The organism is Daejeonella sp. AP26, from assembly GCF_056680515.1.
On sequence record NZ_CM155286.1, the window covers coordinates 3,400,641 to 3,458,311 of the forward strand.

Consider the following 57,671-nt stretch of genomic DNA (forward strand, 5'->3'; position numbering starts at 1 on the left):
CTTTTATCGCAAGAAAATAAATAAAATTAGAGCTATTTAAAGGCAAGACTAACGCCATCTTCTGAATAAACCTCTGTACTTATAGGACAAGCTTGGCGGAGTGAAGAAGCCCTATTTAACGGCTAGATCATTGAGAAGTCAACTCATTATACCCAAAGAAAAATAGTAACAACAATTCGCCCGATCAAACAGCAATCCGCTCATCTATTATAAAGTTAACATACCCTTCCGTTGCGTCCACTCTAGGAATAATTTTGGCGGGGTTTCCTATAACCAATGAATCGGCTGGCACGTCAATATTGACATATGAGTTTGGCGCGATTAAGACGTTAGAGCCTATATTTACATTACCGACTATGACCGCTCCTGTTCCAATCCATACCTTGTCACCGATGGTAGGCACTCCCTTACGGTTGCCTCTGTTGGACATGCCTATTGTTGTGGAATGCGCGATGTTGCAGTTTCGGCCAATCTTTGCATTGCCATTGATAACTACCGTCCCAAAGTGACCGATGTAGAAACCTGCACCAATACTAGTGTTTACGGGTATTTGATAGCCAAATTTATAACCCAGGTGTCTTACAATGCATCGGTAAAAAAGGCCGAGCGGTGAAAATTTAGGATAACGAGACGCTTTCCGAAAGAAATACATATACCGGAACCCCTCACTGGCAAATCCTTTCAAAATAGACGTTCGCCCGCCGTATCTGAAAAGATCCGCTTTAATGATCTTGTTGATGTTTCCTGTCATTCTTAGCTTGTTAGTCAAATCTAAAGAAAAAGTAATGATCAAGCAAACTCGGCTATCATTGGGATAGCCAAACCCTTGTTATCCTGCCCCGATGGTATCAAACAGCAGCATTACGCAAAGGTTTGTGATCGGGGATTATACTGGAACTTATCCGACAAGCTGGATGCAACCTTAGTAGTTTACACTAAAAGGTCCGCCACCATATAGCATTATACAATATAAATTATTATTCAAATTGTAAATCGAAAACTAAAAAGGTAAGGAATGTGAGATTATAAACGAGAAGTTTAAGATATTTTCAAAAAGATACACGCAAAAAAAACCCCTTAGAAAGTATCTAAGGGGAATTGTTGGCGGTCCGGACGGGACTCGAACCCGCGACCCCATGCGTGACAGGCATGTATTCTAACCAACTGAACTACCGAACCGTTTCACCATTTGTATCTGCTGGATAACCAACATTGTTGGCCAAAGATACGTTTTTTTTTCTTGTGATCCCGCTGGGATTCGAACCCAGGACCCCAACATTAAAAGTGTTATGCTCTACCAGCTGAGCTACGGAATCATCATTTTTTGAGAACTTCTTTTAAGTGGTTTTCCTTAAAAGTGAGGCAAATATAGGGTTATAATCCATACAGTGCAACATTATATATTATTTAATTTCACTTAGTACCTAACCGCTTCATTCTCAATATTTAATATTTTACCTAATCTGCACATTTTCAATTCGGCACCTAAGCAACCGTACCATCTTTCATCTTTTCTGCATTTTCAGCAAGTTGAAGCTGGTCAATAATTTCCTGAATTTCCCCGTTCATCACATTGGGCAAGTTATAAATTGTTAAACCAATACGATGTTCTGTTACGCGGCCTTGAGGATAATTATAAGTCCGCACTTTTGCTGATCTGTCGCCTGTAGCCACCATTGTCTTGCGTTTCTTAGATTCTTCTTCCAACTTCTTAGCAAGTTCCAGTTCGTAAACCCGGCTTCGCAGAACCGCAAAAGCTTTGTCAAAGTTTTTAAGCTGTGATTTTTGATCCTGACATTGCGCCACTAGTCCCGTAGGAAGGTGAGTAAGCCTCACTGCAGAATAAGTTGTGTTCACTGATTGCCCACCAGGTCCGGAAGAACAAAAAAGGTCCTTACGGACATCATTCATGCTGATATCCACATCAAATTCATCCGCCTCGGGTAAAACCACTACAGAAGCTGCCGAGGTATGTACCCTACCCTGCGTTTCCGTATCCGGAACACGCTGCACGCGGTGAACTCCCGACTCATATTTCAGCTGACCATAAGAATCATCTGCAAGGACATTAAAAACGACCTCCTTATATCCGCCGGCTGACCCTTCTGTAACATCTACCACTTCTATCTTCCAACCCTTTCGCTCACAAAAACGGGTGTACATCCTATAGAGGTCACCAGCAAATAAAGCTGCTTCATCACCTCCCGTTCCACCTCGTATCTCAACAATCGCATGCTTGGCATCCTCTGGATCCTGAGGAATCAGCATAAGCCTGATTTTCTCTTCCAGGCTTTCCTGCTGCTCAAGCAACTCATCCAGGTCCATTTTTACCATTTCACGCATCTCGTCATCCTTCTCACTTGCGAGCAAGCCTTTATTAGTTTCAATGTTGCTAATAATGTTGCTGTAAATGTTGAATTCGTCAACTATCTTACCCAAGTCTTTGTACTCTTTATTTAACTGGGCGTAGCGTTTCATGTCGCTCATCACTGCCGGATTGCTCAACTCACGCTCTACCTCTTCCCAACGTTCTTTTATGAACTGTAATTTCTGTAACATATCGTTTTTTAGGGCTGAAATCGAAACTCCGATTCAGCATTCATCATTCATTTAACAGCAGAGATTTGACTTTATCTACCTGCTCCTGGTAGTCCTGCAACCATCATTCAAAATTGAATGAATGTGAGTTATTTACTAAAGATTTCCGCCAAAAAGCCTACAAAAATAATGCTTTTTAGGTTAACTTACCGTCATCTTATCAATGCTGGTCTGCGATTCAAAACACTTTATCACCAACCGCTCACCATTAAAAACCGCATATGAATTATAGTTTATCCATTCTCCCAGATTAATATAACGGCTATTGTCGATTTCAACGTCCAAAGGTAAGTGCCGGTGACCAAAAATCAAGTAATCAAAATGAGTCTTCGAAAGCAACTTTTTAGAATAGCTTATCAACCACTCTTGTTCAGCAGACTTAAATTCCTCTCTCTGATTATTTGCCAGCCTGCTCTTTGCCGACCACTTTTTAGCAATCCCAACACCAAAATTAGGATGGAGTCTCGCGAAAAGCCATTGGCAAAACTTGCTCCTAAAAAATTTCTTTAAAAATTTATATCCCGGGTCCCCAGGTCCAAGACCATCGCCATGATGTAAGAAAAACCTTTTCCCCGAACGTTCGATAATTAGTTCATCCGAGACTATTTCAATGCCAAGTTCCTCTTTGAAATAGTCGAACATCCACATGTCATGATTCCCCTTAAACATTACGATACGCACCCCGTTATCAGAAAGTTCAGCAAGCTTACCCAGTAGCCGAATATAGCCTTTCGGCACAACGGTGGCATATTCAAACCAGAAATCAAATATGTCGCCAAGTAAATAGATCTCAGCCGCAGTATCCTTAATAGAGTTTAGCCATCGAACGATACGATCTTCGCGCTGCCGGCTTGACAAATGATCAGGCACTCCCAGGTGAAAGTCAGATGCAAAGTATATGTACGTTCCGGAAGTCATTTGGCCAAAAATACATAAAAAACTACTTCCGCCTGACCCGGAAATCTGCAGCCGAAATTCCATTTCCAATACCTTTTACTAATTTTAGATTTTAACCAAATAATTATGAAGCAGTTTGCATATTTCAGTCTGGCTATCATAGCATTTGCCTGTCCGTTCAGCAGCTATGCCCAGCACAGTAGTAGTTCACCCACAAACATGACTTATCCCCAGACAAAGAAAACAGAAGTAACAGACACCTATTTCGGAACAACCGTTAAGGATCCTTATCGTTGGCTGGAAGACGACCGGGCCGCAGATACTAAGGAATGGGTGACAGCTCAAAACAAAGTCACTCAAGATTATCTTGCAAAAATTCCATTCCGGAGTGAAATCAAGAACAGACTGGAAAAACTCTGGAATTATGAAAAATACACCGCACCTTTTAAAGAGGGCAATTACATCTATTTCTATAAAAATGACGGTTTGCAAAACCAATATATTCTTTACCGTCAAAAAAAGAACGGCCCTGCTGAAGTGTTTTTAGATCCTAACAAATTCTCGCAGGATGCTACCACATCATTAGCAGGCATTGAATTTACAAAAGATGGCAGTATTGCTGCCTACCAAATTTCCGAAGGTGGTTCAGACTGGCGTAAAGTAATCATCTTAAAAACAGAAGATAAATCAATAATCGGCGATACTCTTCGTGATGTAAAGTTCTCCGGCCTTGCATGGCGCGGTAACGAAGGTTTCTATTACAGCAGCTATGAAAAACCTGCTGAGGGAAGCCAACTATCAGGGTTAACACAATACCATAAACTATTTTTCCATAAATTGGGTACTTCTCAAACAGAGGATCAATTGATTTTTGGTGGTGACGTTACCCCACGTCGTTACATCGGCGCTAGTGTTACCGACGATAACCGTTTTCTGGTTATTTCTGCATCGAAATCTACCACAGGAAATGAACTGTATATCCAGGACCTTTCAAAGCCAGGAAGCCCTATCACCAAAATGGTCGATAACTTTGACGGGAACCATACCGTGGTTGACAATATAGCAAGCAAGTTATTCATTCACACTAACTTAAACGCACCAAACTATAAAGTTGTAACGGTTGACGCATCGAATCCCCGCCCTGAAAACTGGAAAGATTTGATTCCTGAAACCAAAAATGTCCTGGATATCAGCACCGGCGGTGGTAAACTTTTCGCTAACTATTTAAAAGACGCAACCTCCCTGGTGATGCAATATGATATGGATGGACAGCTCGAGCGGACAATTACGTTGCCAGGTGTAGGTTCTGCAAGCGGTTTTAATGCTAAAAAGACAGAAAAAGAATTGTACTATACTTTTACCTCATATGTCTACCCACCAACAATTTTCAAATTCAACATCCCGTCGGGACAGTCGGTAGTGTTTAAAAAATCAGCCGTTGACTTTGACCCATCCCTGTATGAGTCCAGGCAGGTTTTCTATAAGTCAAAGGACGGAACTAGTATCCCGATGATCATCACGCATAAAAAAGGAATAGTCCTTAATGGCAGTAACCCTACTTTATTATATGCCTATGGCGGCTTTGGCGTAAGCTTAACGCCCTCTTTCAGCACATCTAACATCATTTTGTTAGAGCAAGGTGGAATCTATGCAGTTCCAAATATCCGCGGTGGTGGTGAGTATGGAGAGAAGTGGCACCTGGCTGGCACCAAATTGCAGAAGCAAAACGTATTTGACGACTTTATAGCCGCAGCAGAATATCTAATCGAAAACAAGTATACATCAAAAAATTACCTTGCCATTGCAGGCGGTTCCAATGGAGGTTTACTTGTCGGAGCTGTTATGAGCCAGCGCCCGGAGCTTTTTAAAGTTGCTTTTCCAGCAGTTGGGGTTTTGGATATGTTGCGTTATAACAAGTTCACTGCAGGCGCAGGCTGGGCTTACGATTACGGCACTGCCGAAGAATCGAAAGAAATGTTCGATTACCTGGTCAAGTACTCGCCCTATCATGCACTAAAACCAGGGGTTTCCTATCCGGCCACATTAATTACCACGGCAGATCATGACGATCGTGTGGTGCCGGCGCATTCTTTCAAGTTTGCTGCTCGTTTGCAGGATTATCACAAAGGTGCCAGCCCTGCATTAATTCGTATAGAAACTAATGCCGGACACGGAGCAGGGAAGCCTACTGGAAAAATCATCGAGGAGCAGGCCGACAAATGGGCCTTCATGCTCTACAACATGGGCTTGAGATTTCAGTAGTGATGGCATTGTAAATAAAAATGGTCTGGATATTAAATCCAGGCCATTTTTGCTATATAGTAGTTCAAACCGACTGGTTTCATTCCCCCGCGCGGGCAGAGAAATCTTCGCCGGGCTTGCCTATAGTTTTAAAAGTCCCTTCACCTTTCAGTATGGATGCAAATACGGAACGGTTGGCTATTACCTTCAAAGCTTCATTCATATCTCTATCATACTGGAAACCCTGTTCAACACGCCCCCGTTCAAAATAATACCGGGATACAATTTCGTTTTCCAAAACTTTCCGGATCTCTTCCTTAAACTGAAGAAGGTCATTCTTTTTACTGTGGCTCACTTTTAAGTTTAATGCGTCAAACTCTGACTTTATTTCTGCAAGCTTATTTTCTTTGTCGGCCTCTTCTTTCAAATCACCTAATAACTTTTCTGTTTTTGTTTTATAGTCATAATCCTTCCCTGATAAAAAACTAACAAATTTGGTGTACTCACTATCAGACAGTTTAAATTTGTCGGCACTCGGAATTGAAGCATTCTCACTTCGATACTGGGTAGCATAATCAAAAATGTAAAATTTACTTGCCAGAGTCTGCGTAATCAGGTTGTATTTAAGTGGTTTTACAAATACATCTGGGTAAATTCCACTGCCATCATAAACAAAGCGTCCGCTGCGGGTCTTATACTGCGATATCAGCGAATCCGCAACCTTAACAACACTCCCCTCAGAATCGCGGTGGGTATAATCGAGCGCCTGTATGCATCGGCCAGAAGGAGTATAATACTTTGCTACGGTTATCTTTACCAGACTATTGTATGGAAGGTTGAAGGTTTGCTGAACCAGACCTTTACCGAAGCTGCGCTGCCCAATAATAACAGCACGGTCCAAATCCTGTAATGAACCCGCAACAATCTCTGATGCTGAAGCGGACCGGTTGTTTACCAGGACCACCAGAGGCAGATTTGGTTCGAGGGCTGTATTAAAAGTTTTGTAATTGATTGTCTTTTCAATGTTGCGACCCTTCTGAGTCACCACCTTCACATCCTTGTCTACAAAAAGATTGACGATTTTGACAGCTTCCTGCAATATACCGCCACCGTTGTATCTCAGATCTAAAACCAAGCCCTGTAAATTATTCTTTTGCAACTCCAATAATGCTTCTTTAACCTCCTGACCTGAGTTTTCAAGAAATTTATCGAGCTTTATATACCCTATATTGTTCGGTAACATCCCGTAGTAGGTCACGTTATCCTGCTTTATTTCTTCCCGCGTCAGCTTCTTCTCAATAGGCTGAGAAACTGCCGGCCGACGTATCAGCAAGGTCACCGGGGTACCTTTCGGACCTTTAAGCATCAGGCTAACTTGTTCACTGGTCTTTCCTTTTAGGGGAACAGCATTAATCTGAAGAAGCTCATCCCCGGAACGCACATCAGCTTTTTGAGCCGGAAAGTCCTTGAAAGTTTCTGAAATGATAATCTTTCCATCCCGGTTAATAATACTTGAGCCCACCCCGCCATACTGAGTGCTTACATACTTAAGTTTATAGTTTTCAATCTCCGACTCCGGAATGTATTCGGTATATGGATCCAGATCATCCAGCATCGCGTCTATGCCGGTTTTCATTATTTTTGACGGGTGAACCTCATCAACATAATTGATGTTCAGATCCTTATACACCGAAAGAAATATGTCTGTATTCTTAGATATCTCGAACAGGTCGTCAACAAAAGAGAAAGAAAAAATTCCCACCAGAAAAGCTCCGGCTACAACACTTTTTCTAATTGTTCCTCTGAATAGTTTTTGCGAATAATTCATACCCTGATATTATGCAAACTAAATTACGAAAAAAGGAGTACGATAGTAGCAGGGTTGCAGAAATGTAGTCTTCTGCTGCTTAAAGGATTTTGGTGGTTACTATAAGCGGTTGTTATCGATATTGATTAACCCCTTTTTCAAAGTAAAAACAACGTATTGACGATCACGTTTCACTCGTTCCATCAGCCGGTTGATCAATTCTTCTTCCTGTCCTTCCTGATATGCCAGGTCATCATCGCTTAGGTGATTATATTTACGCTGAACCTTCAACTTTAAACGTTCCCATTCCTTATTGCTGATGCTAATTTCTGCCATGGCTTAGATTTGTACAAAAGTATACTTAATCATGAGAATTCTAAATCCTTTAAGGTACTTATTAAGTAAACAATATTTTTGCATGCTTTTTGTTTAATGGCATACTACTTTTAAATATTTGAAATTATGAAGAAACTCATCCTCGTTGCAGGCTTGCTGATAACAACGTCAGTTGCTGCATTAGCGCAATTACCTTCATTTACCGGTGGCGTAAAGGCTGGCGCAAATTATTCTCAATTAAAATCCGATGCAGACCTTACAGATGCCAATAGTATATTAGGATATCAGTTTGGTGTTTGGACCCGATTAGGCGGTGCCGGAATATACCTGCAACCCGAATTGTACCTCGGAAGTAAAGGAGGAGAAAATCCTATTATAATAAACGGAGGTACAGAAACGGAAGTGGATGGCGAAGTTAAATTTACTACGCTGGACCTGCCGATATTACTGGGAACTAAGTTTGGCCCTAATAAGCTAAATTTCCGTTTGATGGCCGGCCCTGTAATTTCCTTTGTCGTCGATAAGTCAACCACTACCGATAGCGCTTATGAAAGTATCCAGGATTACAAAGATCAGGCACTAGGTCTGCAAGCCGGCGCAGGAGTTGATGTAGGCAATTTAACCGTAGATCTTCGCTACGAAGCCGGTTTAAGCAACATCAGCAAAAGCGACAAGTACGATCAAAAACAAAATCTTTTTCATTTAAGTCTAGGCTTGAAGCTGTTTTAGTCCCGCCTTCTTTAAATAAAAGCCCGTTCCTAAGAGATAGGAACGGGCTTTTTTATTTAACAATATTCTTTTGCTATTTCGAAGAGAAGAGTTGCTGGCTTACATAAACCCGATCTATTAACCCACTTAGTTTGTAGCAAGATCTGAGTTAATTTGTGGTCAACCCTCTTCTTACCTGGTAACTCAAGCACGTTATAGTTCCATCCATCGAACTAACAATCACCTTACTCTTTCCAACTGGCAATAGAGGATTTAAAAGCGAATTAGATATCTTATACTGCCAAATTACTTTTCCTGATTCTCTGTCGATGGCTGAAGCTAGCCCTGCATGAGAGGGCACATAAACAATATTCCCTTTTTCGACAATGGCTGACGGGCTCAACTCATATGGAAGCTGGAGATTTGATTTCCATTCCAGTTGCATCGAATCAGCAGCAGACGATATTCCATACAGTTGACCATCCATTGTCTTTACAAAGACGAGCGAGCTATCTGCCGACAATCCCATTGATTCACGAACACGGATATCCTTCATTTGCTTGCGCCATATCACCTCGCCTGTGGAGGCGTTTAAGGAAGTCATGTATCTGTCAGGAGCCACCAGGAATATCCGTCCATTAGCGCCCACCGGATAACAGGCCGCAGGAGAAAACATTCTGGTTGCAGCACCATTACTCCATTTCCAGATGAGCTTGCCGGTCTGGATATCTAATGAATAGAAATCATTATTCCAGGTACCAAAAAAAACTTTATCCTGATAGACTAAAGGCTTGGTTACCACGAACCCGTTCACTTTATCGAAATCCCAAAGGAGCTTACCCGTTTTTAAGTTAAATGCCCTGAAGTGACCATCAGAAGCACCGATAAAGACTTGTCCCTTTTTTATGACAGGGGAGCCCAGAACTGGTTTCTGAGCATGCGCTTTCCAGATTAGTGTCCCGGATGAAGTGGACAGGCAGTAAATATAATTATCGGATGAGCCAACAACAACCCGCCCTTTCGATACCGCAGGAGTTGAATAGATTTTACCTCCGGTAGCAAATGTCCATTTCTGTTTACCGGTTTTGCCGTCCAAAGCATATATATGACCACTGGTGTTAGTGGCAATAATGAGTTTGCCAGCTACTGCGGTTCCAGCGCCAACATCACTTTTGTCCCGATATTTCCAGACTTCTTTTACCTCCGGATACTTGCTGTTAACGGTATAGTCAGGCCTGAAATACCTTGTGGTATCATTTTTAAAGTGGTGGTTTACCAATGGTACGGAAAGCCATGTTCTCTGAGTTGCCAAAACCGGAGTCCGTACCTCAAAAATGGCCGAGTCGTTTTGAAAAGAAACTATGTTGTACCCTCCGATGCTATCTTTAGCCCTGAGATTGGAACGACCCATCACCGACGGGATCCCATCCAGCTTAAGGAGACGGTTATTGTGTCCGTGTCCACAAAGCAAAAGCTGCACGTTTCGCTTCTTTAAACGATCAATAGCGTCATACCAATTATTCTGTTCGAAATCCTGCGGATAGTGATTAAGATAGATCACCGGCATTTCCGGTTTTTCCATATGGTTTAAAACAGAGTCAAGCCATACGATATTCTCCCTTGGAACTTGCCCCGGTCCCATGCGCATATTCGGTCCTGAACTCGTACCGGCAAAGAGATACCCGTTATGTGTAAAGGAAAAAGTCTCTGCGCCAAAGACCTTCCGAAAGCTATTGCTTCCACTTTCCGACCAGTTAGAATCATGGTTACCCGGAATGATATGCCAGGGTTTATCTAAGCTATCTAATATCTGCTTTGCTAACTTCAGTTCGTCGTCAGACCCAAATTCAGTGATGTCTCCGGTTATTACGACAAAACTTAAAGCACCGTTGGCGTTTATATCGGCAACCGTACGCCTCAAATCTTCTGCGGCGGTATTGCCTCCAATGTGCGTATCGGAAATGAATGCGAACTTAAAAGACTGTGCCTGACAAAGACTTGATGCGATAACCAGCAAGCTTAATAACGCGACTTTCCTTAACAAATTCATAGGATGATGTTGGGTTTCAATTGGAGTTATAAACAGTGCTAATTGTAATGAAGACGTAAAATAGTCACTTAGGCGAGCTATTTTGAATAAAAAAACCCTGCCATTCGTGACAGGGTTTAAATATTTAGAAAATTCGCCCTTAGCGATTAGCCGTATTGTCAAGAAACGGACGGGTTGCGAGGGTGGCGGAAACCACCGTAATATCTCCGCGCGAGCTGATCGTATAAACCTTTCCTGGCTCAAAAGAAACAACGGATGTACCGTTTCGCGTAATTGTATTTGTATTAGACCCCGGATAACGAGCGAAGACCTCATAGACACCAAAAGGAATTTTGGCGAATTCGGATGCACTTTTATAAGCTACTGCCGTGGCTACAACTATTTCAGCGCCTGAGGTGGTGTTCTTTACTACCAGGTCCATAGCTGATGGTGCATTTGAGATTCCGTTTACAAAGCGGACAAATGGTGCAGTACGATCGGCTGCCGGTAATTTGTCCTCTACAATAAAAGCGTCGGTGGTTTTTGCTGTAGAATTATATATCCCTGAAGTATATAACGAATAGTATTTTCCGCTTTCAACGGGGGCAGTTAGACTTGCCACCACTAAATTCGGATCTACAAGCGCAGTTGCAGAAATTTGACCTTTGAAGGTATAGGATCCTTCTTTAATCAAACTGTAGGTAGTTGACGGAAAAACATTGCCGTAAACAACTCCCGTAGGGCTTTCAACACCGGTTGCGTTAGTGGTAGCCGACATCTTTACGTCATTTGCATAAAAGTTGACAGACGGCGAGCTTACCCCAAAGTTGAAAAACTTTATTTGAGCTCCCCCAGTAAACGGGGAATCAATTTCCTGAATGGCATTTTTTTCACAGGAAGCACTAAATATGGATAGTAGTATAACTACTAATGCTTTATAATTTCTTTTCATCTCTGCTCTTATTTATGGTGTTACAATCCAGGTTGGTTTAGTGTGATAGTCAACAGCTAAGCCGCCAATCTTATCTAAACTTTCCCGGTTCCAAACATACTCCGAGTTATACCGTGGTCTTATACGGTAAACAGGCAGTCCTGCATTATCAGGATAAAGATTTGTAGGAATAGTGAACCCCTGGAACACCTGGTCACCTGTTGCCGGATCAAGATCAGTATAGTGGTATCTTCTCAAATCCATCCACTGCTCTAAGTGTCCCCAACCAAATTGCGCAATATACTTTTGACCCATAATCTGAGATAGAGTAAGGTTCTCCATCGCTGGGATTACAACTGGAGAGGCAAGATAAGCCTCTTTTTCTGCACTTGAGATTTGTGTCGGCGACTGGTTGTTATCCAGGTTCCTTGCATTCACAAAATCAATATGGGAAGAAACTCCTTTCGTGTACGCATCCAAAGCAGTCGCCCTGTCCCCTTTCTTAAACGCTGCTTCAGCTTTAATAAACTGAAGTTGTGAATAGGTCATTATCGGAAGCTTGGACTTATCATCAAAAATGTAGCGGCTTGGTGATCCAACTACCGGAGTTCCGGTATATCCGAAAAAGTTAAGCGGCTGTTGTTCCGCAGTCAAAGCGCCAACCCCAAATGTTGGATTTAAGCCCCTGTACTCCCCATCCGGAGAAGGTGCCAGTATGCGGCTTTTTCTTGGATCATCCACACCTGTAAAACGTCCCGTTCCATCAAGCAAACTTAAAGCATACAAAGTCTGGCGATAAGTGGTTATATTATTCCTCGTTGCACCAAGAAAATTCCGGTCGTCGTTGAAATTACCAGTATAAAACAATAATGCGTCATCTACATTTCCAGCAAATGATTTATCCACCGCAGCAATTACATCATCTGGTTTGTAGAGTGCCGATTTGTTACTGTAATGATTTAAGTTGGTTGCAAGCAGCCCATAAGCAAACTTCAACCATTTAGTGCGGTCACCTTTATAGATCAGGTCAGTCTTGCCTAAAAAAGCCGCGTCAACCGCGCCATCAGTTCTCTCAAGATTGGTAATAGCCAGTTTTAGCAAACGCTGAATTTCAGTATACGCAAATTCCTGGCTGTCATAGTTGAAAACAAATTTAGTAGGGTCGATCGCTTCTTTTACGATGATTTCACCATGAATGTCAGTAATTGCCTGCCAGCCCCACGCTTTTAGAATTTGGGCAACTCCCAAAAGGTCCCATCTTTCTTCAGCTTCGGCTTTTGCAGTCATGTCTTCTAAATTCTGACCAAAAGTCCAATAAACCTCCCGCCATAACTGGCCCCCGTTATCCGATGATGGATCATATCCATGTCGATCCCAGGTACTGTTTAACGAGGTTAGTGTCCAGTTCTGAGTGTATCTGCCTATAAACCGTGCATCATACTGTGGCGCGGTGGCCATCCAATGCAGCATTGGTGACAGGTATAGATTAGCGGTCACCGATTGAGGAGCATTGGGATTAGTATTTACATCCAAATATTTCTTACAACCGCTTGCCGTAATCATACAGGCGGTTAATAGTATTATATATATCCTTTTCATATTTTTCTTTTTTTACAAGCCGATTTTAACCCCAAAATTAACTCCGCGAGGCATTGGAAAATTCCCAAAATCAATTCCCGCAGCCCCAGATCCACCAACCGCGGCGGTATTTCCGTTTACAACGGGATCCATACCTGAATAATTGGTAATTAGAAATAAATCTGTACCGGTTGCGAATACACTTGCATTTTTAATAAATCCCTGCTTGCTGAGTAACTTAGCTGGAAGCTTATAACTCAAGGTTATATCTTTCATCCTTACCCAATTGATATCTTTTTCAATGAATAACTCCTCGCTTATTCCTGTGTAATAACTGCTATTATAGTACGGGTTCACAACTAGGTTATTTGGAGTTGGATTGGCAGTGTTTTCTTTACCATCCTGTAAAACCCCAGGAATTACACGTGATTCTTCACGGTCCAGAGTACGGGTACTCAATCCAAAAGCAGTCAGGAAGTGTTCCGTCGCATTTAAAACATCTCCACCCTTGCGGATATCTAAAAGGAATTGCAAAGCAAAGTTTTTGTATGAGAAGCTGTTGGTCAAACCAATGCTGAAATCGGGCTGGCGATCGTATCCGCCCTCAACAAAAGTTGTTGAACGAATTGGCAAACCGCTGGATGGGCTGATCAGAATCTGGCCCTCCTTGTTACGACGGTAGAAAAAACCAGTTAATGAACGGGTTGAGTATCCCGGTGTGCTCCCATTCCGAACGTTTCCATATAACCAGGTATCAGAAACATAAGATTCCGGAAGTGAGTTTGGCAATACGATTACCTTACCATTTGCAGACTCGAAGTTAGCCAGTACATTCCAGCTGAAGTTCTGATTCTGTATTGGAGTGCCTCTCAACGTTATTTCTAACCCTTCGTTGCGCGTTTTAGCACCATTCAGGTTTAACAAAATAAATCCGGTTGCATAACTGCTACGAATGTCGTTTACGATTTGGTCTGTTGTTTCTTTACGATATACAGTCACATCTAAACCTAAACGATCATTTAGAAAAGCTAATTCAGTACCGAATTCGAAAGATTTTGCAAACTCAGGTTTTAAAAGCGGGTTCGGACCAGTAAATCCAAAACCATATCCTCCTCCGACAGTCAACTTATTTTCCAGAGCAGGAGTATAAGCATACGGTTTTGCATCTTTACCCACGGCGGCATATGCTCCTCTAAGTTTACCCGATGTAATGTATTTTTTAATTCCCTCAAAAGCTGGAACATCACTAAATACAAAACTTCCTGAGATAGAAGGGTAAAAGAAAGAGTAGCGATCAACCGGAATAGTAGAGGTTAAGTCATTACGACCGGTAGCGGTTAAGTAAAGGTAATCCTTATAGGAAAGCGTTGCCGTTCCAAAGAAGCTTACTAAGCGACGCTGGGATATGGTAGTCCTTACCAGCTTATTTGTTAAGTTGTTTAACGAAATAAAGTTCGGGTCCAAGAAGTTTTCTCCACCCCCTGCATCAACATTTGATTTAAGATCCTGCAATGAATTCCCAAGTGTAGCTTCAAACGAAAAATCGTCCGTCAGCTTTTGCTTGGTTAAACTGAACAAGTTTTGAAGGTTAATATTTCGGGTTATATCATTTGCAATATCCAGCAAACCACCGCGGCTAAAAGCTGCAGCACTTTCAGGATGGCGTAAAGCAAGGTTCTGATTGGTATAAGAATCTACTCCGATATTAGATTTAATGTTAAGCCATTTGAACGGTGTAATGGTTAAACCCAGGTTTGAAGTGATCCTGTTTGTTTTAGCGTTGATCTTATTTTTGTTGATGTTGAAGTAAGGATTGTCCAACTCAGAACTTCCTAAAGTAGCAAAATTCAACAAACGGCGTGACCCCGATGGGTTCAGGTAATTTCTGGCATCGTCAATCTGAGGCCATGCTAATAATGACAGTAAAGGACCGGTAGCACCTTTGAAAGGCTGATCATTATTGGCGTAGGTATAAGACATGGAAAGATCTGTCTTTAACCATTTATTTACTTGACCCCCTGCAGAACCGTTTAAGGTAATCCTGTCATATTTAGAATTAGGAACTACACCTTCCTGATTGGTGTAGGAAGATGAAATCCGATAGGTTAATTTATCGGTACCACCGTCAAAAGACAAATTATGTTTTTGGGTGAGGGCTGTCTGAAAGAAGTCGTCCACGTTATTATACAACTTTGTCCCGGGCGCGTACTCTGGTCCATAATTGTAATATGCACCGTATAATGTACTGGTTGCAATTGCAGGCTGCCCACTTAATCCCAGACCATACTTAGTTTGAAGTTCGGGTTGAGAATTTGTACTCTCGATACGGAAACTATTACTATAGTTAATAGAACCAACACCGGCTTTTCCTCGTTTCGTGGTGATAACAATTGCACCGTTAGCGGCATCAATACCATACAATGCTGCTGCTTCAGGGCCTTTCAAAACCACAAGGTTTTCAATGTCTTCCGGATTTATATCTGCAGCACGGTTTGTAAAGTCTACTCCCCTGTTATTAAAAGCTGTAGCCGAGCCTGGAGCATCAGAGGCAAAAACATTAGAATTCAAGGTCTTGTTGTCAATTGGCAAACCATCCACAATAAATAAGGGCTGGTTGCTTCCGCTTATCGAACTCACACCACGGATAGTAATGGAAGAAGAAGCTCCGGGAACTCCAGACGAGTTGTTTACTTCAACCCCCGCAATTCGGCCCTGTAAAGAGTTAATGAAATTCTCCCGTTGAGTACTGGCTATTTCTGCGCCCTTAACAACTTGCTGGGCAGTCCCCAATGACCTTTTTTGAACACTGGCTCCAAGTGCAGTAACCACCACTTCATCCAAAGAAGTAGCATCCGCTTTTAATGTTACGTTAATTACATTTTGGGCACTTACGGTCCGCTCCTGACTTACAGTTCCGATGAAGCTGAATACCAGGACCTGACCCTGGCTGGCCTGAATGGTGTAAGCACCGTCCGCACTCGTTTGAGTGCCGGTAGTTGTTCCCTTGATCTTTACAGATACGCCCGGAAGGGGTAAGGCATCCTCATCTGTTACTTTACCACTTACAACTTTAAGTTGGGTTTGTGCTAAAGCTTGTACAGTGACAAAGAAGATACCCAATAACAACACGAGTAGTCTTTTTTTCATACGTTAACTTTTTTAATTGTTTGGTGTGGGTATTAAATAGTTCGTTTAATCTATCGTAATAAGTTTTACGATAAACTCATTATCCGACATCTAAAATGAAACATATTGCACATATACGCAAGAAATATCTTGTTAATTATCGTTTGAATTGCGGTTTATAGGTGCCTTATTGTAAAGCACTTAGTGTGTATGCCCTACACTTAGAACCCGTTTACGACCTCCTAAAACCTCCTTTAAAGCAATAAATTAGCGAAACTGAGTTAATTCCTAAAGTCCCTTAAATTATCTGAGTGTAACTTAATTGTTAAATTAAAATACCGCAAATAAATGCAGACTAACCAGGCAAATAGCTCTGAGCTTTCTCATTCTGTTAGGTATTTAATGAATTGCTGAAACTCCGGGCATCTTTTTACAAGATCGAAAACAACATAAATCCAGACTGCAATCAACATTTCCAAAATCTTAAACTCGTGCCTGATGCAGAATAGATGGGCTTTCTGGGGGTTGGGACCCGGGTCTGACCGGTACCAGCCTTGCAATATGATCACCATGTGATAACAGGGTAATTACTATATAATTTATATAGTGAGCACATAGTAAGTATATAGTAAGCACATACTAAGCATATAGTAATCTCGGAGAAGTTTACCAGGAATTTGCTGGCACACAAACATTCTTATAAGCTAAGAAGAAAATTTGCGGTTTTATGCAGGTTTACGGGACGAATTAGGAAGTTAGAAAACAGCCTTGCCTAATTCGCTGGATTATTTGCGTTGGACAATTTGTCCGCATGGTAGGGATTCTTACAGCTGAGAATTAAAGAAGGCCGTCACTGTTTGTGGCGGCCTTTCTGAGATATTTATAAAATATCTAATTGCTTACATCCCGGGAAAACTGAGCCAGTTACTCAGTTGGATCCTGAGGCGTATTTTGAGGATTGTTATCTTTTTCAGATTGAGGATAGGGATAGAAGGTTCGGTTACGTTCGGCTCCAACACCAGAAGGACCTGGCCGACCGAAACGACGTGAATCTTCAAGCTTCATTCCCGATAAAAACAACTCAATACACCTGTTCCGGTATATTTCCTGCAAAACCGCATCTTGAGTAATTGCGCCGGAATATGGAGGCAAGCTAGCACCTAAACTCCAGGCATCCTGAGCCGGAGTTTTTGTCAGCACTTTATTTAATTCGATAATCGCATTTGCGAGGTCGCCTTTGCGGGCAAAGGCTTCCGATTTGATCAGAATCAATTCCCCAGGGAGATAGACCGGAATTTGTGAACTGTTAGTGGTGTAGAAGCTAGCCTTCCCAATGTTATCACCGGCAATTCCGGACTGAGAAAAGTAAAATAAGGTACGTTTATCATTGGGATCCGGGGCGAGGGCAGGCGGCAATCCAAAGCTTCTGTTAAAGGGTTCGGCAACGTTGCGGTTACTGAACGAAGTTTCGAACATCGGATTTCTACTGGCCTCATCAAACGCAAAAGCGGACTTAATCGTGAGATTTACCAGGTTTGACGCCGCTATAGCCTTATCATTGTCTCCCAGCATGATGCTATATCTGGCAATCAGGGCATTAATAGTGTTAGAAATGTCAATCGCCGGAACGATCTTAGCTGTAAAGGTGGCCGATGGAGGGGTTGCTGTAAGCGTGGCCGAAGCGGCTTCCAGCGTACTGACAGCCTCTTTCAATAAGTCCTCCCTGGAACTAAATACTGCATCAGTTTGCACGGCGATGGGTGCCTGCTCCCAGAACTGAGCTAAAGTTCCCAGCGACAGGGCGCGGAAGATAGAAGCAAAAGCTATGAGACCACTTCGGGTGCCTGCATCGGCAACTTTCTCACTATTGCTAATAACAATGTCAGCGTTGGCTTTAACCAAATGACATTGCTCCCAAAGGTTCCTTATTACCGCATTATTTCCCTGAACGGCAAGTCCACCGTTTCTAAGGTTAGCTTCGTCGGTATTTCCATCATTGAGCACGGCTAACTCAAAAGTTGATAAACCGCTGGCGGTGATGTAATTGTAAACCGGGCTTACCCGGCTTACTGTAAAGCGAGCTTGCAAGCCGTTAGCTAACGAAATTAATCCGTTAGCATCATTTATTACTTGCTGCTCGCTTGCCGAACCAGGGTTAAGATATTCCTTTTTACATGAATCCAGGCAAATAACTCCCAGAGTCAGTAATATATTGATCAGTAATTTTTTCATTTTCATGTGATTTAGTATGAATCCAGAATCCTAAAAAGAGGCAGATAATTGTATCTGAAAACTCCTGGGAATGGGCACGTTTCCAAAATCTACTCCTCTCAACAGGTCGCTGTTCCCGCCTGCATTCGTTTCAGGATCATAGCCATTGTAATCATCCCTTGAAAACAGGTTGCGCCCGGCAACAGTAATATTCATACTGCTTAAACCTTTAACAAAGTTTGGCAATTGATAATTTAAGGATACTTCCCTTAGTTTAACAAAAGATCCATTATCTACTCTGAACTCTTCAATAGGAACCAGTGCGAAAATATATCCGCGTGGTAATTCGCCCTTAAGTTCCTTCTCTGCAAGATCTCCAATGCCCACGTTCTGTCGGGTTCGTTTATCAGCATTAAATACATCGGCACCACTTAGCACATCCACCAAAAATCGCAGACTAGCCTTTTTGTAAGAAATATTGTTTGCAAACGAACCGGTCCATTCTGGATTAGGATCGCCAATTATTGTTCGAACAAATGCCCCTGTGGGTTGTCCGCTTGCATCGCGTTGGGGAGTAAAGGTAGTTGTACCGGTTTGAGTTCCTCTTTCACGTTGTGGCAAACCCTGACTTGTAAGCAATAAAGATCCATCTGCGTTACGGGCATAAGGATTACCATAAAAGACTGATGATGGCTGTCCTTCAACAAGGAAAACCGGCGCTCCCGAAACGGTACTGATCGGCACTGTGGGACTTCCAAGGCTGAGCATTTTGTTTTTATTATGATTAAATAACAGAGTGGTCTCCCAATTAAAAATATCGGTCTTTACAGGGTTAACTCCTAAAGAAATCTCAAGTCCCTTGTTCTCCAAGGTTCCAACATTGTTAACAATACTGGTACCGCCGCTCGTAGAGGCTAAAACCCGGTTAACAACTAAATCTTTAACCTTTTGCTTATAGGCTGTGAAGCCAATGTTGACTCGATTATTGATTAGCGTCAGATCAAAACCACCTTCCGTTTCAGTCATTCGTTCGGGCCTTACCCGTGGATTAGCTAAAGTTGAGCTCGGAGTGATGGTATTTTTTCCTAAAAATGGAATCGCTGTAAATTGCCAGAAACGATCGTAAGAACCAATTCCTGTTAAATTTCCTGCCTGCCCCCATGACAGTCTGAATCTTAATGCATCGATATTCTTCGTGAAAGAATTATCCTTCCAGCCGTTGATATCTGAGAGCACAAAGCTTGAGCTCACTTTTGGATAGACCTGGTTTGTTTCAGATGGAGAAAATTTAGAAGATCGGTCATTTCTTACTGCCCCTGTTAAGTAGAATAAACTTTTATAGTTGAAAGTAGATTGAAGAAAAACACCACTGACATTATACCTATCGGAGGAACTATTAGCTTTTACGGTGGTGCTGGACGCACCACTCACAGTTTCAATAAAAGGAGCCAATGACTCGCCGGTTGAACCGGATAAGTCAAAGCGGCTAAATTGGTAACTGGCACCTCCAATGAGAGTCATTTTCAATACTTCCGCTAAATTACGCTCGTAGGTTACATTCAGATCCGTGTTAAAAAGCGTAACTGTATTGTTAACTGTTGAAGCAAAACCATTCGGATATCTTTCCAGGGGCAACCCAGCTTCTGCAGCATAAGGATAAGCTGGTATAAAATTATTGCCCAAGGCCGAGTAGTTATCCAGTCCTGCAATCCAGTCAACGCTTAATCCTTTAAGGGGAGTGAAGTTAAACTGGACATCATTTACTGTGCGGTTTACCCTTTGCGAAAACTTCATCGCTTCTATGGTCGTCAGCGGATTCACCCGTGTTGGCTCAACCGCTTTGAGGTTACCAAAGGCGTCACGCTGGGTGATATCCCAAATATTATTAGTGATATTCACCGAATTTATAGGACTATAAAATACATTCCCATTGGCCTTTTCATTCGAAAGAGTATTGGAGTAACTTAGCCCTACCGACATTTTTACCCAGTCTGCTATCCGCTGATCCAGGCGACCGCGGAGGCTATATCGTTGAAAATCGGTGCCTTTTATAATGCCCTGGTTTTTCATGTATGAAATGGAACTGAAATATTGAGTGTTATCAGTTCCACCTTTAAGGGATAGATTATTATCAGTTCCGGTTGCTGATCTGAAAATATCATCCTGGTAATCATAGCGGGTTACATCTACTAAATTAGTAGCCAGATTAGTACTAACTCCTTCCCTAACGATTGGGGTTACCGTTGTGCCGGGGTTGGCAGTGATTTGTGCAGCAGAAACTCCACCTATCGTATGCAAACGCAGGCCCGCGAAGCCGAACTGTTTGCCATATGTAGTGATAGCCACCCTATTGCGCAATTCGTTCGTATTTAAACTGGTAGTAAAAGAAATAGTTGGTTTTGCGCTCGAGCCACGCTTGGTTGTTATAATCACCACTCCATTAGCTGCCCTCGACCCATACTGAGCAGCAGCGGCGGCTCCATTAATAACGTTGATGGTTTCTATATCCGCCGGATTAATATCAGCCAAACGGTTGGTTCCTACGTTTGCGCTACCTACCTGATTACTTAGTGCTGTTTGCGATACATTCACCGAAGAATTGCTTGAAATAACCCCATCAATCACATAAAGCGGATCTGAACTTCCAATTACCGACTTCACCCCTCTTAATCGAATGCTGACTCCACCAGCGGGATCCCCTGAGTTTTGGGTGATTTGAGCCCCAGGTACTTTTCCCTGTAAGGCACTGATTAAATTTGCGGTACCTGTACGGTTCAGATCACCTGATTTTACTGTACTTATGGCATTTCCCAGCTGACGCCGGCTTTCCCTGACCGTCGAACCGGTAACAACCACTTCATCCAACCCAACCATATCTTGTGTAAGTTCGGCATTTACTACCAGTGCTTCTGATTGGCCAATTTGAACGCTTTTGGTGAGGGAACGATAGCCAAGGAATGAAAATACAAGTTGGTATGCTCCGGGATTCAAGTCAACCGGCAAAGTGTAATTGCCATTAGCATTCGCGGAGGTGGCAAAACTGGTATTCTGCACTTTGATCAGTGCTCCGGGTATCGACTGCCCTCCGGAAGCTTCAGTGATTTTCCCGGTAATGGTCACACGCTGTACCTGCGCACTCACATTCGGGAGAAAGTAAATCAGAAATAGCGGAAGCCAGAGAACTACTTTGAGTCCGCTCCCGCGAGGTGAGTAATTTTTTTTCATACGTAAGTTTTTTTTTAACAATTAAGCTATGTAGGAATGGCTCTATCATTATATCGGAACCTTACTATTTACCGGCTTGCCGATATTTGCATGATTTATACATAAATATAATTAATAATCAGATTGAATTAAGAAGCTGTTCACCAAATAATATATGTCTTAATCGCATCTTGGACAGTTGCCGCACGTCGAAGTATGGATAAAACATATCATTCAAGACAATTAATTTTGAATAATTAAAACCGCAGGAAGCGGCAGTTCTGTCTCAAAATTTTATATTTATGCAGGTCAATCCGCAAAATTAGCGCATACCATAATTATATGGAACAATCAAACGGGAACATGCTCAAGAAAGAAAGGCATGCATTTATAATCAAGCAGATCAACTTGCACAATAAGGTTTTGTCATCTGATCTAAGTGCGCAATTACAGGTTTCCGAAGACACGATACGTCGCGATCTTAACAATCTGGCAGAAACCGGCAAAGTAGAAAAAGTACATGGAGGCGCTTTGTCGAAGTCTTTTCATTTCCCTTACCAGCTAAACGAAGTTTATGCGCAGGAATCTAAAAAATTAATAGCTCAAAAAGCGGTGACCTTGTTGACTGAAGGCATGGTAGTATTAACGGGAGGGGGAACCACCATGATTGAAATTGCCCGAATGATACCTGATACTCTGGAGGCTACGTTTTTTACGATCAGTCCTTTGGTTGCATTAGAATTATCAGAACGCCGCTTGCTAACAGTGATACTGATCGGCGGGCAGCTGAGTAAAAATGCCCATATCAATATGGGGGCAAAAACGGTGAGCGAACTGGCAGAGATCAAAGTTGACTTATGTTTTCTGGGTGCGAATGGCATTGACTTTAAGGAAGGAATTACCGATTCAGACTGGGAAGTGATCCAGGTGAAAAAAGCAATGATTCGCTCCTCCCGCCGCTTAGCTATCATGAGCCTGGGAGAAAAACTGGGCTCCGTACAAAAGATGAAGGTATGCGATTTAAATGCTCTTGATTACCTGATAACGGATCGCGAGGAAACCGATGAGGTTCTTTCAGCTTACAAGGAGATTGTTAAGGTTATCTGAAGCAATTAGCCCGGAAGACAAATTTTACCCATACATACAGAGGGTACACCCTTGCGGCTTCCAAAATCAGTGGCCCCGCCGGCAACGGTTTCGTTAGCCAGGATGGCAAAAAGAACGGCTTCCTTTGCATCCGGATCAATACCCAGTTCAGCCGTCGTACGGAAAGTCATCTGCGGCAGGCCAGCTTTTAAATAACTGACCAGTAACGGATTGTGCATCCCACCGCCGCTCATAAAAATGGTCGCCGTCTCTCCTTCCCTAAAGCATGTGTTAATTGCTCCTACAATACCATCAGCGGTAAACCTGCATAAAGTCGCCAGTACATCTTCATGAGAGATAAAACTGGTTTCTGAACGTTGCTGCGCATTTGCTAAATACTGAAGGTTGAATAGTTCTGGCCCTGTTGTTTTTGGAATTGGGGAATTTAGAAACTCATGAGCGGATAGCTCTGCCAATAAATCCAGATTTACGTTTCCCTTAGAGGCCAGCTGAGCATCTCTATCGAAATAAAAACCCGGATAATGATGTTGTATGTATTGATCCATGATCGTATTACCGGGTCCGACATCGGTTGAGAAAACCTTGTTTGCGTCCCCGTCGGCAGGTAAATAAGTGAAATTAGCAATTCCGCCAATATTGAGCATCAGCCGGTTCTCACTGGCTTTTGAAAAGATCAAATAATCACCGTATACAGCAAGTGGCGCCCCTTCGCCGCCGGCAGCCAGGTGCTTCTGCCTGAAATCGCAGAGGGTAATAATGCCTGTATTTAAAGCTATATGATCGCCATCGCCAATTTGCATTGTTGCATTTGGGTACTTTTCCTGCTTATGCAAAATTCTGGGGGCGTGAAAAATAGTCTGTCCATGGCTCGCTACAAGGTCAACTTCCTGCGGAGAAATACCCCACTCATCCAAAGCTTGCAGAATCATCTGGGCATGACGCATGCCTATTACTTCATTCAGGATGCATACCTGCTGGAGATCGACAGTCTGCTTCGAAAAGATGCTTTTAATTTCCTTTCTAAAATCGTCGTCATAGGGCACGGTAACGAACCTTTTAACGCTAATCCGTGAAGCCGTACCTGAGCCCTGGCAAGTACATAAAGCTATATCCAGGCCATCCATAGATGTACCTGACATGAGACCAATAATTAGTCGTTCTGGCTTGGACGCTATTCGGTGTAACTTTGCTATTGCTGGGTTCATGAGGTAAATCTAAATTGAAAAACTATAAAAAAGCGTATCGTTAGAAACATACCCGTTAAAGCCGTCTATAAAACAGCTTGATATGCCCATTTCAATTTTGTACCTATATTTGCCATTCACCTCCACATCCTGAATTAAATATGGCCCGTTTAAATCTGCTGGAAGAAACCCGCTTTGAAAAATTACCTGTAACCGTTTTTCCCGATCAGCACATTGCCGCCCGCCGGGTGGCCCGGCGCATTGCCGATCTGATCATTCGCAAACAAGCAGCCGGTGAAAATGCCGTGCTGGGCTTGGCTACCGGGGTCACGCCCATCGGGATGTACGAGGAATTGGTTCGCCTGCACCGCGAAGAAGGCTTAAGTTTTCGTAACGTGGTGACCTTCAACCTAGACGAATACTTTCCGATGCGGCCCAACTCGCCGCAGAGCTACGTGACCTTCATGAAGGAAAACCTGTTCAACCATATTGATATCGATATGGCCAACGTCCATATTCCGGACGGCACTTTGAAGCTGGAAGACATCCCGGCTTACTGTCTCGACTATGAAAAGAAGATCACTTCCTACGGAGGGCTGGATCTGCAGATCCTGGGGATTGGCCGTACCGGACACATCGGCTTTAACGAACCCGGCTCGGCGCCCAACTCGGGCACCCGCCTGGTGACCCTGGACGACCTGACCCGGCGGGATGCCTCGCGCGACTTTGGCGGTAAAGCCAACGTGCCGACCAAGGCCATCACCATGGGCATCGGCACCATTTTCAAGGCACGGCAGATCATCCTGATGGCCTGGAATGCCAAGAAAGCAACCATCATCAAAAAGGCAGTGGAAGGGGAGATCTCTTCGGACGTACCGGCCACCTACCTGCAGTTGTCGGAAAGCGTGGAGTTTGTGCTGGATCAGGATGCCGCTTCCGAACTAACGCGATTTGATACCCCATGGCTGGTCAAGGACTGCACCTGGACCGATCCGCTGATCAAAAAGGCGGTCATCTGGCTCTCCAATTACCTGAATAAGCCCATCCTGAAACTGACCGAAGAAGATTACAACAACCATGGCATGGCCGAACTGGCCACCGAGAAAGGTCCCGTTTACCAAATCAACATTCATATATTCAATAAGGTGCAGCACACCATCACCGGCTGGCCGGGCGGCAAGGCTCACGCCGACGATAGCCAGCGTCCTGAACGTGCCCTGCCGGATCACAAGCGGGTGATCATCTTTTCGCCGCACCCGGACGATGACGTTATCTCGATGGGGGGCACCTTTATTCGCCTGGTCGACCAGGGGCACGAAGTGCATGTGGCCTACCAGACCTCCGGCAATACGGCTGTCTGGGACGACGAGGTGTTACGCTTTGTCGAGTTCGTGACCGACTTCAGTGAGGCCATTGACCTGGACACCACCAAGCTGAAAGAGCTGTACGCCGGCATGCGCTCCTTTATCGAAAGCAAGCAGCCCAACCAGATCGACACCAAAGAGATTCAAACGGTCAAGGGCCTGATCCGCAAGGGCGAAGCCATCAGCGGAGCCCGCTATGCCGGCCTGTGCGATGAGCGGATCCACTTCATGGCCCTGCCTTTTTACGAAAAAGGGAAAAGCCAGAAAAACCCGGTCAGCGAAACCGATATCCAGATGACGGTAGACCTGCTGCAAAAGGTCAAGCCCCACCAGATCTTTGCCGCGGGTGACTTTGCCGATCCCCATGGCACGCACAAGGTTTGTTTTGACATCATTCTGCAGGCCCTGGCGCGCTTAAAAGACGAGCCCTGGATCAAGGATTGCTGGCTGTGGATGTACCGCGGCGCCTGGCACGAATTCGAAACTCATGAAATCGAGATGGCCGTACCGCTCTCGCCGCAGGAGGTTGAACGCAAGCGCTTTGCCATCTTTAAACACCAGTCGCAGAAAGACCGGCCTGTGTTTCCGGGCGATGATGCCCGCGAGTTCTGGGTACGGGCCGAAGACCGGACACGCGAGACCGCCCGGGCTTATGATAAGCTCGGCATGGCCGAATATGAAGCAATGGAAGCTTTCGTGCGGTACAAGTTTTGAGGAAGGAGTTTTAAGTGTAGACTCAATGAATGAGTTTTAAGTGGAATAAGTGTGAAAAGTAATATTATTAATATGCGTTGTTCAAAAATAAAGGCCGTCATCGATGGTCTTTTATTTTTGAATTAAAAATCGCAGCTTTAGTGCAATCAACCCAAACCCATTAAATGCAAGATTTCAAAAATTTATTGGTTTGGAAGAAATCAATAAAGTTGATTTCTGACACTTATAAACAAACTGCACTGTTCCCACCTGAAGAAAAATATAATCTAACCAGCCAAGCACGCCGGGCAGTAATATCTATATCTAACAATATTGCTGAGGCTGCGGGAAATATACACCCAAGGATTTTGCTAATTTTCTTCAAATTTCACTTGGTTCCACTTGCGAAGTTGAAAACTGTTTACTTATATCTAAAGAATTACTCTATTTAAACCAAGCGGATTTTGATATGCTCAACAATCAAATAGTTGAACTCCGGAAAATGCTAATTTCGTTAATCAATAAAATCAGAACTAGTTCAACAACCCTTTAATCATGACTACACCCAATACTAAGGTATCACTGTCAGAACTTAAAACTCAAAACTCAAAACTTAAGAATCAAAATACCCGCCTTCTATCACTTGATGTTTTTCGCGGCTTTACTGTAGCAGCGATGATCCTGGTAAATAACCCCGGTGACTGGGGTAATATTTATGCCCCGCTTAAACATGCGGCATGGCATGGATGTACCCCTACTGATCTTATATTTCCGTTTTTTTTATTCATTGTCGGGGTATCAATTGCCTATGCTTTGGGTAAAAAGAAAGAGGTACAAACTGATCACCCGAAACTGATACTTACCGCATTAAAAAGAGCGTTGATCCTGTTTGGATTAGGGCTGTTTCTATCACTTTTCCCAAAGGTTTTCACTGAGCCAATCGAAGCTTTCAAGACGGTGAGGATACCCGGAGTGCTGCAACGTATTGCCGTTGTATTCTTCATTTCTGCTGTTATTTTTATCAAGACAAACAGGAGAAAGCAGCTATGGATTTTCACCGTTCTAATGGTTGGATACTGGCTTATGATGACGATTATCCCAGTTCCCGGAGTAGGTTATCCTAATCTGGAGCCCGAAACTAATCTGGGCGCCTGGCTTGACCGTACTATTCTGACCGAAGCCCATCTGTGGAAGTCATCCCGCACCTGGGACCCTGAAGGTATTCTTAGCACCTTGCCTGCAATTGCCACCGGTCTGTTTGGTGTACTTATAGGAAGCTGGTTGAAACGTAAAGATCGTGAGGACAGTGTCAAAGTTTCATGGATGTTTACAATTGGTGTGCTCGCAGTTATCCTTGGCTTGATCTGGGATCTATTTTTCCCCATCAATAAGGCTTTGTGGACCAGCTCATATGTTTTATATTCTGGAGGTTTAGCGACGCTGGGCTTTGCGTTATGCTACTGGCTTATAGACGTCCATAAGTACAGCAAAGGGACCAAAGTTTTTGTTGTATACGGTGTAAATGCTATCACTGTATTTTTCCTGTCGGGATTGATCCCACGTATTTTAAGTATGATTAAAGTAAAACTGGCTGATGGTACAGAGGTTGGGACGCAAGTATGGATTCAAAAAACATTATTTGCGCCATACTTCTCGCCCGTGAATGCTTCCCTTGCCTGGGCTGTAACATTTATACTATTTTGGCTACTAATCTTATGGATAATGTATAAGAGAAACATCATCATTAAGGTTTAATGAAACCGCATTATCTTCAAAAAATATAACTATCGTATCTCTCATGAAATTAACTGGAAAAATTCTCATTTACTCAGTTGCAATTCTTTTTTCGGTTTCGGAGATCTCCGTAGCCCAAACATCTAAGTCAAGAAAAAAGAGAACAGCAAAAGCAATAACGGAGAAAAAAGTAACTGCTCCACTGCCAATGGATGCGAGCGTTCGCATTGGCAAACTGGCAAACGGCTTCACTTACTATATCCGTAAAAATATTGAACCTAAAGACCGGGCACAGTTGTACCTGGCCACTAAAGTCGGTTCTATCGTAGAAAACGATGATCAGAGGGGCCTCGCGCATTTTCTGGAACATATGAGTTTTAACGGCACGAAGAACTTTCCCAAAAATGAGCTAGTAGGTTATCTTCAGAAAGCTGGTGTTCGTTTCGGAGCCGATCTGAACGCATATACTAGCTTTGACGAAACCGTTTATCAGCTGCCAATTCCCACCGATGATCCGGAAGTTTTTAAAAATGGAATGCAGATTATGCGGGACTGGGCAAAGGATGTCACGTTAGACGTTGCGGAAATAGATAAAGAACGCGGGGTTGTCCTGGAGGAAAAAAGGCTTGGAAAAGGCGCAACTCAGCGGATGCAGGACAAATACCTGCCGATGTTACTTAACAATTCGCGCTACTCTAACCGCTTGCCTATCGGCACAGAGGATGTTCTCAAGAACTTTAAGACTGAAACACTCCGCCAGTTTCATACTGATTGGTATCGACCAGATTTACAGGCCCTGATCGTTGTTGGCGATGTGGATGTGAATGCAGTAGAGCAGATGATCAAAACACAATTTTCTACACTGAGAGCGCCTGCTAAGCCGCGTCAACGAGTTAAATATGATATACCTTTATTAAATAAGAATCAAGTTGCGGTTGTTTATGATAAAGAATTCCCTGTTACTGTCGCGCAAATCATCATAAAGCACCCTGAAACAGTTATTAAGTCAACGGCTGATCTGCGTAACAACATGATCCGGTCCTTGTACAATCAAATGACATCAGCCCGGTTCAGTGAGTTGACCAAACAGGCCGACCCACCTTTTTTACAGGGAGGTGCAAGCATCGGCGGCTTCCTTGCCGGGCTTGACGCGGCAACAACATTCGTAGTTGCCAAGCCGGGAGAATTGGAGCAGGGGTTTAAAACGGCCTTGAAAGAAACTGAGCGGATTAAGCGCTTCGGATTTGCGCAGAGTGAGTTGGACCGCGCTAAGACTGCTTTCATGACCAGTCAGGAATCAGCTTATAAAGAAAAAGATAAAACCAATTCGGAGAGCTTTGTAAACGAATACCTCAGAAACTTTTTAACAGGTGAAGCAAGTCCAGGCATTCAGTATGAGTATGACTTTTATAAAAAGAATATTGCAGATATCACATTAGCTCAGGTGAACGGAATTGCTAAAAAATACATTACCGACACCAATCGTGATGTAATTATTATGGGTCCGGAAAAGGACAAAGATAAATTGCCTGATGAAGCGACTGTGAACGCCTGGATTAAGCAAGTTGCCAGTGATGAGATAACTCCTTATGTCGATCAGGTGTCGGATAAGCCATTGCTTTCCACAAAGCCTGCACCGGGAAAGGTAACCGGAGAAAAGAAAATTGCAGCACTGGGCATTACCGAATTAACATTAAGCAATGGTGTTAAAGTAATGCTAAAACCTACTGACTTCAAAAACGATGAGATCAGTTTTAGCGCAGTGAGTCCGGGCGGAACTTCATTATACAGTGATGCAGACTTTCAATCGGCCTCAAATGCTTCGACCATAATTAATCGCAGCGGCTTGGGAGATTTCAATTCCATCCAATTGAGCAAACTATTGACAGGGAAAAGAGTAGTAGTTCAACCCAGCCTAAATGAAAGAAGTGAGAGTATTGTTGGCTTTACTAATCCACAGGATCTGGAAACAGCATTACAAATGGTTTACTTGTATTTCACAAGTCCGCGTAAGGATGAGGAAATCTTTAAAGGGTATATCACTCAGCTAAAAGGTAATCTTGCGAACCGCAGCAGCGACCCGAATAGTGTTTTTGCTGATACAGTCGCAGCTGTGTTAGGCAATTATAATGTTCGTCGTACAGGGCCGAGCATTGAAAAGGTGGAACAGATCAACCTGGAACGGGCGTACCATATCTTCAAAGAGAGATTTGCTGATGCTGGCGACTTCACATTTACCTTCGTAGGTAACTTTGAAACTGAAAAGATTAAACCTTTACTTGAACAATACCTTGGGAGCTTGCCGTCAGTCAGCCGCAATGATAAGCCGCGCGATCTGGGTATTAAAACTCCAAAAGGTAAGATCGAAAAGACTGTATTAAAGGGTCAGGAACCAAAAGCAAATGTGCGGCTGGTATTCAGTGGCGATTATACCTACAATGAAGAGAACAACAACCAGCTGGATGCGCTGGCAGAAGTGCTAACGATTAAATTGATAGAGCGACTGCGTGAAGACGAGGGTGGTGTGTACGGAGTTGGTGCACGGGCGAGCTATAGCAAATATCCGCAGGCGACTTATTCGATCAACATTTCATTTGGTTGTGGGCCGGAAAATGTCAACAAACTCATCGCATCTACACTTGATGAGATCAATAAGATTAAACAGAATGGTGCGCAAGCTGTCGACATTGAAAAGTTTATTGCGGAAGAGCGCCGAAGCACAGAAATCCAGCTTAAAGACAATGGCTTCTGGTTGGGATACCTGACCGGACAAATTCAAAACAACGAGGATCCTAAACAAATTCTAGGTTATTTAGAATCAATTAAGAAGATTACACCGGAAACTTTGAAAGCAGCTGCTAATAAGTATTTAAGCGGTGATAACTATATCCGGTTGGTCTTGTTGCCTGAGAAAAAATAAGTTTGTAAGTAAGGGTGTCTGGATTCTAAAGTCGCAAACATACGATGGAAACCTTATGTAATAATTTCGCTATAGTAGAATCACAAAATCGATTGAATGTTGTTAGCATAACAATCCACTAGAGTTTATGCAGAAACAACTGACAAAAAATGAAACCTAAGCATTAGCCACGCCGTAAAAACCGTTTTCAACATCTAACGAAAAACCAAATGTCAAATAACAACGCTCAAGACAATATCAAAAAATTAAATCATTCAATTCTTTCGTTTTCCAGTCAGGCAATAACGGCTTTTCGTTGGTTCGCTAAAGAAGATTTCTTAGCTATGATGTCAGAAATGAGTATGCAGGATATCCAGCTTGATCTTGACCGGTTTAAAGCCCTTGAAGAATACGAGATCTGCAAGAAGATTGAATTCGTACTCGCAGAAAAGAAAAATGCCGAAAATATAAGCGTCAACCTGTTAATGGCCGACGCTAGTAATTAATCAGTTACTGAAATTCTATTTGTAAAAGCCGGATGATTAAATGTCACCGGCTTTTTCTTTGAGTCTTTTTGGCCGTAACTGCGCAATTATTCGCCAGCGGCCGCTGGTGCTGCAACCTGCGTGGCACTTTCACCAGTTCGAATTCCCACTTTCATGGAGTTTAAACTTTCGTTTTTCAAGCGGTCAATCGCGGTAACAACGTAGGTATACCTTGTTCCAGATGACACAGAGAAGTCTGAGTAACTGGTTTTCGAAGAATCAAAGGAGATCTTCAAAATATTTGCCGCCTGACTAGTACGTATCTCCTCTCCTTCCGCAAAACGATATATTACATAACCGTAGGCTGTTTGACCATCTGAAGCTGGTGATGGCGCTTTCCAGCGAATGTCAACACAATCATTTAAAGCAGTTGCTGTCACCTCTTTTGGCGGGTTAGGATCTACATCATCCAGCCATAACATGGCGGGTTGCAGGGCGGGGTGCTGATAAAAATCACCGCGTAGTGAGTCATTAACACCGGCAAGATTGTTTGACAAAGATTTTGAACTAAAGAAAACGCTCCCCTGAACACGAGTGTTATTTCTAAGATATCTGATCTGGTCTGGTATCTGTTGACGATTCCTCCATCCCTCACGGTTTTCGGAGGCCCGATAGGCAGCCTGCCCAATGTACAGGTGCTTCCCATAAGTATTGTTACTCCACCAGTCCAAAAGCTTCTCGTACGGTGCCAGCTTATAAAAGAATGGAAAATATAATTGCGGATTAATATAATCTACCCAACCAGCCTGGGTCCATTTACGGGCATCTGCGTAAAGCTTACCATATCCATCAAATCCGTTGCTCTCTGAACCTTCGGGATCTTGCGACAAGTTTCTCCATATACCAAAGGGACTGACGCCAAACTTTACATAACTTTTCTCAGTGTGAATACTATCGTTAAGGGTCTGGATCAGGGTATCCACGTTATTTCTTCTCCAGTCAGCAATGTTGGTGAATTTATGAGCTCCGTATTTATTGAAAGATTCGGTATCGGGCAAAGGCCTGTTTTTCGAGTCCGGGTAGGGATAGAAATAATCGTCGAAATGAATACCGTCGATATCGTAATTACGAACAACGTCCATTATTATTTGAACAATATATTCCTGCACTTCGGGTATTCCAGGATTGAAGAGCTTTTTCCCTTCATAAGTAAAGAACCACTCAGGCTTCATTCGAGTTATATGCTGAGCGTTTGTATTAGTCTCGACAAGATCGAAAGTGGCTCTGTATGGATTGAACCATGCATGTAGTTCCATTCCACGTTTATGAGCTTCCTCTATCGCAAATTCGAGGGGATCGTAATAGGGCAATGGTGCCAAACCTTGTTTTCCCGTCAGGAAGCGACTCCACATTTCGCGTCCTTTACCATATAGTGCATCAGTAGAGGGCCTGATTTGCATCATAATGGCATTTATACCACTCCTTTGGTGATCGTCGAATATTCGGAGAAGTTCTTTTTTTTGATTTTCTGTGGAGAGACCCGGCTTTGAAGGCCAGTCAATATTTGCCACTGTCGCAAGCCAGACCCCACGAAATTCGCGTTTGGGAGAGACTGCAGGAAGCTGTGCAAATGAAGTGATTGAAAGGAAAAAGAGTAATGTTAGAAGTAAAGATCGTTTTATCATTATAAGCAATTAACAAATTTCAAAGGTAACGATTCGACTCGGCGCATAAAACTAATAATCCTTTTTTATACTCCATTGGTCATTAAGCTAAAGTAATAAGGGCAGGCGGGTTGTATTTTAACAGTCTATAATGACTTAAAATTATCATCGTTACTTTCTATAAGAAACGCTGAGCGGTGCGACGGCGGTGCATAATTCCCCAAAAAATATGCAGAGAATAATTAAAAAACATTAAACTTGTATACCGGCAGGGCTCCGACAGCAATAAAAGATATTAATCCAAGTTAGATGTATGGTTTAAATTTTGCTCGCCATCTATAGTTTTTTCATCATTTGGCTGAAAAAAACCTAACTTTCTGTTCAAGGTTTAATTAATACAATTTAACAATCGCTAACATTTAATCTAAACACATCAAAAAAAGCATGGAAAACGAAAATTCAGAACAGCAACCACGTAAAAATTCGAACAAGATTTACTTTTTAGTTGCCGTGATTCTGGCTCTCCTCGGCACAAACGCTTATTTGTTTTTCAAAGAGAAAAAATCTAATGAGCGCATTGTCACCATAAGCGATGAGAAATCAAGGATGCAGACTGAAATTGACAAAATCGAAGCAGAACTTGATAATTCCAATAGTGCAAACATTAAGCTTTCAGAGGAAATGCAAAATGAGCAGGAACTTGCGAGAGCAAAAATTGCGGAACTTAGGGCGGCCCTTAAAAAGGGTACTTTAAACCAGGGTCAATTGGCCAAAGCTCAGGAAGACATTAAACAGCTTCGATACTTCGTAACCAAATATACCGCTGATATTTCTGAACTTAAGCAACAGAATGCAGCATTAACTACCGAACGTAATACCCTTAGGACCACAATTGATTCGGTGAGCAGCAAGGCAACTGATCTTGAGAAGGCTAACGAAGAGTTAAGCACTAAAGTTAAGGCAGCTGCAGCATTAAAAACCGGGAATGTATCTATAACTCCTATACGAGTTCGGAATAACGGTAAAGAATCCGACGTAACCAAGGCGAGTACTGCCAAGAAGTTTCGTGTGAACTTTTCTATTATCGACAACTCGATTGCAGAAAAAGGGATGCACGATGTTTATATGCGTATCATCGATCCTAATGGAAACTTATTGATCTCAGACAACGGATCTATGTTTATTGCTGATGACGAAGAATTGCAATACACTTATAAGACTGCGGTTGAATTTGCAAATGACGGTAAGGTTTATTCAATTGACTGGACTAATCCGGGGAGTTTCGAGAAAGGAACTTATACGGTAGTTCTTTACGCCGATGGATATAGCATGGGTCGCGGAACCGTTGCACTCAGATAAACACCAACAACAAGTCTTTCTGAAAGCATCCTAATCAGGATGCTTTTTGTGTATTACCCATTTGTTGATTGGCAAAAACCTCTGGAGAATTGTCTGATCTTGGTACTTCCATACATCGGATATAGGTGTATTTAATATTGCACTCTTTAATCCAATATCTTACGAATCCAGTGGGATGTTGATATAAAACGTGGTACCATGTCCTATTTCAGTCCGGTAGCTAATGTTACCTCCCATATTCTCCAAAGCCTGCTTTACGAATGCAAGCCCTAAACCGGTACCTGAACTTTTGGTTGTAAAGTTTGGCGTGAATATCTGAGGTCTTAAGCTTTCTTCAATTCCACTTCCATTATCTTGAATCTCAATGAATGCATTCTTCCCAGTATTATATAAACGCACTTTGATAAGGCCTTTACGTCCGTCAAGCCGTGCTTCGGTTGCATTCTTAATCAGGTTATTAAAACATCTCAGTAATTGATCCTTATCACCTCGAACAAATTTACCAGCGGAAATGCTGTTGCTAAAAGTTATTGCAATATGGTCAGTCTGACTATAGAGTTCAATAGACTGCTGCAAAATGTCGGGAAGATATACTTTCTCAAAAATAGTCTCTGGCATCTTCGCAAAGTTTGAAAACTCGGAAGCAATATGGGCTAGGCTTTCAATCTGTTCAACAAATGACTTACTGAATTTCTCAAACTTCTTATCAAAGTTCACATCCTTCTCTTTCCAGGATTTCTCAAGTAATTGAACACCTAGTTTCAATGGCGTTAGAGGGTTCTTAATCTCATGAGCTACCTGCTTAGCCATTTCTCGCCAGGCAGTTTCCCGTTCTGAACGGGCCAGCTTTTGAGTGCTGTCTTCCAGTGCCGAGATCATATTATTATATTCCTTGATAAGATTGCCAATCTCGTCATTGCGTTTCCAAACAATCGGCTCGTTCCGTCTGCCAATCTGAATCTCACTTAAATTCTTCTGGATTAGGGTTAACGGACTAGTAATACGATTGGCCACAAAGACTGCGAAAAAGCCAATGGCCACGAAAACCAAGGCATACACATTTACAAGAGCATTAATAAATTCGCCCAGACGCTCTTCGTAATCGCGTTCATTTGTGAAATATGGTAGCCCCAAATAGCCCATCGGCTCGTTTTGATTGTTCCGTATTGGTATATAGGCTGAAATGAACCTCGAGTTCCCAATCTTCTCAGCATTCACAAATTCCGACTTCTGTAGCAATTTAAGATATAAGTAGGCCGTCGAACTCATTTTAGGTCCTATCAATCCATTTACATACACCTTAGGCTGTGACGAAAGTATCAGGCTTCCGTTTACATCGAACAGATTCAAATCGGCTCCGTTCAATTCAGAGAAACGGATAAAAGCAGTTTCAACTTCCTCATCTGCCTTCAGTGAGTTGGTTGTAAATACGGTTTTATCCAGACCGCTTGCTATTTTACGGACCTTTTCAACAATTTCATTCTCCTGCTGTTCGCGATACTGCTCTTTAATGTTCAGATAAGTAATGAAGCCTGTAATCAGTAGCGTAAACACAACTGCGGCCACCATCGAAACCTGTATACGGGTCTTGTACAGGATGCGGTTTGAAGTGACGAGATAATTCCAGCGAAAGTTCCGCCATCGGATATCATAATTTAAAAAACTAAACCAAACCCATCTTAGTAAAAAGATCGCGGTGGTAAATAACAATAAGATTAGAAATACAAACGAGACCGACGCTAATTGAGTTAACAGGGTGTTCACCTCCTTGCTTATTACAATCAATTTGCGCTGATTAGGCTGAAACGAGAGATGGCTATATTCTCTTCCATTCAAATCCTTTTTATGTTCGAACACAAAGTCACGCAACTTGGCTTTGAAGTCATTTGCGTTCAGGCTATATACAAAATCGCCATATTGATTTGCTAATTTTCCGTTGTTATAGTATGCATAGGAATATTCTTTAAGGGAAACATCCTGTTTTATTTTTCCATCCACGAGCAGTTCAGGAGCTGCTGTTCCCAAACCGAATTCTTTAGATTTTAGCTCAATCACCAGGGTGCCCAGTGTTTCGCCACCATCCACAATAGGTAAAAGGGCGAAATAATTCTGATAACCGAAGGTGTTGCTTACGCGATAGAAATAATCGGAAATCTTCACTGCATTCGATAGTACAAAATTCTTGTAATAACCAAGTGATGCTTTAGTATCACCTTTTAACAGGTAACCCGCTTTACTAAATTCGAAACATGCAAAATCATATCTGGAAAGATACCCTGCAAAGTAGAGTCTTTGCAGCCGGTTGTTTATTGAATTATGACTGGCAATGGGATTTTTAAAATAGTCCACAACCGCCTTATCCTTCAATATGAGATCTTCAATCTCCAGGAATAACAAAACTGCATTCGGATCATCGGTTGAGATGAGGTTTTCGGCAAGAAGTTTCCTGACTTCATTCTCTTTAATAAGCTCATACTCCGAAAGTTTTAGTGAGGTGCCTGTTGCGAAAACCAGAATTACGAAGATGAATATGCTTAAGTGGAACCGGTTCCGATATCTATAATAAGCCAGGCCTGAAAGGTATATTATCAGAGCAATGAAAAGGAAGAACCAATCGGGTCCTCCAAGAAAAATTCTGCTTAAAATGCCAATTAGCAAGAAAATCAAAAATATCGTCAAACGCTCTCTGTTTCTGAGATATAATGTTTCAGTGATAGCTAGCCCCGTCTCAATTAGCAAATAGAAATTCAAAGCTAAAAAACAGAATATGCACAGGCCGACCCAGCTGACCCAATTTAGATTAAGCACATTACTTACATCAAAACTTATGCTTGAATTGGTGATTAAGCCATGCAAAAGTTCATCAATTACAAACCCACCCAAGTAAGTAATGCCAAGCATTACCGTAAATGCAGCATAGTTGCCCCAGGGTTGCCACGACCTTCCTGAAAGTCTGAGCTCATTGCGATAAGTGTAGATATAACTCATCAGCCAGGTTAAGGCCAGAACATTTAACAGAAAATCGCCAAGGGAGGGGAACAAATAGCTCGAAGCATAATGCTTTGGATGAAAAATATCAAGCGTGAAATGAATATCGAACCATGGATTTTCTAAATCCAGCAACCTGAATCCCAATAAGAAAAACGCCAGAAAACAGATAGAGAGCACAATGTACCCCCGAGAAGCAATCCAGGTACAGATTTGATTTACAAGAAACAAAGTACAAACGATAGACAGAATTAACATCCATAGCTCCATACCGGAGTAGAAATTACTAATCGCCTCCGGTTTTAGCTTAACAGAGAAGAGATATTTACCCTCGTTGTTACGAATACTGTAAGACGGTTTGTCGTTAACTGAAGCAATGTCCAGCTTATTTGTTTTTATTAGATCCTTAGAAAACTCATTTACAAGATATTGGTTCTGATAAGGATAATTCGACTTAATGGGAATTAATGCCATGACCGAAAAATCGCCTTCCGTCTTCTTGATTGCCTCGTACCAGCCGTTTTTCCACGTCAAGAACGTACTGCCCTCCTTAAAGCCAGCATCTGAGTCAAAGAGTATATTATTGCCGATCCAGAATAATAATTTGCCGTTTAAGTAAGTATGGAGGTAGATATGTCTTTCGTCCTGAAACTTTGGAATGAGACTTTGAGCCCATGCAGGATTCTGATGAAGAGTCTTTAACGAATCAAAAATGACAGGATTATTAATGAACTCTTTGATAAACCTTTCCTTTTCGTGGAGGCGTGTCTGAATAGTCCGAGAGTCCTGGTGCAGGATCTCCTCTTTATTGAAAGTTAAATTAATAGTTAAAGCGGTGCCTGCAAAAGCCAGCGCCAGAACGAAAAGCAGAAGGCGAATTTTTAAAGCTCCGGACAAATCAATAAACGTTTAGGTAAAAATAGCAACAATACAAAAGGGCTCAAAAATTGAGCCCCAGCGCATAAAATCCAGAATTTAATCAAATAACAGCGCTATTAGTTTCTATAGTCCGATTAACCTTTTTAACCAGCCCCTGCAAAACATTTCCTGGTCCAACTTCAGTAAATGAGGTTGCCCCATCTTTTAACATATGCTCAACGGTTTGAGTCCACCGTACTGCTCCGGTAAGTTGTGCTATCAGGTTATATTTTATGCTGGCCACATCTTTGTATGGCTTCGCATCAACATTCTGGTATACCGGGCATACCGGTTCCTTAATTTCCGTGGCTTCAATAGCCTGCTGCAACTCCACCCTGGCGGCCTCCATTAACGGAGAATGAAAGGCGCCGCCCACATTTAATTTAATAGCACGCTTTGCGCCTGCAGCAGTCATTAGCTCACATGCTTTATCTACACCTTCTACTGTTCCCGAAATAACAAGCTGTCCCGGACAATTATAATTAGCCGGAACGACAATTTCGCTAATTCGCTGACAAATGTCTTCTACTGTGTAGTCATCCAATCCTAAAATAGCAGCCATCGTAGATGGTTGAATTTCACAGGCCTTCTGCATAGCGTTAGCTCGGGCAGCCACCAATCTTAACCCATCTTCAAATGATAACGCTCCTGCAGATACCAGGGCAGAAAATTCTCCCAAAGAATGACCTGCAACCATATCGGGCTTAAACCTTGAGCCAAGCTCCTTAGCCATTATAACAGAATGCAGAAAGATAGCAGGCTGAGTCACATTTGTCTGCTTTAGTTCGTCATCACTACCCGTAAACATTATATCAGTAATGCGGAAACCCAATATTGTATTTGCTGTTTCAAATAATTCTCGTGCTCTCTCTGACTGATCATACAGGTCTTTACCCATTCCTGTAAACTGCGCTCCCTGACCGGGAAAGATGTATGCTCTCATTCTTTTGCTGGTTGGTTCTTTAATTATTTAAATAGATGGCTGGAGTCAAAATCTAACTTAAATTGGCAGTAATTAGTCTTAAAAACTCCGCTCTGGTAGGTTCATTTACAAACTCACCTGTAAATGCAGATGTTGTAGTAACCGAATTTTGCTTCTGTGCGCCGCGCATTGACATACATAAGTGTCTGCATTCAATAACCACTGCCACTCCCGCCGGGTCTAATGTATCATGAATACAGTCCCGTATTTCATTGGTAAGTCGCTCCTGAACCTGAAGGCGCCGGGCAAAAGCATCTACTACTCTGGGGATTTTACTTAATCCCACAATATGACCATTCGGAATATAAGCAATATGGGCCTTTCCGAAAAATGGAAGCATGTGATGCTCACACATAGAATAAACTTCTATATCCTTCACTACAACCATCTGGCTGTACTCCTCTTTAAACATGGCACTGCGCAATATTTCATCAGGTTTCAAGTCATAACCATGAGTCAAAAATTGCAGAGCTTTTGCTACCCTCTCCGGCGTCTTTAACAGGCCTTCGCGTTCAGGATCTTCGCCAAGGCCCCTGAGAATATCTGTATAATGATCTGCAATCCGAGCGATCTTATCGGGGTTATATCGGTCAATCTTTACATATCCCTCAAGCTGCTCCTCATCAGAGAAGTGATCATGTGTGTTGGTTTTCATCAGTGTGCTTTAGCAAAAATCTTATCCAAGGTATTCCACAAAATTATTTTCAGTTTCAAACAACTTAATGGAATGCAATTCCGCACCCTGATTAAGTATATGAGGCTTAAGCTGATCAAAAATTGCAACCGCAAGAACTTCCGTTGAGGCCATTTTACCTTTCATGAAATTAACGTCAAGATTAATATTCTTGTGATCAAGCGCATCAGTAATCTCACTTCTAATAATGGCTTTCAACTCTTTCAGATCAATTACAAAGCCAGTTTGAGGATTGATGTTTCCTTTTACAGTAACATAGAGTTCATAGTTGTGTCCATGCCAGTTGGGATTGGAACATTTTCCAAAGACTTCAAGATTTTGCTCATCAGTCCATTCCGGCCTGAAGAGTTTATGCGCAGCATTAAATCTTTCTCTGCGGGTAATATAAATCATGTTTAAAAAATTAAAAAGCAAATATACTTAAACTCGCAACATGCCTGTAGGCTGATATTGCTTGATTACTTTAAACTGATCTGACAAAAATAATCGTCAGCTTTAAGAGCTATCCCGAAGAGGTCATTACCTTTGATCTTTAAGTGTAAATCAATGGTAACCATTTTAATACTTATGTCCTGATGAAGATTCTTTTGGTAGCCGCAACCCACGCGGAAATTGAGCCTTTTCTTAACCGGTTTAGCGATCGTAACAATCAGGATCAGGTAACTTTCGAAAATCTCCCTATTGATATTCTGATAACAGGTGTCGGCATGGTGGCCACAGCATTCGCACTGGGACAGAAACTAGCGACAAACCAGTATGATCTGGCAATTAACGCAGGCATTGCAGGCAGCTTTGATTTCAACATTGCCCTTGGCGAGGTCGTGTTGATTAACGAAGACATCTTTGCCGAACAAGGCGCCGAGGATGGTGAAGAGTTTCTATCTCTAAAAGAACTTGGATTTGGAGAAATCACCCATCTCCAAAATAGTGGCACCGTCATGGCTGGGTCCCTTCAGCTTATCGGTCTCGAAAACTTAAAAAAAGTGAAGGCCATTACGGTTAACAGAGTCCATGGGAACGAGTATTCCATTGCCAAAACACTGGCCCGGTTCAATGCCCAGGTAGAAAGCATGGAAGGTGCAGCCTTTTTTTATGCCTGCAACCGCACCGGCACACCATGTATTCAAATTCGCTCAGTCTCCAACTATGTTGAGCGGCGAAATAAAGAAAAATGGAATATTGCCCTTGCTGTAAAAAACCTGAACGATTATCTGGCCGATATGCTTGCTCATTAATATAACATAACCTATTCTCAATACTAAAATCTCCATATTCAAAACTATAATGGAACTTACACTTGGCTTTTCTCCCTGTCCCAACGATACCTTTATATTCGACGCCCTGATTCACCATAAGATAGATACCGAGGGTTTAAATTTCCAGGTTTTTTTTGATGATGTAGAAACCCTAAACCAAAAGGCCCTCAGGCAGGAGCTGGATATTACTAAACTTAGCTACCATGCTTACGCCTATGTAACCGACAATTACGTCTTGTTAAATTCAGGAAGCGCCCTTGGCTTTGGAGTTGGGCCACTTCTTATTTGCAAAAATGAGCGTTTCACCGATTCCTCGTACCTGCTAAAAAATATTGCTGAACTGAACATCGGTATTCCCGGAAAGTATACTACCGCCAATTTCTTACTAAGCCTCGCATATCCGGAGGCTAAAAAGAAAACCGAGATGCTATTTTCTGAGATAGAAGATGCTGTTATAGCTTCCCGGATCGATATAGGTCTGATCATCCATGAAAACCGGTTCACCTATCAGGAAAAAGGTCTGCATAAGATTCTTGACCTGGGGGAATTTTGGGAAGACTTAACCAGTTCTCCCATACCCTTAGGGGGGATTATGATAAAGCGAAAGTTTCCGGAAAAACTGAAACAGAAAGTAAACCGGGTAATCCGCCGCAGTGTTGAGTTCGCCTTTGAAAACCCTAAATCCGGTTTAGAATTCATCCGATCGCATTCGCAGGAAATGAGTGAAGAAGTGATGTACAAGCACATCGAACTTTACGTTAACCAGTACTCCGTAGATTTGGGCGATGAAGGCCGGAAAGCTGTATCCGTCCTGTTCGACGGGGCAGTTAAGCTGGAGGTCATTCCTGAACCAAAAGAAAAGTTATTCTTATAATTGTACAAATCGCTCCGGAAAGCATATCAGGAGCAATCAATCTCAAACTTATGATCATCATTACAGGCGCCGCAGGCTTTATCGGAAGTTGTTTAATTCAAAAACTTAATGAAGAGGGCTACTACGATCTGGTCATAGTGGATGATTTTTCAAATCCAGAAAAAAACAAGAACCTGGAGGGTAAGAGATTTTCAAAGCAGGTCCATCGCGATGACTTCCCAACATGGCTGCCCGAAAATCAGTTGCATGTCCAGTTTGTGTTTCATATAGGTGCCCGAACTGATACCACTGAGTTTGATGTGGAATTATTTAACCGGCTGAATCTTAATTATACCAAGCAACTCTGGAATATCTGTATAGAGTTCGGCCTGCCTTTCGTTTACGCTTCATCAGCAGCAACCTATGGCTTAGGCGAACAGGGATACGATGACAACGAAGCTAAAATCCCTTCGTTAAAACCTTTAAATCCTTATGGAGATTCTAAAAACGACTTCGACAAATGGGCTCTGCAGCAGGATCGCAAGCCATATTTTTGGGCCGGCCTTAAATTCTTTAACGTATACGGACCCAACGAATACCATAAGGGACGAATGGCTTCGGTCATATTTCACACCTTTAATCAGATCGAAAAAACCGGTGGAATGAAGTTATTTCAATCTCATAAACCAGAATTTAACGATGGTGAGCAGATGCGTGACTTTGTTTATGTTAAGGACGTCATTAACGTCTTGTATTTCTTCATGCATCACCGTAAAGACTCCGGGATCTACAATCTTGGCTCAGGTACCGCACGTACATTTCTAGATCTGGCAAAAAACACCTTTACCGCTCTTGATAAGCAGCCCGAAATAACTTTCGTGCCTACCCCTGAAGATATCCGTGAAACCTATCAATACTTTACGGAGGCTGAAATGGGAAAATTACGATCTATCGGTTATGCACAAACTTTTCATAGCCTTGAACAGGGGATTGAAGATTATGTAAAGAATTACCTCGTGGGAAGGAAATATTTATAGCAGCATTTTGCAATCAGGAAGCTTCTCCGACGCTGAATGCCATTAATTAAATTTAGCTATAAACACGAAGCTACGCATATATTTACTGAAATAACTTTAAGGCCTACCGCTTTTTACGAGGGTTATCCAAACTTCTTCACTGTAGTTCCATCTAACAAATTCAATAGCATTTTATTTGGGCACTTCCTGACATCGTTTGCCAATGGTTAAAATCCGGGCTGGAAGCGTCCCTAGCCCGTAAGGCTTAACTACAAAGCTCCGGAGGATCTCCGTGTTATAGATCCAGGATCCCCATAGTCCCAAACTCCAAAAGAGTTACCCGGATATTAAAGATCGTCCCGTAGGTTTTGTATATGCTGCACGCTCAATCGTGACGAAATTAGAGAGGCAAGAATAGATATGATCGAAACCGTCCCGAATACAATTATGAAGTCAAGCCATTTAAGTGTTATCGGGTATGAATCAGTGATCAGGTTAAAATCGCCCATTTTAATAAACCCAAATGTTTGCTGCAGGATGCAGAACAGGTAACCCATTATCAAACCGGCCACGCAACCAATCATAGCGATCATCATTCCTTCGGTAAAAAATATTCCACGTATTAGCTTTTGGTCTGCACCTAAGCTGCTTAGGATCGCTATATCCTTCCTCTTATCAATCACCAGCATAGTTAACGAACCAATAATGTTAAAGATTGCTATGATCAGCACGAAGGTTAGGATCAGGAAGATTGCCAGTTTCTCGGTATAGAGAATTTTATATAATAGTTCATTCTGCTGACCTCGATTTTTAACAACAAAGCCCTGTCCCAGGTTTTTGGCCAATTGCTTTTGAATTTTCTCGATGGGCGATTCGGGTTTATAATTCAACTCCACGAAAGACACATTCTTTTCTTCAGTTAGCAAGCCTCTTGCAAAACCCAGGGGAACAATCACCAAATTATCCAGCTCTTGTTGAGACTGAATCACGCCGGTTGGATAGATAGACGTTATATTAAACTCCTCAGCCGGGTTCAATGAATTTTGAGCACCCTTTCGTGGCGAGTAGATCTCTAGATTACGCAACGGGTCTTTAACATTAACCGACAGATAGCGTTGCACCGCCGAACCAATGACAGCATAATCTTCGCCATCCTTCTGCAAAATAAAGTTTCCCTCTAATATGGTGCTGTCGAGGTCTCTTCCCTCCGTAAAACCGCTGGAGACTCCCTTAATAACTCCTATAAACTGACCGCTTCCATACCTCAGCAGCGCCTTCTCTTGTAATACCTCGGTATAGTTTAATAGTCTATCGTCCTTCTGAATTTCCTGAAAGATCTTTACTGATGGATCAAAGGTCTTTCCGGAAGACGGCTCTATACGCAGCTCCGGACTGTAGGTATTGTACATGGAAAGCACCAAAGTCTCAAAGCCATTGAACACCGATAAAATAATGATCAACGCAGCGCTACCCACAAAAACCCCCAGCATAGAAATACCGGAAATAAAATTTATGGCATTTACCGATTTTTTAGAGAATAGGTAACGTTTGGCAATATAAACAGAGGTGTTCATGAAGGTCGCTAAGATACTATTTATTGCAAGTTCATGGTGTTTCTGGATCTGGCTTTACTTTCTTTCCGCTCTGTGCAACCGACACCATCAGATTTTTTATAATCCCTTTTAACTACACATGTTCCATCGGAACTTTCTGTTGGTAGGCTCAATCAAGTTTTAAATTTGTGTATTAACGTTTTTCTACGGTGGCCGGTCGCTAATAAGGTTGAATAATTTACTTTAAAAAGGGATTATGTTTTTTCTCAAAGCCAATCGTAGTTGACGGCCCGTGTCCCGGATAAACTTTGCAATCATCTGGCAATACAAAAAGCTTCTCTTTTATATTCTTTATTAGCTTATCGTGATCTCCGCCCGGAAGGTCCGTACGGCCAATACTTTGATAGAATAGGACATCGCCACCAATGACGAAGTTATCCTCCAGGCTATAGAAGCAAAGGTGAGCCGGCGAGTGCCCCGGCGCAAAAATGATCTGCAACTTGCTGTGACCAAATTCAACCGTGCCGCTTTCTTCAAGATAGACTTCAGGTAACGGGGATACTTCATAGCGGATGCCCATTGAAGGAGCGTAAGACACTACAGAATTCAGCAGGATTTCTTCCCCTTTATGAAACTGAGGCAACAGTCCATAGGTGTCATAAATAAATTTATTGCCAAGTACGTGGTCAATATGGCAATGGGTGTTCAGTAAAAGCACGGGCTTCAACTTGTTTTCAGCAATAAACTTCAGTACTGTATTCTGTTCGTCACCGGTATACATTCCCGGGTCGATAATCACGCATTCCAGCGTTTCATCGAACAACAGGTAAGCGTTTTCCTGATAAGGATTGCAGGCGAATGATTTAATCTGGATCATGGACAAAAGTAACCCTTTGGTTTTAAATCGTCAGCCAAATCATCAGTCATTGCCTACCTTTGATCTAATATCTGTATTTCAAGTCTCGCTTCTCCAATGAAACAAACGATAGTTTTCTATGACAACAACTGCTCTATGTGTATCGGCGTGACAGGCTGGCTGAGTAAAATAGATCATAAAAACCAGTTTCAACTGGAGCCCTATCAACGTTCAGAGATTTTAGCCAAATATTCACAAATTGATCCCGCAGACTGTGAGAAACAGATCCATATTATTAACGAGCTTGGTCAAGTGATGCGCGGGGCCGACGCGATGTTGGAAATATGGTCAAAAACCGGACATTGGAGCAGCTCGTTTGCTTCATTTCTTCGAGTTCGACCTTTCATATGGCTCGCCAGATCTTTTTACCGTTTTGTGGCTAAGTACCGTAAAAGCATCTTCCCCTAATTCTTCCATCTAAAGGAACGGATCATTACATCTATATCCTTTTTAACAAAATCAAGCACAGGTTGAATAGAGTCGAGACGGGGCTGTTCATGGAAATATAACGCGCCGCGCAGATAGTTTTTAGAGCTATCTGTTAGGAAAAACTGAACCGGCGAAGCGGCATTTCCATCTATGGTATAGTAGATTCCATACACTCTCTTCTCGGGCATATTGATAATGGATTCATCAATAGCGGTAGCCTTAACGGTGTGCTTGAATACAAACGTGTGCGCGTCTTCGGTAAGCTGATTGAACTGAGCCTTCGAAGTGATCTGTTCGTAGCTTAAATGTATGCGGCCATTGAGTCCCGCATACACTACATCTTTCCAGCAGGGCTGGGCATCACGGGCGTTGTCAGTAGCAATACTAGCATATACAGGATACTCGAAAGTAAACGGGCAATCACTGTTATACAGCTGATAATCTTTTTTTGGAAGGTCTATTTTAAAATATCCCCTTGGCTTTGGGCTATAATCATTTCCACACGAAATGAACAGCGTAGAAGACAGCACCAATCCTAAAAGAGATAATAATCGCTTCATCAGGTGTTCCAGATTTCCCAGGATTTCTCAGCTTGAAGATGAAGCATCTCTAAACCGTTCTTTATCGCAGCACCGTGTTGTTTACCGCGGCGTAAAAATTCAGTTTCCACGGGATTATAGACCAGGTCGTAAAGAAGATGTTTAGGAGTAAGAGATTCGTATGGAATATCCGGGCACTCCTCTATATGAGGGAAAGTACCAACAGGAGTCGTATTAATAATCAGAGTACACTCTTTTATCATATCACCATTCACTTGTTCGTAGCTGAGCTGCTTTTTATTAGATCTGCGAGAAACATGCTTAAACGAGATCCCTAACTTATGCAGCACATAAGCCACCGCTCTGGCGGCGCCACCGGCGCCTAATATCAGCGCTTTGGAATGATGCTTTTTCAGTAAAGGCTTTAAAGAAGTTTCAAAACCGTATGCATCGGTGTTATATCCTTCCAGCCGCACTTTTAAAGTTGACAGTTCTCCTGAAAAAAACGCTTCAACCGGATGCTGATTAACAATCTTTATACAGTTAACTGCATCGATCGCTTTGGCAGCAGGATCCAGTTTATCCAGGTAGTAGATCACCCCGATTTTATGAGGAACAGTTACATTCAGCCCGCAAAGATCGGGATGGGTTTTAATCAACTCAGGCAATTCACTTAAGTTTTGCATTGGAAATATTTCATATTCACAATCTTCAAAACCCTCTTTCTCAAATTTCTCTGTAAAGTACTTTTGTGAAAAAGAGTGTGCTAATGGGTACCCTATTAAGCCAAATTTTTTCATCTGGATATATTGTTTTCTAAACGCTTAGTTTTCATTTGCATGTCAGATCCTTACCTTTCAATTCTATCGCAGCCTAACCATTTGCATTGCAATATTACACTCTAAAAAGGTGATAATAAGCATTACAGGGTTTTTGCTAAAATTAAAAGGTCGATACTGTTAAAGCGGTGTGCATTTTTATTTTGTTGGTTTGATTGCAGGACGCAACAGATAACCACATAACTTTAAACTTGTTTTAAATCCAAAAAGTGATCAAAGGTATCGCTGCGCAATCCAAGACGCAGTGTTTCGACCGGAATGACGTCTGCCGGAGCTATATTACCGAGATTAATATTTGTTCCGATCAGCTTGATGAACCAAACCTGTTGTGCTTTTTGAGGGGCTTCCCAGATAATTGTCTCTTCGGGAATCTGAGTTAAGATCTCATCAACAAGACCCTGGCGTACTTCTCCCGAATCACGATAGATGCCAACGTTACCGCTTTCGCGTGCTTCGGCAATTACTTTCCATGACCCAGCTTCAATCTCCGCTTTCATCAGGGCAATCCATTTATAGGGGGCCAAAATCTTTGCAGCATCTTTTGACCCTACTTCGGAGATAACCGTAACCTGCTCCTTCAACGTGCGAATATAGCCACACTTTTCATCATGATCTATGGTAATAGAACCGTCTGATACTTCAGCATACTCCATTCCGTATTTATCAAGTATCCGGCGGTAGTCATCAAATTGATTTCTGATAATGAAAGCTTCGAATAAAGTACCCCCAAAATAAACGGGAATACCAGCATCACGATATATTTTAAGTTTCTGCTCAAGGTTAGGTGTTACAAAAGAGGTAGACCAGCCAAGCTTAACAATATCGGTATGTACGCCGGCTACTTCTAAAAAATCTTCTATCTGGCGGATGCTGAGCCCTTTATCCATGACCATAGTTAAACCATGTTGACGGGGTTTTTGGCTACGCTCAGGAATATTTTTTAACGTATAATTCATGCTGCAAATCTCAAAAAAAAAATTAGAAACCAAAGATCATTTTTTGGGGGTGGATATTACCGGGTATACCGGTTGATAATATCGATAATGATCTTGTTCTCCTGCAATTGCGGAAGGTACTCGAAGAGTATAGAATGCTTATCAGGATCAGTATTTAGCGCGGTTTCCAAAAACGTTAAGGCTTCATTATACTGTCCGTCGGCGAAAAGGTAGGCGACCATACGATAAAAGAGCTCAGCAGCATCAGGGTTGTTTTTAATCCCTTCAGAAATAGTTTCTATCGCTTTATCCAGCTTTTCCTGTTCAAATAAAATGGATGAGTAATCCAACCATGCTTCGATATCTACCGGATTTAGCTCAACAACTTTCTCGTAAGCCTTTTCAGATTCGGCAAGTTGTTTAAGCTTATAATGAGCATCGGCAATAGCAAACCAGTAGTCCGCATTGGTTTCATCCAGATCCAGCGCCTTTTTATAAAAATGCAGGGACTCGAAATAGCGCTCTTCAAAATCAAGGGTTACCCCGATTCCGAACCATGCATCTGACTGCTTAGGATCAAGCTTTACAGATTTCTTATAGAAAGAGCGTGCTTCATCCATCTTCTCCAGCTTTTCGTAACACTCGCCTATAGCGCAATATGTATCACCGCTGGGAGGTTCGTATTCAAAAGTTTGCTTATAAACGGTGATGGCTTCAGCATAACGGTCAAGGTGCACCAGCGCATTACCCTTATTAAAGTAAGCCGATGCAAAATTGTCTTTTATCAGGATGGCGTAGTCATATGCATCAATAGCCTTCTCGAACAACTCCATCTTATTAAATGCGTTGCCTAAATTATACCAGGCAGCGTAGGAGTACGGCTCGTTATCAATATACTGCTCGTAAAACTTTATGCTTTCCTCTTGCTTGTCCAGTACATCATAGCAGAATGCAAGCTCATAGAGCGCATCCTGATTTTCCATATTTTGCTGTAAACAAAGCTTCAGATAAGTAACTGCACTATCGTAATCCCCCATATTTTGATAGATGTACGAGATATGCAAAAGGATCTCGTCGGTACTTTCGGCAAGACTCAGCGCCTTTTCGTAATTTTCAAGGGATTCCTGGTAACGTTCAAGGCCCTCATAAATGTTACCGCGAATAGTATAAATGTCCGCTTCGGAGGGTTCAAGCATTTCAGCTTTGATTAAAGCATCAAAAGCCTTATCTAACTGATCGGTAGCAACGTACATCTGTGCCTGCTTAACAAAAAACACTGCGGCAAACGGATGTTGATTTATAGCATACTCGGCTACCTGAAGCGCCTTTATCGGATCGTTTTTTTCTATGTAATAGTCAATGATATTTTCAAAAGCAAGCGAATCGAAGAAATACTGATCCTGATTGCGGATCATTTCTTCATAACGCTCGACCGAAAACCGTGGATCTTCGGAAAAATCAAATTCAAAATCTTCTTCCATCTATGCAATACTACGATTAAGAACGTTTGCCCGGCGAGGCTATTGAATACTTCAATAAACCTGCCAGATCAGTGTTTCAATCAATTTAGGCTAAAAAGTTTGTCTGTAAAGTTTTAGTTTTCCACATACTAACTCCAGAATACTTAATTCCCTGAAAATAAATTAAATAAGTTTGAAATTATTACTAACCCCTATTTGAGTTTCCCGTGATGACCCGCCTTTGTGGAAATGATTAACTTTGACAAAAATACGAAATATTATGCAGATTGACATTACTCCCATTCTACGTGACCTCGGAATAAAGACTGTAAACGAAGCCGCCAGTACCGGTCAAAATTGGTTCAGTGCAGCTAGTGATACTTTACACCCCGTTTTGTCTCCCGTTGATGGAAAGGAAATAGCTTCGGTGAAGTTTGCCACCGCAGAAGATTATGACAATACAATTGATAAGGCAAAAGAAGCCTTTAAAACCTGGCGCACCTGGCCCGCCCCCAAGCGCGGAGATATTATCAGGCAGTTGGGTGAGGCGTTACGTGACCAGAAAGAGAACCTTGGCAAATTAGTATCCTATGAGATGGGGAAAAGTTTGCAGGAAGGTTATGGCGAGGTGCAGGAAATGATTGATATCTGCGATTTTGCGGTAGGATTATCCCGCCAGTTGTATGGACTTACCATGCATTCCGAACGTCCCCTGCACCGTATGTATGAGCAGTGGCATCCTCTTGGTGTAGTCGGCATCATCTCCGCCTTTAACTTCCCGGTGGCCGTGTGGAGCTGGAATGCCGCCTTAGCCATGGTTTGCGGTGATGTTTGTGTGTGGAAGCCTTCAGAAAAAACTCCTTTAACTGCTATTGCCTGCCAAAATATAATTTCTACAGTTTTTGCCGCCAATGATGTTCCTGAAGGCGTTTCATGCCTTATTATCGGCGACCGCAATATCGGCGAACTGATTAGCAAGGATACACGAGTGCCTCTTGTTTCTGCAACCGGCTCAACCCGCATGGGCAAGGCCGTCGGCGCCGCAGTGGGAGCCCGGTTAGGACGCAGTCTTTTGGAACTCGGAGGAAACAATGCCATTATTATCTCTAAAGACGCCGATCTCGAAACGTCGTTAATCGGCGCTGTATTCGGTGCTGTAGGCACGGCCGGTCAGCGTTGCACATCGACCCGCAGACTAATCATCCACGAAGGTGTGTACGAAGAATTTAAGAACAAACTTGTTAAAGCCTATAGTCAGCTGAAAATTGGCAACCCTCTGGATGAAAATATCCATGTCGGACCCCTGATCGATCAGGATGCAGTGAATTCCTACCTTGATTCTATAGAAAAGTGTAAGTCGCAGGGCGGTAACTTTATTGTCGAAGGCGGTATAGTTGAAGGCGAGGGTTACGAATCCGGCTGCTATGTAAAACCATGCATCGCGGAAGCCAAAAACGACTTTGCAATTGTTCAGCATGAAACCTTTGCCCCTATCCTATACCTGATGAAGTACAGTACTCTTGACGAAGCTATTGCTCTGCAAAATGGCGTTCCGCAAGGATTGTCTTCATCCATTATGACTTTAAATCTTCGCGAAGCAGAACAGTTTCTTTCAACAAACGGATCTGACTGTGGAATTGCTAACGTCAATATAGGTACCTCGGGAGCTGAAATAGGCGGAGCCTTTGGCGGTGAGAAAGATACAGGTGGCGGTCGCGAATCAGGTTCCGATGCCTGGCGTGTATACATGCGCCGTCAAACTAATACCATCAATTACTCGGATAAACTACCCCTGGCCCAGGGAATTAAATTCGATTTGTAATCCTATTAATAAACCCGTTCCAAACCGCCATTTCTGGATGAAATGGCGGTTTTTTACTTTCACATTTTTTGTCTGCATAATAAAATATAACCGAAGAAGCGACCGCCCAACATCGGACTCACTAAAACACTTCCTCGGAATTTACTTCACAATAATCATATGCTCTCAATGTGATAACAGGGTGCTCACTATATTTTGATCGAAGGATGACATAGTGAGCATGTAGTAAGCACCCTGTAAGCACATGGTAACGCCGAAGCAGTTATACCCTTTTTTTATTGGGTTTAAGAATCAAGTTCTGATACTTAGCCACACAGCCTGGTAGTGACAAATGCTTCCGGCCAATACAAACAAATGCCATAATGCATGATGATGCTTAAGTTTTAACCAGAAGAAGAAGATGATTCCCAGCAGATAGAGAAAAATGCCAATGTAGAGAAGGTTAACAACGTCAGGCGGCATCTTCGCGATAAATGCATCGCGAACAAACAGGAAGAGCATACTTACGCTGACATAGGAAACCACTGAGAGGAGAATAAAGCGATTTAAATAAACTAGTTTAAAGATAACCCCCATTACCACCGAACACCAGATTACCCACAGGAAAGTAATACCCGTAGAATTGAACATATAATTAATCACAAATGGGGTATAAGTCGCTGCAATCAGAAAATAGATGCTGATATGGTCCAGCAGTTCGAGCCGCTGCTTAATTCTTGCGGGCCTGGCGGCATGATATAGGGTTGAAAGAGTAAATGTGCTAAAGTAACAGGCGCCGTAGATACTCACACCCACCAACTGTGCGGTAGTGCCATACTGGAATGCGAATAAAACAAGGGAAGGAATAAAAAATATTCCAAATAACACCCCCAAGGCATGAGTAATGCTATTAATTGTTTCAGTTGTTAGGTAGGATAAAACTTTACTCATATCCCCTCTTCTTAAAATTGTGAATGATCAGTATATTATCATTTAGTACAATTTAACTTTGAGAATGTGTGTGCGAAGAAACTATCTGAATATGGGTTTCAGCTAGTAAATTTGAAGGCTACGGTAAATGCTATTATAGGAAATTCGTTATATAAATTTAAAAAATATTTTACTTAATTAATAGTACTCCGTGATAATAAAGAACATATAAATCCTTGTTTTCTGGCTCGCGATAACCCCCTTCAATTACATGAATATATAGCCGAACCTGAGTGTTTTTTAGCCTACCATCCATTATCATTTCCTGTTCAGGAACGAGTAGTTTAGGGGCGTCTGGATCTTTTTTGAAAGATCGGGATTTGCTTATCAGATCCTTAAGACGCTGGGCTAAATTAAAGGTGAGAGAGTCTTTGCCCTGGACGATCAGAAGAGAATCAGTGCTATCCACTTTTACCTGGTAAAGCTGATCCCGAAGAGTGAACAAAGTGCTTTTACTATTTGAATCACTTCGCACACTGTTAACAGTGACGGCCAGGTTATAACCGGCTACATTCAGCACATCTTCTTTTGCTAAACCAAACCTGAGTACCTTTTCACTTTCGATGCCATACTTGTGGTCGCGCGAAATTGAAGGCACGTTCAATGCCCGCAATAAACTGTCCTGCACATCTTGACGGACTTGATAACGTACAAAACGCTGATTAAGAGAATCAGGTTTGATCTTGCTACCGTAATGCTTCTCGATATTTTCAGGATCGGCCGTGCTTATAGGCTCAATGCTTTTCATCCCATGATTAACAACCAGGTAGTTCAATATATTGGCGATACGAGCACGGTCTGTAGAATCAATCGGCTTTGTAATGGGTGCCATTTGCTGATTCTTCAAAGCGCCATATTTCGCAAAAAGTTCTTTTAGCTGGTTTTTTTGAGATGCTTTAGAGACCGCAAATGCTCCCTGTGGACCATAAACGGTAAACAGCGTCACAATAAATAAACTGATTGGTATGATTTTGATATCCTGTCGTTTTGAAAGCAAAAAATACCCAGTAATAAAAGCGAGCCATACCGCCAGCACAATCAAAAAGTAACGCTGCTCTGTGACACCGTAATCAATAACCCTGGCGGCAACTGCCCAGATCAGCAACAGGATCAGCGGAACAAGGAGGAAGTAAAAACTTTTGCTGTAGGTTTTGAGCCATTTGTTTTCTTCGAGGTTCCTGACCGGGTAAACCAGCAGGAGTGATAAGATTCCAAAAACAGCATAGCCTAGAATAAGATTCGACACCATGCCTTTGGGGAGATCCCTGGTTACCAATATCTTTATTTCATACGCAAGCAGAATAACGACATAGACGCTGGCAAGGGGTATAAGTACGTACTGGGTAAATACTTTTAATCCTTTCGGATAGCTTTTGTCGCCTTCAAGCACATTGACATCTTCGGGTACACCTGAGAGGAAAAAGATTGTTAGAAATAATCCTGCTATGCATACCCACAGTATAGCAAAGGTATCCGACTCGAACTGAAAATTGAATAGCAGGTTCATTGACCCGATAGCTGCCGACAGTCCAAGAAAAAGAACCACACTATACAACACTCCGGTAAGGAACCTAAGAAATAATGTCTTGTTAAATTGCCAGAAAGCATTAATATGATCTCTCCCTGCAAAGGCAGCAAAGGATACCAATAAATGAAAGGCTATTGCCAGCAGAATAAACCTGAGTACATCGGTCTCTCTAACCAGAGGATTCAAAAGAAATAGAAAAAGAAAGGCAATTATGATTGCTGCAACGCGCAGGCTATACTTTCGGGCTGTGGCTAAGTGACGGTTTTCTGCAAATAAAGTAGCAGATAAAGACAGCACTAAACCCAGATTGGCAACCATTATCACGCGGGTGCACCAATTGGAGATTTCAACTTCCAGACTACTTATCTCAATATTGATGATGGTGGCTGTGACGCCAATAAGTGCAAACGCTATTTCAAATGGAAAGCGTGTTAACACGTACTTGAAACTGGAGTAAAGCGAATGCAGGGAGGGAAACTTCATCTTCAAATATTTCATCCAAAATAGATGAAATTATTCAATAGAACACCAAACCCTGAGACGGGCTGTTGGTCAGTTATTCGAGGCCATTAAAAGTTCGCTTGTTCCCTGAACTGGTTTTGCTAGCTCATAAGCTTCTTTACAATCGGCATGTTCTGGGAATACTGCGGTATCAGCGCCATCTCCACGCCATCTAACAATTGTCCGCCTTGGTGTTAAGGACTTATATAAAGCCTAAACTTCCTTAATTTTCGAGAAGTTTATAGCCTTTACCATGCACATTGATGATTTCCACTTTGGGGTCATCCCTTAAGTATTTTCGCAATTTACTCAGGAAAACATCCATACTGCGCCCGTTAAAGTAATTATCGTCATGCCAGATGCTGATAAGGGCTTCCTCGCGGGTAAGCACTTCATTTTTGCGAAGGCACAACAAACGCAGTAGTTCGGCTTCTTTGGTTGATACCTTCTGCTGCCTTTCGTCAGTGCTGATCAACTGCGCTGTGTAATCAAAATTATATTTGCCGATGCTGAAATGAGTTTCTTGTGCTGCACTCTCTTTTTTATCCGAATCGGTTACACGCTTTAACAAGGCATTGATCCGGAGTAGCAGTTCCTCTATCCGGAACGGCTTGGTAATATAGTCATCGCCACCAAGGTTGTAGGCCTCCGACTTATCTTCAATCATGGTTTTAGCGGTGGCGAAAATAATCGGGATATCAGCATTTACCTTCCTGATATCTTTACCTAATGTAAAGCCATCCTTTTTAGGCATCATCACATCCAGGATACAGAGGTCGAAATGACTTTTGGTGAAAGCTTTCAAACCTTCCTCTCCGTCCTTAGCCAGAACTACATCAAACTTGCCCTTCAACTGCAAATAATCCTGCAAAAGCATCCCAAGATTTGGGTCGTCCTCAACTAATAAAATTTTCTTCATAAGGCCTTCCTAAAGACGGAAAATACAATTTAATTCCTATTTACTTGACATGTTAAGCCACTTCGGTGCTGCGAACCGGGAGTGTAATCTCAAATTCTGACCCTCTATCTTTCTCACTTCGCACCTTGATGCTTCCTTTCAAACGTTTTACGATATCATTCACATAACTTAATCCAAGACCAAATCCTTTTACATCATGTAAATTACCGGTGGGGATCCGGTAAAATTGGCTGAAGATCTTCGCCTGCTGATCGCGGTTCATACCAATACCTTTATCTGCAACTTTTATGATTAAGTTTTTCCCTGCATTTTGAGTTGTAATCTTAATTTCCGGATCACCCTTACTGTATTTATTGGCGTTGTCAATCAGGTTGAAAATAACATTGGATAAATGCAGCTCGTCTCCCATGATCATCGCATTGGTTGCGTTGAGCTGCAGATCTACAGTGGCATTGCGCTTTTCAAGCTGCAGGGCCATACTATCGATAATAGCGGCCAGAAGATCGTTCATCTCCACTTCCTTGTGTTCCAGCTTCAGATCGCCTTTGTCTATTTTGGCGATATTCAATACCCTTTCTATATGGTTTCCGAGGCGAACGTTTTCATCATAGATGATATTGGCCAAACGATCAACCCTGGTTTTATCTTCCGTAAGCTCCGGATCTTTCAAGGCCTCGCTGGCGATCATAATGGTAGCAACAGGAGTTTTAAACTCATGGGTCATATTGTTGATGAAATCTGTTTTCATCTCTGACAATTTCTTTTGCTGCAGAATTGAATGAATAGTATATCCGAAGCAGAATAATAAAATTAGCAGTAAACCTCCTGATAAACCCATCATCGCCGTTAAGTTGGCCAGGATGATATTATTCTTTTCCGGAAAAGTAATAGTCAGCAAGCCTGTGTCACGGATCATATCCTTTGGAAAAAGAGCAGTCTGGTAGGTATTGTAAGGCAGGAAGGGTGAATTGGTAGACGCCCGGGTGAAGATCAGCGAATCTCTCTTTGCAGAAGTTACCTTATACTCGAAGTAACTGTTGATGGACTGGTTCTGCAGCTCGTTACGAAGCATAGAATCCAAAATCAGCGGATGCACACGCTTGTTTAGAGGCGTATACACTTGTTGATACTCGGTAGCCAGATCCTCAAAAAGAGCCTTATTTTCCTTCTCGGAATCGAAATATTCCTTCACTTTTTTAACCTTAACCCTTTCTGGTTCCTTAGGCACAGGCGGGGGCCTGGAGATATTAGTGAGCTTGGGTCGCGCCAGGGTATAGACGCTGGGCTTACCGGTCTGGGGGTCCATAATAATATATTGCCTCACAGAATCGCGGCTGAAAGCAGAAGCGTTGATCATGTCGTTAACTGTCGGACTTCTCAGGGCCTTGGATAAAGTCTGCTGCGTACGTTCATGAATCTGACCCAGTGCATCTTCAAATTGGAAAATATCAACCTGAAGCCTATACTCCATGTTCTTTAACTCAGCGGCCGTCAGGGCATCATTAAAAGCAATAATGTTTGGATGTCGTAAACGGTACAGGCTGTCGCGAAGAAAGAAAATACTGTCGGCCTTTCGCTGTTCGGTTTTTAGCATAGAGGCATACGTCTCCACAGGAGCCTTTTTCCTCACCGGCCGCGGCTTAATCTTCAGCTTGGGCGCAGATACCAGGCGCTTCTGAGTCGTCTCCTGAATTCTATGCCTGATTTCAGCTTTGTTTGTCAGGAAGTTATTAGCATCCAATTTTTCGAGCTTAGCAACTACATTTCCTAATGCCTCATTTACGTTTTGATCAAATAACTGCGATTTAAGCTGAAAAGACTGCCTCAAAAAATAGAATTGCATAGCCATTACCCCAAGTAGGGCAAGAGCCATCAAACCAATAATTAAACTGATACTCCTTTTCTTCATTCTTCACAAAAATACATAACGAGTTCTGTGTCAAATTGCATTTAACATATTTTAACAGTGGAGTGAGATTGTACCGTTTTAAGAGATCAGGATTTTATCGCGCTATAAATTAGCGTGACCAATTAATGTAAGATAATGTAAAGAATTTCGCCAGGGTTTCCACCTGCAGAGAAGATCCTGTTAGCCTTCAAAAATACCGCTACTTCTTTAGCTTCGGATTCAGCAAATTGCCTCCAGTTGAGGGCAGTGAACTGACCCCAAGCTACAGGACTTGCCTACAACCACCCCGACCGCCTGAAAAAATAATAAAGTAAGATGCAGGCACTAACTGTGAAAATTATCACCGCGTAGTATCCGTATTCCCATTCCAATTCGGGCATAAACCTGAAGTTCATACCGTAGAAGCCAGCAATCATAGTAGGGACCGCCAGGATAGCTGCCCAACCTGCGAATCGCTTTGATGTATCATTCTGCGATATGGAAATCAGTG

At 42.4% G+C, this 57,671-nt stretch carries 41 protein-coding genes, 2 tRNA genes and 1 pseudogene (1 of these 44 only partly in view); 14 read left to right on the top strand and 30 right to left on the bottom strand.

What is annotated here, in order from left to right; genetic code table 11:
- Window positions 1–184 precede the first annotated feature (184 nt).
- From AC1MCB_RS14475 to AC1MCB_RS14495, 5 genes are all read right to left on the bottom strand, one after another.
- Complete coding sequence (locus AC1MCB_RS14475; RefSeq protein ID WP_479965420.1) at window positions 185–751, bottom strand: serine O-acetyltransferase; 567 nt, start codon at window positions 749–751, stop codon at window positions 185–187.
- 351 nt (window positions 752–1,102) lie between these two features.
- Window positions 1,103–1,179: transfer RNA gene (locus AC1MCB_RS14480), tRNA-Asp, on the bottom strand.
- Between the two features lie 64 nt (window positions 1,180–1,243).
- A tRNA-Lys gene (locus AC1MCB_RS14485) sits at window positions 1,244–1,316 on the bottom strand.
- 169 nt (window positions 1,317–1,485) lie between these two features.
- Window positions 1,486–2,559 (bottom strand): peptide chain release factor 1, encoded by a 1,074-nt coding sequence (gene prfA / locus AC1MCB_RS14490; RefSeq protein ID WP_479965421.1) that lies wholly within the window; start codon window positions 2,557–2,559, stop codon window positions 1,486–1,488.
- A 180-nt stretch (window positions 2,560–2,739) separates the two neighbouring features.
- The gene (locus tag AC1MCB_RS14495; RefSeq protein WP_479968746.1) at window positions 2,740–3,516 is read right to left on the bottom strand and encodes a UDP-2,3-diacylglucosamine diphosphatase; all 777 of its coding nucleotides are present in this window, start codon (window positions 3,514–3,516) and stop codon (window positions 2,740–2,742) included.
- 105 nt (window positions 3,517–3,621) lie between these two features.
- Between AC1MCB_RS14495 and AC1MCB_RS14500 the strand changes: the two genes are divergently transcribed.
- Window positions 3,622–5,757, top strand: a complete 2,136-nt coding sequence (locus tag AC1MCB_RS14500; RefSeq protein ID WP_479965422.1) for a prolyl oligopeptidase family serine peptidase — start codon at window positions 3,622–3,624, stop codon at window positions 5,755–5,757.
- 79 nt (window positions 5,758–5,836) lie between these two features.
- On the opposite strand, the gene AC1MCB_RS14505 is transcribed toward AC1MCB_RS14500, so the two are convergent.
- Window positions 5,837–7,564 carry a S41 family peptidase gene (locus tag AC1MCB_RS14505; RefSeq protein ID WP_479965423.1) on the bottom strand — a complete coding sequence of 576 codons (1,728 nt, stop codon included), beginning with the start codon at window positions 7,562–7,564 and terminating at the stop codon, window positions 5,837–5,839.
- A gap of 99 nt (window positions 7,565–7,663) precedes the next feature.
- Complete coding sequence (locus AC1MCB_RS14510; RefSeq protein WP_479965424.1) at window positions 7,664–7,879, bottom strand: CsbD family protein; 216 nt, start codon at window positions 7,877–7,879, stop codon at window positions 7,664–7,666.
- Window positions 7,880–8,005: 126 nt separating this feature from the next.
- Here AC1MCB_RS14510 and AC1MCB_RS14515 point away from each other — a divergent pair, with 126 nt between their 5' ends.
- Entirely contained in the window at window positions 8,006–8,608 is a 603-nt protein-coding gene (locus AC1MCB_RS14515; RefSeq protein WP_479965425.1) for a porin family protein, read from the top strand.
- A gap of 148 nt (window positions 8,609–8,756) precedes the next feature.
- Here the strand turns inward: AC1MCB_RS14515 and AC1MCB_RS14520 are convergent, their stop codons facing one another.
- From AC1MCB_RS14520 to AC1MCB_RS14545, 6 genes are all read right to left on the bottom strand, one after another.
- Window positions 8,757–10,637, bottom strand: coding sequence for an outer membrane protein assembly factor BamB family protein (locus AC1MCB_RS14520; RefSeq protein ID WP_479965426.1), 1,881 nt, complete (start codon window positions 10,635–10,637; stop codon window positions 8,757–8,759).
- Window positions 10,638–10,776: 139 nt separating this feature from the next.
- The gene (locus tag AC1MCB_RS14525; RefSeq protein WP_479965427.1) at window positions 10,777–11,568 is read right to left on the bottom strand and encodes a DUF4397 domain-containing protein; all 792 of its coding nucleotides are present in this window, start codon (window positions 11,566–11,568) and stop codon (window positions 10,777–10,779) included.
- 12 nt (window positions 11,569–11,580) lie between these two features.
- Window positions 11,581–13,146 carry a SusD/RagB family nutrient-binding outer membrane lipoprotein gene (locus AC1MCB_RS14530; protein ID WP_479965428.1) on the bottom strand — a complete coding sequence of 522 codons (1,566 nt, stop codon included), beginning with the start codon at window positions 13,144–13,146 and terminating at the stop codon, window positions 11,581–11,583.
- A 12-nt stretch (window positions 13,147–13,158) separates the two neighbouring features.
- Window positions 13,159–16,272 carry a SusC/RagA family TonB-linked outer membrane protein gene (locus AC1MCB_RS14535; protein ID WP_479965429.1) on the bottom strand — a complete coding sequence of 1,038 codons (3,114 nt, stop codon included), beginning with the start codon at window positions 16,270–16,272 and terminating at the stop codon, window positions 13,159–13,161.
- Between the two features lie 903 nt (window positions 16,273–17,175).
- On the bottom strand, window positions 17,176–18,483 hold the full coding sequence (locus AC1MCB_RS14540) for a RagB/SusD family nutrient uptake outer membrane protein (RefSeq protein WP_479965430.1): 1,308 nt from the start codon (window positions 18,481–18,483) through the stop codon (window positions 17,176–17,178).
- A gap of 30 nt (window positions 18,484–18,513) precedes the next feature.
- A complete protein-coding gene (locus AC1MCB_RS14545; RefSeq protein ID WP_479965431.1) occupies window positions 18,514–21,687 on the bottom strand; it encodes a SusC/RagA family TonB-linked outer membrane protein in 3,174 nt (1,057 codons plus the stop codon).
- Between the two features lie 342 nt (window positions 21,688–22,029).
- Here AC1MCB_RS14545 and AC1MCB_RS14550 point away from each other — a divergent pair, with 342 nt between their 5' ends.
- Window positions 22,030–22,773: a DeoR/GlpR family DNA-binding transcription regulator gene (locus AC1MCB_RS14550; protein ID WP_479968747.1), complete on the top strand. Its 744-nt coding sequence runs from the start codon at window positions 22,030–22,032 to the stop codon at window positions 22,771–22,773.
- 5 nt (window positions 22,774–22,778) lie between these two features.
- Here AC1MCB_RS14550 and AC1MCB_RS14555 read toward each other — a convergent pair whose 3' ends face one another.
- Window positions 22,779–23,978, bottom strand: a complete 1,200-nt coding sequence (locus AC1MCB_RS14555; RefSeq protein WP_479965432.1) for an anhydro-N-acetylmuramic acid kinase — start codon at window positions 23,976–23,978, stop codon at window positions 22,779–22,781.
- A gap of 140 nt (window positions 23,979–24,118) precedes the next feature.
- Here AC1MCB_RS14555 and nagB point away from each other — a divergent pair, with 140 nt between their 5' ends.
- The 5 genes and pseudogenes from nagB to AC1MCB_RS14580 all read left to right on the top strand — a co-directional run bounded on the left by nagB (window position 24,119) and on the right by AC1MCB_RS14580 (window position 31,153).
- Window positions 24,119–26,035, top strand: coding sequence for a glucosamine-6-phosphate deaminase (gene nagB / locus AC1MCB_RS14560; protein WP_479965433.1), 1,917 nt, complete (start codon window positions 24,119–24,121; stop codon window positions 26,033–26,035).
- A 164-nt stretch (window positions 26,036–26,199) separates the two neighbouring features.
- Window positions 26,200–26,567, top strand: a pseudogene (locus AC1MCB_RS14565) (four helix bundle protein).
- 2 nt (window positions 26,568–26,569) lie between these two features.
- Window positions 26,570–27,769 (top strand): acyltransferase family protein, encoded by a 1,200-nt coding sequence (locus AC1MCB_RS14570; protein ID WP_479965434.1) that lies wholly within the window; start codon window positions 26,570–26,572, stop codon window positions 27,767–27,769.
- 43 nt (window positions 27,770–27,812) lie between these two features.
- Window positions 27,813–30,668, top strand: a complete 2,856-nt coding sequence (locus tag AC1MCB_RS14575) for a M16 family metallopeptidase (RefSeq protein ID WP_479965435.1) — start codon at window positions 27,813–27,815, stop codon at window positions 30,666–30,668.
- Between the two features lie 209 nt (window positions 30,669–30,877).
- Window positions 30,878–31,153, top strand: coding sequence for a hypothetical protein (locus AC1MCB_RS14580; RefSeq protein WP_479965436.1), 276 nt, complete (start codon window positions 30,878–30,880; stop codon window positions 31,151–31,153).
- Between the two features lie 86 nt (window positions 31,154–31,239).
- Here AC1MCB_RS14580 and AC1MCB_RS14585 read toward each other — a convergent pair whose 3' ends face one another.
- Window positions 31,240–32,817, bottom strand: a complete 1,578-nt coding sequence (locus AC1MCB_RS14585) for a glycoside hydrolase family 10-like protein (protein ID WP_479965437.1) — start codon at window positions 32,815–32,817, stop codon at window positions 31,240–31,242.
- Between the two features lie 423 nt (window positions 32,818–33,240).
- Between AC1MCB_RS14585 and AC1MCB_RS14590 the strand changes: the two genes are divergently transcribed.
- Window positions 33,241–34,155, top strand: coding sequence for a hypothetical protein (locus tag AC1MCB_RS14590; RefSeq protein ID WP_479965438.1), 915 nt, complete (start codon window positions 33,241–33,243; stop codon window positions 34,153–34,155).
- Between the two features lie 159 nt (window positions 34,156–34,314).
- Here the strand turns inward: AC1MCB_RS14590 and AC1MCB_RS14595 are convergent, their stop codons facing one another.
- The 4 genes from AC1MCB_RS14595 to AC1MCB_RS14610 all read right to left on the bottom strand — a co-directional run bounded on the left by AC1MCB_RS14595 (window position 34,315) and on the right by AC1MCB_RS14610 (window position 40,130).
- Entirely contained in the window at window positions 34,315–38,040 is a 3,726-nt protein-coding gene (locus AC1MCB_RS14595) for a sensor histidine kinase (RefSeq protein ID WP_479965439.1), read from the bottom strand.
- Window positions 38,041–38,122: 82 nt separating this feature from the next.
- Window positions 38,123–39,004 (bottom strand): ACP S-malonyltransferase, encoded by an 882-nt coding sequence (fabD, locus tag AC1MCB_RS14600; RefSeq protein ID WP_479965440.1) that lies wholly within the window; start codon window positions 39,002–39,004, stop codon window positions 38,123–38,125.
- 52 nt (window positions 39,005–39,056) lie between these two features.
- Window positions 39,057–39,698, bottom strand: coding sequence for a GTP cyclohydrolase I FolE (gene folE / locus AC1MCB_RS14605; RefSeq protein ID WP_479965441.1), 642 nt, complete (start codon window positions 39,696–39,698; stop codon window positions 39,057–39,059).
- 21 nt (window positions 39,699–39,719) lie between these two features.
- Window positions 39,720–40,130, bottom strand: coding sequence for a 6-pyruvoyl trahydropterin synthase family protein (locus tag AC1MCB_RS14610; RefSeq protein WP_479965442.1), 411 nt, complete (start codon window positions 40,128–40,130; stop codon window positions 39,720–39,722).
- Window positions 40,131–40,312: 182 nt separating this feature from the next.
- Between AC1MCB_RS14610 and mqnB the strand changes: the two genes are divergently transcribed.
- The 3 genes from mqnB to rfaD are packed head-to-tail and all read left to right on the top strand — an operon-like array spanning window position 40,313 to window position 42,883.
- Window positions 40,313–40,972 carry a futalosine hydrolase gene (gene mqnB / locus AC1MCB_RS14615; RefSeq protein ID WP_479965443.1) on the top strand — a complete coding sequence of 220 codons (660 nt, stop codon included), beginning with the start codon at window positions 40,313–40,315 and terminating at the stop codon, window positions 40,970–40,972.
- 49 nt (window positions 40,973–41,021) lie between these two features.
- The gene (locus AC1MCB_RS14620; RefSeq protein ID WP_479965444.1) at window positions 41,022–41,867 is read left to right on the top strand and encodes a menaquinone biosynthesis family protein; all 846 of its coding nucleotides are present in this window, start codon (window positions 41,022–41,024) and stop codon (window positions 41,865–41,867) included.
- Window positions 41,868–41,917: 50 nt separating this feature from the next.
- A complete protein-coding gene (rfaD, locus tag AC1MCB_RS14625; protein WP_479965445.1) occupies window positions 41,918–42,883 on the top strand; it encodes an ADP-glyceromanno-heptose 6-epimerase in 966 nt (321 codons plus the stop codon).
- A 326-nt stretch (window positions 42,884–43,209) separates the two neighbouring features.
- Here rfaD and AC1MCB_RS14630 read toward each other — a convergent pair whose 3' ends face one another.
- Both AC1MCB_RS14630 and AC1MCB_RS14635 read right to left on the bottom strand, forming a co-directional pair.
- Window positions 43,210–44,436, bottom strand: coding sequence for an FtsX-like permease family protein (locus tag AC1MCB_RS14630; protein WP_479965446.1), 1,227 nt, complete (start codon window positions 44,434–44,436; stop codon window positions 43,210–43,212).
- Window positions 44,437–44,653: 217 nt separating this feature from the next.
- Window positions 44,654–45,292 (bottom strand): MBL fold metallo-hydrolase, encoded by a 639-nt coding sequence (locus tag AC1MCB_RS14635; RefSeq protein ID WP_479965447.1) that lies wholly within the window; start codon window positions 45,290–45,292, stop codon window positions 44,654–44,656.
- A 96-nt stretch (window positions 45,293–45,388) separates the two neighbouring features.
- Here AC1MCB_RS14635 and AC1MCB_RS14640 point away from each other — a divergent pair, with 96 nt between their 5' ends.
- On the top strand, window positions 45,389–45,739 hold the full coding sequence (locus AC1MCB_RS14640) for a thiol-disulfide oxidoreductase DCC family protein (protein ID WP_479965448.1): 351 nt from the start codon (window positions 45,389–45,391) through the stop codon (window positions 45,737–45,739).
- Here AC1MCB_RS14640 and gldD read toward each other — a convergent pair.
- From gldD to AC1MCB_RS14660, 4 genes are all read right to left on the bottom strand, one after another.
- Window positions 45,736–46,320: a gliding motility lipoprotein GldD gene (gene gldD, locus AC1MCB_RS14645; RefSeq protein WP_479965449.1), complete on the bottom strand. Its 585-nt coding sequence runs from the start codon at window positions 46,318–46,320 to the stop codon at window positions 45,736–45,738. The genes AC1MCB_RS14640 and gldD overlap by 4 nt on opposite strands.
- The gene (locus AC1MCB_RS14650; RefSeq protein WP_479965450.1) at window positions 46,320–47,099 is read right to left on the bottom strand and encodes a shikimate dehydrogenase family protein; all 780 of its coding nucleotides are present in this window, start codon (window positions 47,097–47,099) and stop codon (window positions 46,320–46,322) included. The genes gldD and AC1MCB_RS14650 overlap by 1 nt, the downstream gene beginning before the upstream one ends.
- A gap of 224 nt (window positions 47,100–47,323) precedes the next feature.
- The gene (locus AC1MCB_RS14655; protein ID WP_479965451.1) at window positions 47,324–48,094 is read right to left on the bottom strand and encodes a phosphosulfolactate synthase; all 771 of its coding nucleotides are present in this window, start codon (window positions 48,092–48,094) and stop codon (window positions 47,324–47,326) included.
- A 56-nt stretch (window positions 48,095–48,150) separates the two neighbouring features.
- The gene (locus AC1MCB_RS14660) at window positions 48,151–49,554 is read right to left on the bottom strand and encodes a tetratricopeptide repeat protein (protein WP_479965452.1); all 1,404 of its coding nucleotides are present in this window, start codon (window positions 49,552–49,554) and stop codon (window positions 48,151–48,153) included.
- 259 nt (window positions 49,555–49,813) lie between these two features.
- Here AC1MCB_RS14660 and amaB point away from each other — a divergent pair, with 259 nt between their 5' ends.
- Window positions 49,814–51,355 (top strand): L-piperidine-6-carboxylate dehydrogenase, encoded by a 1,542-nt coding sequence (gene amaB, locus AC1MCB_RS14665; protein ID WP_479965453.1) that lies wholly within the window; start codon window positions 49,814–49,816, stop codon window positions 51,353–51,355.
- Between the two features lie 291 nt (window positions 51,356–51,646).
- Here amaB and trhA read toward each other — a convergent pair whose 3' ends face one another.
- The 5 genes from trhA to corA all read right to left on the bottom strand — a co-directional run.
- A complete protein-coding gene (gene trhA / locus AC1MCB_RS14670; RefSeq protein WP_479965454.1) occupies window positions 51,647–52,285 on the bottom strand; it encodes a PAQR family membrane homeostasis protein TrhA in 639 nt (212 codons plus the stop codon).
- A 169-nt stretch (window positions 52,286–52,454) separates the two neighbouring features.
- Entirely contained in the window at window positions 52,455–54,335 is a 1,881-nt protein-coding gene (locus tag AC1MCB_RS14675; RefSeq protein ID WP_479965455.1) for a DUF4153 domain-containing protein, read from the bottom strand.
- A gap of 241 nt (window positions 54,336–54,576) precedes the next feature.
- On the bottom strand, window positions 54,577–55,272 hold the full coding sequence (locus AC1MCB_RS14680; protein WP_479965456.1) for a response regulator transcription factor: 696 nt from the start codon (window positions 55,270–55,272) through the stop codon (window positions 54,577–54,579).
- 52 nt (window positions 55,273–55,324) lie between these two features.
- A complete protein-coding gene (locus AC1MCB_RS14685) occupies window positions 55,325–57,181 on the bottom strand; it encodes a sensor histidine kinase (protein ID WP_479965457.1) in 1,857 nt (618 codons plus the stop codon).
- A gap of 275 nt (window positions 57,182–57,456) precedes the next feature.
- Window positions 57,457–57,671 carry the final stretch of a magnesium/cobalt transporter CorA gene (corA, locus tag AC1MCB_RS14690; RefSeq protein WP_479965458.1) on the bottom strand. Its footprint extends 808 nt past the window's final position, so only the last 215 of its 1,023 coding nucleotides appear in the window; its start codon lies beyond the right edge, outside the window; its stop codon occupies window positions 57,457–57,459.

Coding starts and splice junctions, on each gene's coding strand:
- AC1MCB_RS14550 (WP_479968747.1), top strand. CDS start 22,030: ATGCTCAAGAAAGAAAGGCATGCATTTATAATCAAGCAGATCAACTTG.
- AC1MCB_RS14495 (WP_479968746.1), bottom strand. CDS start 3,516: ATGACTTCCGGAACGTACATATACTTTGCATCTGACTTTCACCTGGGA.
- AC1MCB_RS14650 (WP_479965450.1), bottom strand. CDS start 47,099: ATGAAAAAATTTGGCTTAATAGGGTACCCATTAGCACACTCTTTTTCA.
- AC1MCB_RS14640 (WP_479965448.1), top strand. CDS start 45,389: ATGAAACAAACGATAGTTTTCTATGACAACAACTGCTCTATGTGTATC.
- amaB (WP_479965453.1), top strand. CDS start 49,814: ATGCAGATTGACATTACTCCCATTCTACGTGACCTCGGAATAAAGACT.
- prfA (WP_479965421.1), bottom strand. CDS start 2,559: ATGTTACAGAAATTACAGTTCATAAAAGAACGTTGGGAAGAGGTAGAG.
- AC1MCB_RS14675 (WP_479965455.1), bottom strand. CDS start 54,335: ATGAAGTTTCCCTCCCTGCATTCGCTTTACTCCAGTTTCAAGTACGTG.
- nagB (WP_479965433.1), top strand. CDS start 24,119: ATGGCCCGTTTAAATCTGCTGGAAGAAACCCGCTTTGAAAAATTACCT.
- AC1MCB_RS14520 (WP_479965426.1), bottom strand. CDS start 10,637: ATGAATTTGTTAAGGAAAGTCGCGTTATTAAGCTTGCTGGTTATCGCA.
- AC1MCB_RS14580 (WP_479965436.1), top strand. CDS start 30,878: ATGTCAAATAACAACGCTCAAGACAATATCAAAAAATTAAATCATTCA.
- AC1MCB_RS14505 (WP_479965423.1), bottom strand. CDS start 7,564: ATGAATTATTCGCAAAAACTATTCAGAGGAACAATTAGAAAAAGTGTT.
- trhA (WP_479965454.1), bottom strand. CDS start 52,285: ATGAGTAAAGTTTTATCCTACCTAACAACTGAAACAATTAATAGCATT.
- AC1MCB_RS14680 (WP_479965456.1), bottom strand. CDS start 55,272: ATGAAGAAAATTTTATTAGTTGAGGACGACCCAAATCTTGGGATGCTT.
- AC1MCB_RS14685 (WP_479965457.1), bottom strand. CDS start 57,181: ATGAAGAAAAGGAGTATCAGTTTAATTATTGGTTTGATGGCTCTTGCC.
- AC1MCB_RS14525 (WP_479965427.1), bottom strand. CDS start 11,568: ATGAAAAGAAATTATAAAGCATTAGTAGTTATACTACTATCCATATTT.
- folE (WP_479965441.1), bottom strand. CDS start 39,698: ATGAAAACCAACACACATGATCACTTCTCTGATGAGGAGCAGCTTGAG.
- AC1MCB_RS14530 (WP_479965428.1), bottom strand. CDS start 13,146: ATGAAAAGGATATATATAATACTATTAACCGCCTGTATGATTACGGCA.
- AC1MCB_RS14515 (WP_479965425.1), top strand. CDS start 8,006: ATGAAGAAACTCATCCTCGTTGCAGGCTTGCTGATAACAACGTCAGTT.
- AC1MCB_RS14585 (WP_479965437.1), bottom strand. CDS start 32,817: ATGATAAAACGATCTTTACTTCTAACATTACTCTTTTTCCTTTCAATC.
- AC1MCB_RS14620 (WP_479965444.1), top strand. CDS start 41,022: ATGGAACTTACACTTGGCTTTTCTCCCTGTCCCAACGATACCTTTATA.
- AC1MCB_RS14475 (WP_479965420.1), bottom strand. CDS start 751: ATGACAGGAAACATCAACAAGATCATTAAAGCGGATCTTTTCAGATAC.
- AC1MCB_RS14555 (WP_479965432.1), bottom strand. CDS start 23,978: ATGAACCCAGCAATAGCAAAGTTACACCGAATAGCGTCCAAGCCAGAA.
- AC1MCB_RS14635 (WP_479965447.1), bottom strand. CDS start 45,292: ATGATCCAGATTAAATCATTCGCCTGCAATCCTTATCAGGAAAACGCT.
- rfaD (WP_479965445.1), top strand. CDS start 41,918: ATGATCATCATTACAGGCGCCGCAGGCTTTATCGGAAGTTGTTTAATT.
- AC1MCB_RS14590 (WP_479965438.1), top strand. CDS start 33,241: ATGGAAAACGAAAATTCAGAACAGCAACCACGTAAAAATTCGAACAAG.
- AC1MCB_RS14535 (WP_479965429.1), bottom strand. CDS start 16,272: ATGAAAAAAAGACTACTCGTGTTGTTATTGGGTATCTTCTTTGTCACT.
- AC1MCB_RS14570 (WP_479965434.1), top strand. CDS start 26,570: ATGACTACACCCAATACTAAGGTATCACTGTCAGAACTTAAAACTCAA.
- AC1MCB_RS14660 (WP_479965452.1), bottom strand. CDS start 49,554: ATGGAAGAAGATTTTGAATTTGATTTTTCCGAAGATCCACGGTTTTCG.
- AC1MCB_RS14540 (WP_479965430.1), bottom strand. CDS start 18,483: ATGAAAAAATTACTGATCAATATATTACTGACTCTGGGAGTTATTTGC.
- AC1MCB_RS14575 (WP_479965435.1), top strand. CDS start 27,813: ATGAAATTAACTGGAAAAATTCTCATTTACTCAGTTGCAATTCTTTTT.
- AC1MCB_RS14610 (WP_479965442.1), bottom strand. CDS start 40,130: ATGATTTATATTACCCGCAGAGAAAGATTTAATGCTGCGCATAAACTC.
- AC1MCB_RS14500 (WP_479965422.1), top strand. CDS start 3,622: ATGAAGCAGTTTGCATATTTCAGTCTGGCTATCATAGCATTTGCCTGT.
- AC1MCB_RS14655 (WP_479965451.1), bottom strand. CDS start 48,094: ATGAATTATACGTTAAAAAATATTCCTGAGCGTAGCCAAAAACCCCGT.
- fabD (WP_479965440.1), bottom strand. CDS start 39,004: ATGAGAGCATACATCTTTCCCGGTCAGGGAGCGCAGTTTACAGGAATG.
- AC1MCB_RS14510 (WP_479965424.1), bottom strand. CDS start 7,879: ATGGCAGAAATTAGCATCAGCAATAAGGAATGGGAACGTTTAAAGTTG.
- AC1MCB_RS14630 (WP_479965446.1), bottom strand. CDS start 44,436: ATGAACACCTCTGTTTATATTGCCAAACGTTACCTATTCTCTAAAAAA.
- AC1MCB_RS14545 (WP_479965431.1), bottom strand. CDS start 21,687: ATGAAAAAAAATTACTCACCTCGCGGGAGCGGACTCAAAGTAGTTCTC.
- mqnB (WP_479965443.1), top strand. CDS start 40,313: ATGAAGATTCTTTTGGTAGCCGCAACCCACGCGGAAATTGAGCCTTTT.
- gldD (WP_479965449.1), bottom strand. CDS start 46,320: ATGAAGCGATTATTATCTCTTTTAGGATTGGTGCTGTCTTCTACGCTG.